The organism is Shimazuella sp. NTD250, assembly GCF_059510375.1.
This window is the reverse complement of record NZ_JCAJZS010000010.1, coordinates 1-57671: the sequence shown is the minus strand read 5'-3', so window position 1 is coordinate 57671 and position 57671 is coordinate 1. Positions and strand designations below refer to the sequence as shown.

Below are 57671 nucleotides of genomic sequence, written 5' to 3'. Positions count from 1 at the left end.
TTATCGTCAAATAATAAATAAAAAACGCTGCAACCATAAAAAAGGCACGGAATGGGACTTTGTTACTCAAAATGATAACGAAGAAACCAATAATAAGCAGTAAAACAAATGCAGCAAACATGCCTAATACTAGTTGATTGGTTTCAATCGACGGTGCCATACCCATATAGAAGATAACCGTTTCCGCACCTTCTCGCAGGACTGATAATGCACTTACTGCAAAAAGAGACCATAGACTGCCAGTAGCCAAGGCAGATCCCATCTTCTGTTCGACATACTTGTTCCAATTTTTTATATTTGCTTGGGAATGAAGCCATACTCCTACCGTAATCATCATGATTACTGCAACGATGCCTGTTATTCCTTCAATCATTTCTCGGGTGCTGCCAGCGGAGAGACTCGTTAAAAATGCATGTAATAAAAATGCTATCCCTATGCTTAAAAGAACCCCTGTTACTGCTCCACTCCATATCCATTTGCGTTTTTCTTCATTATTGGATCGCTTCAAAAAAGCAAGTAGTGCAGCTAGCACACATACAGCTTCTAGTCCTTCTCGAAACAATACAATTCCTGCATCCCAAGCGGTATAGCTCCCGCTATCTGAGACATTCTGAAGTGCTGTCTTCATCTCCTTGATCACATTAGACGCTTTTTGTTCTTGAAGTGGACTAGAAACAAGATAACTCACGGCCTCTGTCATCTGATTCTCTATCTTTGTGTACAATTCAGGAGCCTTTACCTGAACAACACCCTCTACATTTGGCCATTTTTGAATGAATAATTGCATTTGTTCTGCTGCCTTTGCAGGTTGTCCAGCTGTGATATACTCGTCTGCTTTGGTTAAAAGTTGTATCACACTCGGTAAGGAATCTTTCCCGTTCACTGTATTGGATGAAACCGAACCATTCACATAATCTTGTAAAACACGGATTAGTTCCTGCATTGCACTGATCACTTTTGCTTGATTTACAGGCTCTGCTTGTACATAGATTCGAACAAGACTCATTTTCGTTTCAGCCAAACCATAGACAGCAGATGCATCATTTCGGATAAGCAGCTCATTTTTTGACCATTCATTTGTAAATTGCAGATTACAACTTTTTGCTTGCTGCATCTGATTTTTACTCGCGAAATCCAAGCATTTTTGCATACTTGCCAATAATAATTTTGCTTCTTCTTTACCAGATTTTTTGATGGATTGCTGTGTACTCGTTATATACTTATCTGTTACTTTCGCCAAAACAGATATCGACTGAAAAGCTTTTTCAGGGTTTGTATTGGCTGTTTTCACTGTCTGATTTGCCCTTAACAGTGCTTGATCTATTTGACTTCGTATAGATGCATTTGCTGTGTTTTTTTGTGAATTCCACTCTTGCTGATAATTACCAAGATCTTCTTCAACCTTCGGCCAATTTTTAGAACCAGCCTTCGCAAGTGCATCCCCTATTATAATCAATAATTGATCACTGGAAGCAGCATACGTCTGTGTCCAAGGACAAAATAAGAGATAAACACTAAGCGAAAGGATCAGTAATGTCAAACGTTTTCCTATTTGAGTTCTAGCCATTAGAATAAAGTACCTCCTATATACCCGCCTTTGCGGACTCCAGGAAAACAAGCAAATACAGCACTTCCTACATGTGAGATGTATTCGTTTAGACTATCTGCCTGTGCTAGTTTTGTTTGGATCGGAACAAATTGTTTTCTTGGATCTCGCTGAAAGCAAATAAATAGAAGTCCTGCATCTAATTGTCCTGTATCTTTTAAACCATTGGTAAAAGAGTAGGATCGACGTAATATTTCTATTTTCCCGTTACCATGGGCAAGGCGAACATGTGAATTTTCTGGGATTGCATAAGTTCCATCAGGGTTCTTTTTCTCTAAATCAAGTTTGTCGAATTCATTGTTCATTCCAAGTGGAGCACCAGTTTGACGATGACGGCCAAATGTATTCTCTTCTTCCTGTAAAGTGGTTCGATCCCATACTTCAATGTGCATTTGAACCCGGCGGACAACCATATAACTGCCGCCTGTCATCCAAGGTACACGACCAGCTGACCCGGACCACACTACCTGATTCATCTTCTGTTTATCATTTACATCGGGATTACCCGTCCCGTCTTTAAATCCTAATAAATTTCTAGGTGTTCCTTTCTTAGGATCTGCTGCACTTGTCCGCTGAAATCCGGATTGCATCCATCTTACTGTAACATATCCTCTTCCCATCCGAATCAAGTTGCGGATAGCATGAAATGCTACTTGTGGATCATCAGCACAGGCCTGAATACAAAGATCGCCACCACACCACTCTTGTTGTAATTGATCACCAGCGAATGCTGGCAAATCAGCTAACATGGGAGGCAATTTAAACCGGATACCAAACCGATCTGTTCCATCTTTCTGGAAAAAAGTAGAACCTGCACCAAAAGTAATAGTAAGCCTTGAAGCTGTTAATCCTCCTGCTTCTCCTGTATCTGTTGGAGGCAGGAGAGCTTGTCCTGATTCCTTCCCAGCTGTTTGACCTGCACTCATCCTAGCAGCTGCCTCTGTCCATTCCCGGAATAAATCCTTTACTGCTGATAACTTAGAAGCAACGATATCTAAGGACACAAAGCTTACAAAGTCTTGGGCAGGGGTAGTAATCCCTGCCTGATGTTCACCATAAAATGGAATAGTATTTGCCGAACTGGAGGATGGTTTTGCCAATAATGTCTTACTGGCAAGCCAAGTCCCGCCTGACCCAAGCATTAAACCGAGCCCGCCAACACTCGTCAGTTTCAATACATCTCGTCTACTGATAGGTTGAGAAAGAAAGTCACTTTTTTCCGGTTTCATCTCATTTCCCTCCCACTACTGTCCCAATCTGAGATAAGGGTTCAGCAAGGGCATCCAGCAGCTGAGATAAGGTTTTTACCTGATCTTTCGTCAATTGTCCATATAGGACATACCCATCTCCTTGTTTGTATTTTGCTAGTTCCGCTTGCAATGCATTGAATTTGGATTCTATATCACTTGCCAATTTCGCATCTTTCTTTTCCAATAAAGGTTGGATATAGGTGAAAATTTGTTTGGAACCTTCCACATTTGCAACAAAGTCATACAAATCTGTATGAGAATAACGTTCTTCTTCCCCTGTCACCTTACTAGTAGACACTTCATTTAAAAGCTCTACAGCACCTGTAATCAAAAGACTGGGTTCAATTGTCACTGTCTCCACTTTTGCACGCAAAAGTTGAACATCTTGCAGTAATTGATCTGCTGTTTTTTCTTGACCAGATAGCGATTTATCTTGCCATAATGCTTTCTCCAATTTATGAAAACCTGACCAATTCGCTGCCGGTACATCGTTTTCTCTGGCATCAATTTTGGGATCTAAATCACCAAGGGATTCAGCAATAGGCTCAATTCGTTCATAGTACATCCGGGTTGGGGCATACAATTGTTTTGCTTTTTCCATATCTCCTGATTTTACCGCTTGAACAAAAGCTTCTGTTTGTTCTACCAATTTATCTGTTTGTTCTATAACAAATTTTCGGTATTCCTCTACTACTGGTTTCAAAGCTTGATTTTCCCCAGTTTGTTTCACTTGTGTTGTAGGTTTCTTCTCTGTTGTATCTGCTTTAGTGGAACATCCTGCAGCTACTAAAGCACTGATAAGTCCCAAAGCTAAAATCTTTTTGCTGTAAAAAAACATCTATCTATCTCCTCATCCATCACCTTTTTGTGTCCTTTTTATTATTAATGATAGTGATTCTCATTGTCAATATAAAAACATACGAAATATGCCTTATAGTACAACATAAAAAAATCCATCCTGCTTAGGATGGATTTCTTATTGGAGTGCCTTCTCCATTTCTGTTTTTACTCGATTTACCAAATGTTGTTTTCCTTGATGAATATCATTTAACAAAATAATAAACCTTCCTAATCTCTCATCGAGTTTAAGCGCTTCCTCCATCGAGCTGAAAATATCATCACCTTTTTTATCTAAGTGCATGATTACTTCTACTTCATTCTGATGAGCAAAAAAGACAAAAGAGGCGCTGTCCAAATCAAATTCCACGCCTGAAATAGGCTCACAACAGTACATTTGTACAAAGGGGTGTCGAGAAAAATGATGTTCAAAATCAAAAGTTACTTTGGATAGACGAAAATTATTAGCTTCAACTGCTTCTAAAATCATATCAATATAAGGATGAGGAAGAACTTCGATCCCATCTACATCTTGCGGGTCGCGAGCTAACTTGATATCGAGTCCCGTACGCAGAAATATAGGTGCTCCAGAAATAGAGACAGGACAGTCATACGGTAATTGAAACTCAAACTCAAACTGTCTATCTTCTTTTGGGCCAATCGTAAATGGTTCCGTAATTAAGATTTTTTCCACCATATACTCAGATAGACTTCCATCGAGTTCATATTGGATATTTAAAAATAAATAAATTTCATCTACAAATTGTTCTGCTTGTCCGCCTAAAACATATACTTTACCCTTAACGATTTCACCTTGCATGTACGTAGATTTCTCTAGTCTTGTATCTACTTTTGCAGAGCCAACTCCAAATGTAGTCAGCGATTTTCGAAATAAATTCATACAGTACCCTACTTTCTTCTTAAAAGTGATCGAAGTTTTTCAAACGGATTTCCTTCTGCTGCTTCACCATTTATGCGAAAAGTACCTTCAGGATCACGGTGATTCCATTCAAATGTACTTTGTAGAGCTTGCTGAGCTCTTAGGATTTCCATCTCCATTTTAAAGGAGGTGGTAGAATGTGAGAATACTACAGAAAACTCATCAATCACCCCATGATTAGAACCAGTAGGACGGAAAATAAAAATTTGCATAAAGGGACATCCACTCTTTGGCTTTTCTATCAGCTCCAGATTATCTATTTGATATAGGATAAAGCCTGCATCTTCTATTACTTTTAATATATGTTGTACCAGTTTTGCTGGTAGTATCGTAATTCTATCTTCATCTTTCGGATCAATGGCAAACTTAACATCCAAATAGGTTCGAAGATACGTAGGAAAATGGCCAGTAGACATCGGTATCGTGTCAGGTAATGTTAGTTGAAAAGGGATTCTCCTGACTTCATGTTCGGCAATCTCAATGGGGCCTGATAATTGAAAAACGTCTGCTATGTAGGTTTTCTTTTTTTTGCTTCCTTCTTCGCGATACTCGAAAATGAGATGAAGTTCTACTTGATCAATTGATTGAGTACCAATGCCTCCTTTGATCACTACCTCCCCATTTGCAATATCTCCAGGAGAATATTGATGTCGTTCCAGTTGTGTATCAACTTTAGCTGCGCCTATACCAACGCTGGATATCCAATTAAACAATAAAAAATACTCCTTTCAAAAAGCCCGATTTACTGGACCTTCAACATGATTGCATAAAAAATGCTTAAATATTTCGTCAGCAAGGAAAATAGGAGGACGAGCGCCTCCTATTTCTTCTTTTTAAACAGTTTTAAATACTGTTCAAACTGTTTGGCAAGTGTTGCATGCTCTGTAGTATCTTTCACCACTGGAACTTCTGGTTTTTTTGCAACTGCAGGAGCTTGTGTAGTTTCCTTTTTCTCCTCTTTCTTTGGAGTAATTTCTTCTACCTTATTTACTTTTGCTGGTTCTTGTTTTTGAACTTTTGGTCTGTTCTGTTTCTCTTGTTTTTCCATCTCCAATAGTTCACGTTCCATTTGCTGTAACTCTAGCTCACGTCTGCGTCTCTCTGCTTCCAGCGGATCGACTTCATTTGTGTTGTTTTTCGCTTCACTTGTGCTGCTTTTCACTTCTTTAGTGGTGTTTTGCACTTCAACAGCAGTGTCCGAAGTTGCTGTAGCGGCCACTTCTTCTGTTGATGTTCCTTCTCCATCTGTAGATTTCTTTTTTCTTCTCCGTCTTCTGCGTCGGCGTTTTTTCTTCGGTCCTTCTTCATCAGAGGCTTCTTGTAAATCTTCTGTTTCATCTGTAGTCTCTTCTACTTTACCTTCTGTTTCTTCAGTTTGAACGGAATTTGGTACATTTTGTTTTGAATCTACTTTTTTTGGTTTTCCAAATACTGCTTCCGTTTTTATCTCATCTTTCACTGCTGTTTCCTGTTTATTGTCTACTTGCTCCACTTTTGGTTCTATTTCTTTTGTTTGTTCTTTAGATACTTTCACTTGTTTTTTGGTTTCTTTGATAGGCTCTGGTTCTTTCGTGGGTATAACTTCAGCAAATACATTTTCGATTTCTTCGTTCTCTTCCTGAGATATTGGTTCTACCTCTGTAACTACAGGCTTCGTTTCTATTTCAGGAGAGTCAGTATCAGAAGATTTGACTTCATCCACTGGAATTGTCGTTGTGGTTAAATTTTCCAAAGAAATTAGAGGTATATCTTCCTTTTCTGATTCTTCTGTTACTTGGCTGGTTATTGGCTCAAACTTAAATTCGTTCGTTATTTCACCATCGGTAGATGCCTCTACTTGTTCCCACTCTGCCGTCAATTCAGCCAATTTAGCTTTTGTTCGTGCTTGATACTCTTCTTCTTGCTTCTGAAGTAAGGTTATTTTCTGCTGTTCATACTCAGCTTGAAGTTGGGCCAGTAACTCCTCTTGGCGCTTTTGAAAGGCTTGTTCTTCCTGTTCCAATACCATTTTTTGCTTTTCTTCAAACTGTTTTCGTGCTACTGCCAGTTTTGCTTTACGACGTTTTTCTTTTTCTTTTCTTTCTTTTGCAAGTCGAGCCTCTTTTTCCATTCTAGAGAGTTCTTCTCGTTTTAGTTTGAGAAGTTCTTCTTGCTGCTGTTCTAATTTTTTGCGTTGTTCTTCCAACAAACGCCTTTGCTCTTCCTCTAATTTCTTCCGATGCTGCTCAATGAGTTCCCTTTCCCGACGCTCATATTCTTCCCGCATCTTCCGTAAACTTTCTTCTTGTTCTTTTTCCAACTCTTCTTGTTGCTTATTTAATTTCAGCACAAAAGATTGAGACAGGTCTTGTCCTTCTAATTGAGCTAACGCTGGTGAAACTGTCACTGTTGTGTGATTGGCATCAGGATGTGTTCCCACTGATTCTTCTTTAGCTAATTTCTCATTTGCTTCTTCTGCTTCTACATTTTCATCTGATTTTCGTTCTTTATCAGATTTTTCCTGTGCCGCTTCTTCCAATTTTGGTTCAATGTTTTGTTGTGATTCCTCTGAAAATACAGCTTCTTGTACAGGAGAATTCAAGTCTGCATTTTCTGTATGAGAAGGCTCAGATACTTTTGGCTGAACTACAACTTTACTGTTTTCATTTTCATCATAAGCTTGATCTTTCGCTCCAACGAGTGGTTCTTCTTCTAATAACCAATCTGTATGAGAAGTCGCCTCAAAACTTGCATCGTTTAGTTCTAATTCACTGTTTTCATTTGCATCTTCTTTAAACACAGTAGTTATAGAAGACTCTTGTTGTTCTTGCTGTTTGCTACTTGTTTTATTTAAGTTTTTTGTCTCGTCTTCCTTCACCACGCTACCCCTTTCTTGGACAACTATATCGTGTTGTTCTGTGTCCTCTTCATTTTGATTATCCGTAAATACAGTAGTTGTTGATCCATTTCCTTGATGAATTAATGTCCCGGAATTTTGTTCCGCACGATAGGTAGGTCTATTACTCACCGAAATTATGGGTTCTTGTTTTGCATTCGGATTGCCAAGCCCATTGTTTTCTTCTTTTCTTTCACCCCAAAATTTACTCAAGATGCTCCCGCTCGTATTTTTGTTTTCAAAAATCTCTACTTGCTCCAATACTGGCGGAACTGTATATTCTTTAAAAGATTTTTGAATGAGTCTAGCCATGGGTCTTGAAACTTTAAAATTCCGCGGTAATTTCAAAATAGGACCATCTAGAAATTGACCAGATAACATACTGTAAATAAACGTTCCCCAGTCCAACTTGGATTCATAAACCATAATTTGTTCCAAACCACAGAAAAAGACTTGCAATTCATTTTGGCTATTTACTCCAATATTTCTTAAATCGAGTAAGAGATACATGGACATCGGTTTGGATCGAAGTACAGCATCAACATGAAGGAGTCCCCTCACCCATTTGACTACTTGCTCTTCAGACAATTCTTGTGTGGTGATGATTTCACGTAATGGTCGTATTTCTACATATGGTCGAATAAATACTAACATATCCGGTTCGTCAAAAACGTCTAAATAAGGGATCACTTGTGGCAATTTCAGATTACGATACTGGGATATTGCTCGCAGTGGAGCTTGTCTATTTAAACTTGCTGATTGTAAGTAATATCTTTTGCCTTCGTATACTGCAATTGCCAGTTCGCCTTGAAAGAAGGGAACAACGCTCTCGATTAGATATTTTTGCCGATATACATCGCCAACTTTAAAGAAAGCCATGCTACAACCTCCTCCTTAACCAGCATAATTTGTAAAATAATAAGAGAAATTGATGAATAGGTTTAGAATATCATAAGAACGCTTGCTTTCACAATACACAGAAAGAACTACATAGTCTCTAAATTCGCTAGAAATCAGTACTTTTCCAGCTTTGAAAATGTATCCATTATTTGTTACTTTGATTTTTCCTCATCTCACGTATACAAAAGAAAAACTGCTGTAAATCAGCAGTTTTGGTGTGGACTTCCTCTATATACCATCTTCTCAAATTCAAATGTAATCGTTCACATGAATAGATAAAATATTCATGTTTTATTTTCAAAATCACCGTATAGAAGTTGACTACCAATACTGTGAAATCTATTTAACCCTCCTTGAAATATTCGGCAACGAATTCATTTTACCATAAAAACAAATATTTTAACAGGTTTTATGGGAATATTCTATCATTTCTTCATATAATCTAAACATTCTACTTTGAGCTGCTAAATGCTGCGGCGGTATCCATTTTCATGAATACCGCCGCTTCCCTCTTCCATTGATATTATATCAACCTTTTATTTGGGGAGGGAAAATGATCCGCACAGAGGAAACCCAGGTTGGATTGGTCTTTCCAGAAAGGCGAATCTATTCGTGAAACGACGAAACTTCCTCTGCAACAATCGATTGAAACCGGAATGGCTCTATGGGAACATCGCACTCCAAAAGGAGAAACGTAAGAACATTGATACAGCTTCTCCTCCAACCTTCTATAGAGAGAAGAGCTTACATCTACAATCTCCCATGTTTGGTTTCTAAGTCCATGTTCGTTTGATGAACTTTTCAGATAGTTCTTGACCGACTCAAAGGTCACATCTACTTTCTCATGTACTCGGAGCCACACATCGTAGCTCACTTTCCTCTCTCTTGTCTCATTTCTAGCAAGTGCCTCCAATGGGGGGCAATCCGCGAGTACATAGTGGACATTTCTCACAATATAAGAACTATGAATGGCAACCAAAATAGCTTCACGTGCAGCCTGGTTGTCACCAGCATCTGGAATGACAATGATTCCTTTTTCCCTCTTGAGGAGATTGTCAATCTTTTTCAGCGTTTCCCGCCATGCCGGTTCAACCTTTTCTGTCGGAACTACCCCAACCCATCTTCCTTCAGTGAGAAAATCATCCGGATCTGCAACCGAAATCTCAGTTAAGGGATGAGAGACGATGTTAAACTTCTCATCTCTATCCAAGTAGGTCTGTGTAGCTATCTTCTCTTGTAGTGCTCTTACCAATGTGCTCTTACCTGCACCGCATCGACCTGTCAGAAAGATAACCGTATTTCTCCCAAAAGCGTAAATATACTCTTGAGGAGAACGAAACAGTTCGATTTCCCCTTCATTTTGATCTGTTTCTGTTTCTGTCTTTATTGCAGATCGATGTCTATCCTCTGAGAGCTGAAAAGCTTCCTCTGCAATTTCTAGTTGTTCTTCTACTGGTGGAACGTAATTCCAAACACCTAGCTGTCCGAATTGAGCCGTATAGCTGGAACTGATCCTCCAAAGCATCGTTTTATCCTCTTTCCAGCTAATAAATCGGTGCTCTTTTGATTTTGCCCAGTAAACAAAATCTTTGGTTTGCCTGCTACTCTCTAGCCCATGAGCATCCGCAATATACTGAACTATAGTTCGCCGGATTTGTTCCATCTCTTCTGGAGTTGCGCATCTGGTCATTTCGACGCCTTTCTCCTATGAATCAGAATTACTACTAATTATACAAAAGATACATCATGAAAACTATAAAACCCTCAACGGATAGGGATTAAATAAAAAACTTCTCCTCAAACAAACCTCCCTTCCAAACTACGATATAATATCTGATGTAGAAAGGAGACTTAACATGAAAACAACAACATCACAAACACTATACCAAGAAGCGTTAGACGTTATCGTAGGAGGAGTAAACAGTCCATCTCGATCCTTTCGAGCGGTTGGCGGCGAGTATCCGATTTTCATGAAAAAAGCCCAAGGAGCTTATTTTTGGGATGAAGACGATAACCAATATATCGATTACTTAGCAGCATTTGGCCCGATTATACTTGGACATGCACATCCTGCTGTTACTCGTGCCATCCAAGAGGTAGCGGAGCAGGGAATTTTATATGGTACACCTACAGAAAAAGAAGTACGGTTCGCCCAAATGATCCGTGATGCGATCCCTTCGATGGAACAAATTCGCTTTGTAAACAGCGGAACAGAGGCCGTCATGACGACGATTCGTCTTGCTCGTGCTTACACAGGACGGGATAAAATTATCAAATTCGCCGGCTGCTATCATGGGCATTCCGATCTCGTTCTCGTTGCAGCAGGATCTGGTCCATCCACTCTCGGTATACCGGATAGTGCGGGTATTCCAGCTAGTATCGCTGGAGAAGTAATCACGGTGCCATTCAATGATCCTAGGGCATTAGAAGCTGCACTAGACCATTGGGGAGACCAAGTGGCTGGTATATTAGTCGAACCACTGGTAGGTAACTTTGGCATTGTGCCTCCTCAGCCATCCTTTTTAGAGCAAGTCAACAAACTGGCACATCAAGCTGGTGCCCTCGTTATTTATGATGAAGTGATCACTGCTTTTCGTTTTCATTTTGGCGGGGTACAAACGCTTTATCAAGTAGAACCTGATCTTACTGCCTTAGGAAAAATCATCGGTGGAGGCCTGCCGATTGGTGCATATGGCGGAAGCAAAGAAATCATGGAAAAAGTCGCACCAATGGGCCCGATGTACCAAGCAGGGACAATGGCTGGAAATCCTCTTTCTATCTCTGCGGGAATGGCTTGTCTAACAGAGCTCTCCAAAGAAGGTACATATGAGCGTTTAAATGAAATGGGCAAACAATTAGAAGAAGGAATATGGGAAGCAGCAAACAAATATAATCGAACGATCCAATTAAACCGGCAAAATGGAGCACTGACCGTTTATTTTAGTGATCAGGCTGTTACCGATTACGATGGTGCACAAAAATCCGATAGTGAGCAGTTTGGACGTTTCTTTCGACTTATGCTGGAAGAAGGAATCTACTTAGCTCCTTCCAAATACGAAGCTTGGTTCCTCACCACCGCTCACTCTGATCATGATATAAATAAAACAATTTCAGCGATAAATAAATCATTTAAAAATCTAATCTATTAATAATAAATAAAAAATGCTAGAGATGTTCACTCTAGCATTTTCCTAAGCATATTTCTTTCACTCTTCCTTTTTTATTTGCTGGAGGAGAGATTTTTTTAATGTTTCCTGAAATTCTTCCTGTTGTTGATGCAGAAAAAAGTGATTCCCTTGAAATATCCGCAATGTAAAAGCTGCTGAACTTACTTCTTTCCACCCAGCTAAATCTTTTAAGGATGGAATATCTTTGTCACCAGCATATACAGTCACAGGGCAGAGCAGCTCTACTTTTTTATCATATAACTCTGTCAAACGAAAATCGCTGCGCAAAATAGGGAGAAGAAACTTCTTTAAGTCTGGATCTTGAAAAAATCCTTCTGGCATCCCCCCTAATTGATACACATCTTCCCAAAATGATTCATCTGATTTATGGGTGATTGGTTCTTTTTTAACGTATGGCGGGTATGCACCAATCACATACAAATGATTTGGTGTTATATCTAAGGAAATTAATTGGCTGACTGTTTCCAAAGCTAGAATAGCTCCCATGCTATGTCCTAAGAAGAAGATAGGTTCATCAAAAAAGGATAAGAGATGTGGGATGACTTGTGCAGCAATTTCTTCTGCGGTTGGAATTAGCTCTTCTCTATAGCGCGTTCCATGACCAGGGAGTTCAATCGAAACAATCTCCAGCGAAGAACCCAGCCAATTGGACCAAGCTTGAAACACATGTGGATTTCCCCCTGCATGATGAAAGCAAATAAGTCTCCCCTCCCGCTTTTTTGTGGCGGGAAATCGGTGATACCACAAAAATCTCACCCCTTATTTAGGGAGTATTTTTATAAAGTCTTTGACGGAACAACCTTGTAAAATAGGAACAATGGAAATTTGAGCATCTACATCTTTTTCTATTTTTCTTTTTAAACGCATTGCCATGATTGAATCAAACCCCATGTGAATGATAGGCTTATTTATCGGGATGTCTGCAATGGGGATTTTCAACATTTCGCTGATTAAACCCAACACATATTCCTCTATATTCATCATTATCTTTTTTTCTTCTATCGTCGTTTTTTCTTTGTGTGCCTTTTCTAATTTCGAGTCCACCCAATACCGTTCCTGATTCCAAGGATACTTCGGTAATGGTATTCTACTAGTTGCTTCCGGCATAACTTTTGTCCCGTCGAAGTTCAATCCATTGCAATATAAAACAGCTAATGAAGCGAGCAGACTCTCCTCGTTTGGCCGGTCTCTTTCCAAAGACGAAACGATATTCACTTCTGTATGAAATGGGGCTGCACAGTCGTATATGGGTACTTCAAGTACAGGATGTGGGGATATCTCCAAGAATAATTTTTTTTGATCTTGGATTAAAAGGGATACCGCATCCTGAAAACGTACAGCTTGGCAAATATTATCACACCAGTATTCAGCGTTGAGGCTACTGCCATCCATTTCTTTTCCTGTTACGGCAGAGATAAAAGGTATGGATGTCTCTCTTGGTTGAATCCAACTTAAACGTTTACCTAATTGTTCCCGTATTTCATTCATATAAAAACTATGAGAAGGATATGGAGATGTAGCTACAAACTTTGAAAATACTCCTTTCTTCCCTAACTCTATCTGTATATTTTCTAAAGCAGAACTTTTCCCCGATAAAACATGATTATTTGGACTATTATAAACTGCTATCGCAACTCGTTTATCTGACTGTTCGCATATATGTCTGGCTGTTTTCCGATCAATTTGTGCAACTAATAAATTTCCTTTATTCACCATATTCTGAGCTGAACGACTGCGCTCTATTACTATTCCAATCGCTTCTGATAGTGTTAAAGCTCCTGCAATATGTGCTGCTGCAACTTCCCCTAAACTATGACCTACAACTGCTGCTGGTACAATCCCCCAAGACAGCCACAATCTCGCTAGTGCTACTTGAATAGAAAAATAAAGTAATTGTGTTTCTACCATAGTCAATTGGACGCCTTGCTCTAATTGAGTGATTTTCTCTAATAAGGACCAAGAGACTTTAATGGTGATTTCTTTTTCCATTTTCAACAAAGTATTGCGAAATTCCGTTTCTTTTTCAAGTAGATCTCGACTAATAGACCATTTTGGTCCTTGTCCCGAAAATACGAAAACTACTTGATCTGTTCTTAAATTTTTCGAGTAAAAAATCTGGTCGCATTGCTCGCCTTTTTCCACAGAAGTCAATAGTTTCACTGCTTCTTTTCTCTCTTTCACTAAAAGCATGATACGTTCTTCATGTTGATCTCTAGTCTTCCAAACATTTGCAGCAATATCAGAAAGAGATATAGATGACTTATGTTGGATATAGTCTTTGTACTGTGTAACTTGTTTTTGCAGAGATTCTTTGCTCCTTGCTGATATTGCTAATAAAGTAAATCCGCCATCAGATGCATGCTTGTTGGTTTTCGGCGGTTTGGAAGGAGCTTCTCCTAATATCACATGAGAATTGGTTCCTCCAAATCCAAAGGAACTCACACCCACATATACTTGATTGGGGATATTTATCGGTTTCGTTACTACCTCTAGCTCATATTGGTCAACTGGTATCTGTGGATTCCAATGTTGAAAGTGAAGGTGAGGTGGAATACATTTGTGATGCAGGGCAAGAGCAGACTTGATCAAACCAGCAATACCAGCTGCTGCTTCAAGGTGTCCTATATTTGTTTTTACGGAACCAAGATACAATGGATTCTCCCTCTTCTGCGCATAAACCTCAGCCAATGCCTTCGCTTCTATAGGGTCCCCTAAAGGTGTACCTGTTCCATGCGCTTCTACATAAAAAATATCTTTCGGTTGTACTCCTGCTGATCTGGCCGCACTTTTCAGTAATGCTTTTTGAGCGTGTACATTTGGTGCTGTAAGACCGTTACTTTTCCCATCTTGATTGACAGATGAACCATGAATAACTGCATAAATCGCATCTCCATCTGCCTGTGCTTGAGATAATGATTTTAAAACAACTACTCCTGCTCCTTCTCCTCGAACATAGCCATCTGCTTTTGCATCAAATGTCTTGCATCTTCCATCGAGAGCCAAAACATCTCCAGCAGCAAATCGGATGGAATTACTTGGTGTTAAAAGTAAATGAACCCCACCTACAAATGCCAGCGAAGATTGTCCACTACGAATGCTTTGACAAGCTAAATCAACAGCGACAAGGGAAGAAGAGCAAGCGGTATCAATTGCCATACTTGGCCCATACCAATCCATAAAATAAGAAATACGGTTTGCTAAAATACTTGAAGAATTTCCAGTCAGATGATAAAAATCTGTTTCCTTTTCCACTAGACTCATATAATCATTGCCTGATACACCCACAAATACGGCAGTATCTGATCCTTTTAGCTGATCCATCCTAAGTCCCGCGTCCTCTAATGCTTCCCATGTCACCTCTAATAGCAGCCGTTGCTGTGGATCCATCATCTCAGCTTCTCTAGGAGAGATACCAAAAAAAGCTGGATCAAATTGATCGATATGTGACAGAAAAGCCCCATAGGAAACAGGTGATTTTCCTATCAAATCTAAAGATAAATTGGACCATCTACCCTCAGGAACAGTAGTGATATGATCTTCTGCCTTCATCATCATTTCCCAAAACTGTTCAGCTGATGATGCCCCTGGAAAACGGCATCCCATACCGATCACAGCAACAGGCTCATTTACACTACTTCTGTTTATTTCAATTCGTTCTTGTGTCATTTCTCCAACGAGATAGGAGGATAATGACTCAATAGTTGGATAATCCCATAAAATCGTATGGGCTAATTCTCGATCCAATAGCTCTTCTAAATCGCCCGATATCATCAAACTCTCTTTCGAACCAAGTCCGTACTGTTCCAATGGTTCATCTATTTTAATTTCCTCAGAAGAAAGATAAAGGCATTCAGCAACATGGTTACGTAACCAAGCAATTAATTTATCTTTTGTCATATTTTTTAGCCTCTAATCTTACTAACTGATTTGCAAGATAAGCTTTTCTTATAGCTTGTCTTTGAATTTTTCCACTTGAAGTCTTTAAGATGGTCCCTCTCTTAATAAAAACAATGTCATAAACTGGTATTTCATAAGATTGTGAGACTACTTTCCGAATGATATTACTCAGCAGTTGAATAGGATTATCGACGTTTTTTAGTATTCTGTTCTCCACTTCTGTAACAATTATTAACCGCTCTCTCCCCAAATGATCAATAGAAAATGCAGCATTGGCATTTTTACGAATCCCATTATGAGCTCTTTCTATCTCCCACTCAATATCAGATGGTGCATAATTGCGGCCATTGATAATAATCAAATCTTTGAGCCGTGCATTGATGTAAAGCTCTTGATCCCAATAAAAACCTTGATCGCCAGATCGTAAAAACGGGCCTTTTCCATCCTGTGTAAAAGCATGAAAGGCATATTCCGTAGCTTCTTCATTTTTCCAGTAACCAAGGGAAACACACGGGCCTCTCATCCAAATCTCCCCAACACAGCCGTCAGCTAACTCCATCCGTGTATCAGGATCTACAATGATCACCTCATGACCATAGACACTTTGACCATTTCCCACTAATTCTCTTGCATTTTCCGCATGAGGTTCGACTACTTCTGCAATTCCCTCTTCTAACAAATTTGCATCAAAATGCTTGAAAACAGGCTTTTCTCTCCAGTCTCCTCCAGAAACCATCAATGTTGTTTCAGCAGTTCCATACCCAGGGTATAAAGCTTCTGGTTTGAATCCAACTGGTGCAAAATACGCTGCAAATTTCCTCAACGTATCAGGTCTAACTGGTTCAGATCCATTAACAGCTACCCTCCAATGTGAGAGATCCAACTCATCACGTTTTTCCGAACTAATTTTATCCACACAAAGATCAAAGCCAAAATTCGGGGAAATAGAAATCTCTGCTTTATTGTCAGACAATGCCTGCAACCAACGGATGGGACGCTGTACAAAATGGTAAGGGGTCATCAGAACAGCTTTTGTACCTGCTAAAATAGGAGTGAGAATTGTTCCAATCAAACCCATATCATGATAAGGCGGTAACCAACTGACTATTTTGGCATCTTGATGAATATCCCAACGCTCCATCATGCGGTATCCATTTTCAATGAGATGAGTGTGATTTAAAATAACGCCTTTTGGATTACCAGTAGAACCAGAGGTGTACTGGAGAAAAGCAATATCATTTGCTTCCCAGTGCAGTGTTTGAGTGGTAGAAAGATTTTGAGGAAGTTCTTCTACTAAAAGCCAATTAAAAAAAGGAAGTTCTTCATTTGTCCAGTCTCTCAATTTATCGTAGATTACTCTACTCGTTATAGCATACTTAGCTTTTGAATCTTGTATAACATTGAATAACCTTCCAAATTGCTTCTTCATGTTAGGGGGATAAGCAGGAACGGCAATAGCTTTTGCATACAAACAACCCAAAAAGGCCAGGATATAGTTCATACTAGGTTCTAAGAGGATGAGCACCCTCTGTCCTGTTGCACCAACCTGTGCCAAATGAGTCCCCATAGAACTCGTTCTCTGCTCTAATTCTTGAAAGGTAAGCCGTGAATCATTCCCACCGATATCCCTTAAAAAAGTAAAGACTTCTTTTTCAGGCCGAATCGCTGACTGCTCCTGTATGACTTCTATCCACGTTTTCAACTTACCCATGAATACGGAAAATACCTCCTCAAAAATTAGGATTAAATTATGTTTACTAGTATGGATATTGTTACTGGTGTCAAAAAAATTAGAAAAATTGGTAGGTCAAAGAGAGGGGGATCAAAAAAACAGCAAATTAAAAGTGTATTAATATATTTTTACGAATAATTATTATGTTATTTCTATTATAAATTATTGATATAAAGCATTCAACTCATCACTAAAATAAAGACGATCCTTTAAAATGTTTTTCTAAATTATATACACAATACTTATGCTATTATGTATAAGTTGAACCTTTGAAACTGGATATTACAAATATACGAGGAGGAATCTGTGTGAAAATTTTTGTAGGGATGGGGATTATCATTGCGCTCTTATTCCTAATACTATGGTATTTTATTCACAAATCAAAAAGTACTGGCAACAGAGAAACATTCGATACCCCATCATTTTCCAGCTGTCTGGCTGAGGTAAGTTGGGATGAAGTAGAAGAGGAACTGATTCGCTTATATTTAGATAAACTGCGTAACCTGTCTCAATTGAAACAAACGTATGAAGAATTACTCCATCTACAGCCTAATGATTCACTTGAGAAGCCGTTTGTACTTTATCTCCATCTTAATGAAGAACGCAAATTTATCGATGTTTATGCCAAAGAAAAAGGTGATTTTTATACCGAATATATGATAGATGAGGATGAGTGGAAAAATGTATTAGCTTATGAGGTTTCAAAGGAAATCCTAGATAAGTATTCGAAACCAACTCTCGTCTGTGCTACACTTTTTACTATAACAACAGTTGGCTATTCCTCAAAAGAAATCTCACAAAGGAAACAAGCCCCTACAGCATAACTACCTGTTGGAGGAAAAAAATGAATTTTCTGCGCCATTTATTCTTTATTTTAGCTACCTTCTTCCTTTACAAATGCATAGATAAATTTGTGATGGAATCGTTGTGGGAAGTTGTCCAGAATCATTTTATGATTCAGTCTGGTTTTGTCTATACCATCGATTCTTATGTACCAAATATTATTTCTGGGATTTTAGCATTCAGCTTAAGTGGCTGGGTTTTCTCTTTTTTCAAATGGGAATTATCTTTTTTGGATCGTATGAAATCCAAAGAGACTTCTAAAACACAAGAGATTAGCTATGTCTCCTTGGAACAGAGCGAGTTACATGTGGAAAACCCTACAATGGGAAGACAATATATTGTACAACTAACGGAAGAGGAACTGATTAGCTTTTGGAGTTCCCTAGAGGAATTGAACAAGAATCTGGAGGAAACGATCACGTTTGATTTTCCCTCCTCTCCTTATAACCGCTTAACTATTCATCTTATCGGAGGTAAAGTCAAGAAGTTCAAAAAATGGGGACAAAACCTCATGTTTTTGTTATTTATAATTGGCACACTAATGGGGATTTACCTTGTAATTAAGGAGATATGGTATCTTATCACTTTAAGCTAAAGAGGACAAAATATGGAAAAATCTATCATTACTGAATCTGATAACCACATCACATTACAGATTAGCAAAGACGATTTGATATATACGATACAAGAATTAGAAAAATTGCATGAAGAAGGCGGACAATTTAGCCTTCGCTTGCAAAAAGAACAAGATGCTTTCATTCTCTTTCAGAAAGTAAAAATAGATCAGGACAATCATACAGAAATTATTTATAGAGGAACAGAAGATAGTATTTGGTCTCCCATCATTTTCTTTGCATTATGCCTATTCTGCTTTATCGCTGTGTTGTATGTTATTTTGCATATTTTAATGTAGCGTAGTTAGCATAAGACAAACATTCTTCTTCCATTCATCGGATGTTTGCCTTATGCTAATCAAACACTTTTTTGTTTTGGATTTCTTCTAAATAAAAACGCTTCAACAATAAACCCCTTCCTAACAATACAGTAAGAAGAGGTTTATTTATTATTTAATAATAGGGGGAGATCATGATATAAACTAAAACACCTGTTAAGCTTACATATAACCAAATTGGCATCGTCCATCTGGCTATTTTCCGGTGCCTGGCTAATTTTCCTTGCAATCCAGCCACTGCGGTAAATAATGCGATCAAAACAGTAGGAACAGCTAAGACAATGTGCGAAATAAGGATGAAGAAGTAAATATACTTCAAAGGTCCTGAACCACCATAATGGGTATCAGGTGCATTTATATGGTAAAACACATAAGTGAGCAAAAAAAGCATAGTGGAAGTAAAAGCAGCATATATAAAACGTCGATGTAATACAATATTTCGCTGTTTAATAAAGTAGAGTGCCACAAGTAGGAAAATAAAAGTAAAGCTATTAAAAATCGCATTCATCATCGGTAAAAAAGTAAGATCCAAATGACTTAAACCTTGATACTTCGGCAAAAAGAAAATCAGAACAATCGCAAGGTTTAAAACAATCGTAATAGTAATGATCCAAGGAGTAAAGTTTTTATCCTTTGATATTAGAGCTTGTTTATCTTCTTCTGTATTCACATCTAATCACTCCATAAAAAACTTTTTATGTATGAAAATAAAGCAAATAGGAACAGCCCTCCACTATGATATAGAGAGCTGTTCTTTTTTACATTAAGAGAATTCCAAGTGCTGAGATTACAGCAACAAATAACCCGAAAATGATAAATGTTGTATAGAATGCGGAGCCTTTTTGGTCTAAATGCATAAATGTAAAGAGCTGTAAGATGACTTGAATAACGGCAAATATCAAAAGCAATGGAACTACCCATCCGCTTGGAACTTTATCTGATACAACCACAAAGAAGGCAGCAGCTGTAAAGGCAATCATAAATACAAAAGACAGTATATGTTTCATTGCACCAGCAGGTTTCTGACTAATAGCTTGGTTACTTTCTTTCGCCACTACTTAGCCCACCTTTCCTAGCAGATAGACGAGGGTGAAAATGAATACCCACACTACGTCGATAAAGTGCCAATATAAACTACTAACAAATAGTTTTGGAGCAGTATCTGTATTGATTCCACGTCTAATTGCTTGAGACATAATCGTTGTGATCCAGATAATCCCGAATGTAACGTGAGCTCCGTGAGTACCGACTAATGCATAGAAGGAAGATCCAAAAGCACTACTCATAAAAGTATGCCCTTCATGCACATAGTTTTGAAACTCGTAAATTTCCAATATAAGAAATCCTAAACCGAGCAGCAAGGTGATTACTAGCCAAGTAACCATTCCCTTTAGGTTACGTTCATTCATTTTGATCATCGCAAGTACACTTGTCAGACTGCTAGTCAATAGTAGGGCTGTTGCAAGTGCTACTAACTTAAGATCGAACAATTCATGTGTTGTAGGACCACCTAGGGATTGATTACGAAGCGCGAGATACGTACCGAATAAACACGCAAATAGTACTGTTTCAGCACCTAAAAACAACCAAAAACCTAATACTTTGTTCTTCCCTTCAAATGTAGCTGTCTCTAGGTGATTTGGCATTTCTGTACTTGACTCTACTTTATTTGCCATGTTATTCTTTCCCTCCCTTTTCAGGGTCTTCAGGCTCTACATGATACCCTTTATCATAATCGAAAGATCGAAGGAAAAGCGAAGTGACAACAATAACTAAACCAATAACTGCAGCAGGAATACCTCTCACAATAAATCCAAATCCAGCGACAAAGAACCCAAAAGACATCAATATCGGGATATAGGAAGGAGATGGCATATGAATCGATCCAAGTGGTTCTGCAGGAGTCATCGATTTATTTCCAGCTTCTTTTTCCACCCATAGTGCATCAAATCCTCGAACAAGAGGAGTCTGTGCAAAGTTGTACTCAGGTGGCGGTGAAGGAATGGACCATTCCAAAGTGCGACCAAGTTCCCAAGCATCTGCTTTTGCTTTTTTCCCTTTTCTAAACGTATAGATGATGTTAATGAGGAAAAGGATCGTCCCGATGGCCATACCTGCTACTCCAATGGTACTTAATTCATTTAATTTTTCTAAACCCACATTCGTTTGATATGTAAATACCCGACGCGGCATTCCGAATAATCCTAAGAAGTGTTGTGGGAAGAATGTCAAATGAAATCCGATCAAGAAAGTCCAAAAATGCCACTTCCCAAGAGTTTCGTTCAACAACTTACCGAACATTTTTGGCCACCAGTAATATATACCTGCAAATAAGCCAAATATGGTACCACCAACAAGTACATAGTGGAAGTGTGCTACAACAAAGTAACTATCCTGGTATTGGTAGTCAGCAGGAGGTAATGCCAACATAATTCCCGTCATACCACCCATTACAAAAGTAGGGATGAATCCAACTGCCCAAAGCATTGGGGTTTTAAATTGAATTTCTCCACCCCACATAGTAAATAACCAGTTAAATATTTTAATCCCTGTCGGTACAGCAATCGCCATCGTTGCTACAGCAAAAACGGAGTTAGATATTGGTCCCAATCCTACTGTAAACATGTGGTGAACCCAAACCATAAATCCGAGGAACCCAATTAGTACTGTCGCAAATACCATGGAATTGTAACCAAATAAACGTTTTTTCGAGAATGTACTGATAACATCTGACATAACCCCAAAAGCAGGAAGGATAACAATATATACTTCAGGGTGTCCAAAAATCCAGAATAAGTGCTCCCAAATAACCGTGCTTCCGCCCATCGCATAATCGAAGAAGTTAGCGCCAAATATTCGGTCAAACATAAGCATAAGAAGGGCGACGGTCAATGCTGGGAAAGCAAAGAGAATCAACCCAGATGTTACAAAAGCAGTCCAAGTAAACAGAGGAAGACGTAAAAACGTCATTCCTGGTGCTCGCATATTGATGATGGTAACTAAGAAGTTCAGACCACCGATCAGTGTTCCGATACCGGCTATCTGCAACCCAAGTACGTAAAAATCAACACCAGGCCCTGGACTGTATTGGTTTAGAGCAAGTCCTGTATAAGAAGTCCAACCTGCATCAGGCGCTCCACCAAAAATCCAACTTAAATTCAGGAGTAACCCTCCAGAGAAAAACAACCAAAAACCGAGCGCGTTTACAAAAGGAAATGCAACATCACGAGCACCAATTTGCAGAGGTACAACCGCATTCATCAATGCAAAAATCATTGGCATTGCTGCTAAGAAAATCATGGTTGTACCATGCATGGTCAGTAGTTCGTTAAAGGTACGTCCCACGAAAAGATCATTTCCTGGTGCGAACAATTGTAAGCGCATAAATGTGGCTTCAATACCACCGACGATAAAAAAGACCAAACCTGCCATCAAATAAAGAATACCGATCTTCTTATGGTCAACAGTAGTAAGCCAATCCCATGTACGACTTTTGCGTACACGCTCTTGAAACTGTTTGTTGTAACCACCTGTAAATATTGCGGCTAAAAACAGGACAAGAACGAGAATAACAATCAGCGTTCCCAAGTAAAGTCCCTCCTTTTTGGATAAAGAATATTTGCCACCGGCAAATCGTTAGAAGCAGACAGAGGATTAGTAGTACTTTTGTAGATAAATTTTACTTATCTCCAAGCGAGAGATCCTATTTTCTACTATCGAGATACTTGATAAGATCATTTAAATCATTTTTGTCTAAGTAATCGATTTTAGGCATCAATGTACCCGGTTTCACAGCTTGAGGATTGCGTAGCCAAATTTTAAGGTTTTCATCGTTATGTGGCAAAATTCCTGCGATTGTGGTACGAGTAGCAAATTTGTTCAAGTTTGGTCCTTGAATATTTGGGTTTACCCCAGCATGACAACCCATGCAGTTTTGTTTAAAGATTTTCTCTCCATTTGCTTCAGAAGATGAAGTAGAAACGGAGGCAACAGGTTGTTTCATACCAGTAAGCCACTTATCAAAATCTGCTTGTTTCTGTGCAAATACTTTAAAGTCCATCAAGGCATGTCCGCCACCACATAGTTCTGCACATTTCCCTTGATATACGTTAGCCTCTTGAGCATCAAGTGTTAACGTATTTACACGTCCAGGTACTACGTCGACTTTTCCACCAAGGGATGGAATCCAGAATGCATGCAATACATCTTTTCCGTGAATACGGAAGAGAACTTTTTTACCAACTGGTATATGTACTTCTTGTGCAGTAGTAATTCCATACTGAGGATACTTAAATTCCCACCAATATTGATGACCTGTTACGTCAATGATAACGGTATCTTTTGATGGTGGTGTTTTCGCCAAGTCAAATGTGTACTGGACAGTTGGGATAGCTAATGCTATCAATGCTGCAATAGGAATTACAGTCCAGATAATTTCCAGCTTTGTGCTGCCATGCACTTGTTCAGGCATTCTGTTTTGACCTTTGCGTTTTCGATAGCGAACCAAGACATAGACATAGATGGTAATAACGATTACAAAAACGACGGTCATTAACCCGAGACTCCAGTAAATCAGGTTCAGCTGAATCTTAGCTGCTGAACCTTTTGGATCGAGAACGCTTAGCGATGGATCACCGCTACAACCAGCCAACAGTAGCATTACTAGAGATATGAGAAGTCCAATACGCCATGCTCGAAGTCTTTCCACAGCCAAACCTCGCTTTCTACCCACATACTAAAATATCTGTCTTACCAATACATCTACCATCATCATAAATAGAATGAAGGTAAGATAAAACAAAGAATACAAAAACATTTGTTTTGCCCATGCATCTTCATCTTGCATTGAAAAACCTTTTATAGCTAAAAACCCATAGATAATATCAAGGATAATAGCTGTTATCAGAAAAGTCCATCCCACAGCATTCGTTGCAAAGAGAAGTATGGTAGCAGGTATCAACAAAATCGTGAAAATCAGTATTTGTTTCTTGGTTTCAGCACTACCTTTTACTACAGGTAACATCGGAATACCTGCGGCCCTGTACTCCTCCGTTTTACGCATTGCAAGAGCAAAGAAGTGTGGAGGTTGCCATAGGAATAAGATGAAAAAGAGCGCCCAAGCGGCTATGTCCAAACTTCCCGTTACTGCAACCCAACCTATCATAGGAGGTACTGCACCAGAAACCCCACCTATAACTGTATTCCATGTGCTTGTTCGTTTTAACCACATGGTGTAAATAAATACATATACTGCAAAGCCTATAAAACCAAGAACTGCTGCTAAAATATTCACGCCAAATGCTAAAATAAGATGCCCTAAAACAGTGAGTATTATCCCGTAAATAAGTGCTGTACGTGGTTTCATTCTTCCACTTGCTACGGCACGTATACGTGTTCTTTCCATATGGGGATCAATATCCCTATCATAGAAATTATTTAAAGTACATCCTCCTGCAATAACCAAAGCTGTACCGACCATTGTATAGATAAATACCATCCATCCAAAAGAATGGGTATACCCTGCCGCCAGTAAATATCCTGTAAATGTGGCTAGTAAGTTAGAAGCATTTATTCCAGGTTTGGTTATATCTATAAAATCTTTCCAAATATCAGCTAGTGTATGCGGGGTTATATAACGTTCAGCGGATCTTTCCATCGTTCTTACCTCCTTCCCAAGAAACACAGGCAAATAAATTGGTTAATTAGGTTATAACATACAAAAAATGTAATATCACAGACGAATCGTCCATGACTTACATTCCCTTAAGGAGAATATGGGACAAAACAAAATACACGCCTAATATCATCATCATTTTAGATGATTCATATCATAATCGCAAGAGAGGAATGAAACTTGGCAGACCACAGAACGGGAATTTACTCTAGGATTCCATCATCAGGAAATGCAGTTGTCGTAAATTAGACACATATCAGCTATTTATTTGTCAAATTATTAGAAATCAAATAACACCTTTATAGGAATCAATCAAAAATCCCCGTTAACTTCTGTCAACAGGGATTTTTATGATATTGCTAGAAAAATACTAGTGACGTGCTTTCTCCAAAGCAGGCAGCAATCTAGGATTTAAAATCTTGATATACGTACCTTTCATCCCTAGAGAACGAGATTCTACGACACCAGCACTTTCTAGTTTTCGAAGTGCATTGACGATCACAGAACGTGTAATGCCTACACGGTCAGCGATTTTACTAGCAACTAGTAAACCTTCCAAACCATCCAACTCATTGAAAATGTGTTCAGCGGCTTCTAATTCACTAAAAGATAGCGAATTAATTGCCAATTGTACAACTGCCCGACTACGAGCTTCTTCTTCCACTTGACCAGCACGTTCACGTAAAATTTCCATTCCTACTACATTTGCACCATACTCAGCAAGGATAAGATCATCATCCACAAACTCTTCTTCCACACGAGATAGAAGCAATGTGCCCAGATGGTCTCCTCCACTGATAATTGGTACAACGGTTGTAAAAGCTTTTGAAAATTGACCTTTGAGCTCTGTTGGATATGCAGTGTATGGACTATCGATACCAAGATTAGGCATCGTTTTGCCCACTTCCATCAGCAGCCCAGCAAATTCATTTGGGAATGCTCGATTTTCTATATATTCATTCATTCGCTCGTTGTCAAACTCATGATTAATGGCTAACCCTAACATCTGACCTTCTGGATTAACCACATAAATGTTTGCACCGATAACATCACAAAGAGCTTGAGCCACCTCATCAAAATCCACAAGATTGTGACCTGCATTTTTTTGAAGTATCTTTGAAATTCTACGTGTTTTACTTAGTAAATTCATGTGTTTTCCTCCTTATTAACCATTACCCTTACTATTTATTTTGTCATAAAATATATCGTTATCCGAAATACTTTATGGAAAAATTTTGTTGCGGTAATTGAATTATTGAGTTTTTTCATCCACTGCACCTACACCATTATCCGTTATTTGGTGGAACAGGCAAATTGGTTTTTGTGAACATTTTTTGAATTTCACTTGATTTTCTTATTTTTTAACCATTTTTTTTAAAGGAAAGTTGAAAGAGATGGTCTCCATAAGATTATTTCCACTTTTCCACTAATTAAACCATAAGGCACCAAACCAACACTTTGATAACGGCTATCACGACTCGCATAGCGGTGACGATTATCGCCCATCACAAACACGGTCCCGACGAGAACTTTAACTGGAGCAAAATCACCATCTTCAATAGATACATCGATATAAGGCTCATTTGCTAACTTCCCATTACGATAAAGTTGTCCTTTTTTTACTTCAATTGTGTCTCCTGGAACACCAACTACACGCTTTACTAGATATCTTCCTTTTTCTTCAGGATCTTCAAATGTAATCACATCCCCCCTGTGTGGTTTTCCAAAAAGCAGATCCCACTTGTTAACCAGCAGACTGTCGCCGTTTTGTAAAGTAGGTCGCATGGACGTACCACTCACAACTGATAATGAAATAACAAACTGATTAACCAAAATTACAACTACTAGTCCAAAGAGGAAAACAGATCCCCAAAAAATGGAACGCTTAGCAACTACATATTGCATCTTCCATTCACCCCTGATAATTCAAGGGAAAGATACTGATGATACCAGTGTGATGCAAATTCTTTGGTAAACGGGATTTTTCCTTTTTTTACCCATGCTGTCAACTGCTTCACTGCTAATTCCACTCTTTTCAAAATGGTGTTAGGATAGTAATATTTCTGGCTATTTTCCACAAATTCATGCTCATCTACCACTTTAAAACTTTGGTTTGGCCTAACAATCAAATCGATATCATAATCGATGTAACTGATACATCCTTTTTCTCGATCCATACGGAACGGAGATGCTATGTTGCAATAATAAGAAACCAAACGTTTGTTATATCGATAAATCATGACTATATTCCACCACTCTTTTGGAAAAAACAGAGCAATAGAAAGACCTGGATAAGTATGAATTCTACCATCAGACTCAGTTACCTTCGGATGATAGTTGGAAACAATTAGAATTTCATCGGATGACAAGACTTTTGAACCTTTCCACTGCCGATGGAATTCACCGCCATGTTTATAGCTGTTTATGTCAATTACCTCACCCACTTGAAATGGAATCATCTTTTTGTCTCTCCCTAGTCATGTCTTTAGTCTCTTTATTTCCAATAACACAAGTTTCTAAAACCTAAAAATCAGAATTATTTTTTTCAAAAAAAAAACCCTAACTACTCTTTTTATAGTTAAGGTTCAAAAAATAACGATAAGTATTATATTTCTATTTCACACACACGGCTTCTCCCATTTCCTTAGAACGCTTCGTAGCTGCTTCTATCGTCTTTTCCAGTCCTTCGATAAATTTATATTCTTTCATCACTTGTAAACCAGCAGCTGTTGTCCCACCTTCTGATGTTATCTCTTGTCGAAGCACTTCAGGTTTTTTTTCTGTTTCCATCAACATATGGGATGCACCTATTAAGGTTTGAAGGATTAATTGTCTAGAAACGTTACGTGGCAAACCAACTTTCTGTGCTGCCAATTCTAAACCTTCCACCATCAAATAAAAATAAGCAGGTCCACTACCTGATAGACCCGTGACAGCATCCATCAGATGTTCTTCTAATGCTACTACTGTCCCTACACCTTGAAAAATCTTTTCTGCTCGCTTCATATCATCGTTTGAAGCATATTTTCCTGCGGTAATAGCAGTAGCAGACATTCCGATCGTACTAGAAGTATTGGGCATAGAGCGAATCACGGAAATTTCTTCGTTTAAAAAAGATTCAATATGACTAGTAGGAATACCCGCAATCACAGAAATAATTTGCTGACCTCGGCTGAACTTAGGTCCCCATTCTGCCAGCATCTCATTTGCGATTTGTGGTTTTACAGCTAAAATAATCACATCTGCAGATAGTAACATGGCTTTTTGTTCAGAAATAGTCGGCAGTTGGTATTGATCGGTTAAATACTGTAAACGATGCTGGTTACTCTTATTGATAAAGGCAATATCTTTTGACTTTACATTTTCATGCGCTAACAATCCAACTAATAATGCTTCGGCAATAGCCCCTGCTCCAATAAAACTGATTTTCATCGGAACTCTCCTTTCTATAATAAAAAAACTCTCTCATCCTAAGGACGAAAGAGTTACTCACGTGGTACCACCTTAATTTATGCCGTGTAAACGACATCTCACAGCCAGATATCGGCAGACTAAGCCGCAGACTTTCATCTGATACTCCAAAGGTGGGTTCTGATTCATACCTTGGCAAACCTTTCAGCCTAGGGCCTGCTCTCTGCACAAAAGGCGAAAATCATACTAGCCTTTATCGTTGCATTCGGGAAACTATTAATTTAACTACTATTATGGCCATGCTTCCCTTTATACGTCAAGATTTTTTCAATACAGTGCCTACTTTCCATATCCAAGGAACATACAAAAGAATCATAACCGAAAGTAACAAAAAGACAAAAACACCTAAATGGGTAGCAAACAAACTACCGATAAGGACCATACTCCAAATAAAAAATGACCAATAGCTAAATACGAGCGGGATCTCCTTCGTTTGAAACATCACAATTGTGTATATGAGACCACCTATAGACATACTAGTAGGAATAAAAATTCCACTTAGATGGGATAGAGATTCATCCCATACTGTTAAGGTTTGATGAGCAGATTCAGCGGGAATAGTCATTAACCACTCCATTAAAGTTGGCATGAGTAAAATTTCGATTAAAAGATATAAGGTACTAGCGCAAAGCGCTACTACATTAATAAACCATGCCATTTGTAAAATAGGCCGATAAGTACGATTTAAATGGAAAAAGAGCATTGTAAACACAAAACAAATAGCGACGAGAGCTGCAAAAGTTAAACTCCAAGCAATTTGAACCATCACATAATTATGTGAAATATAATGAAAACGTTCTGATAACGAACCACTGCAAACATCCACTAAAACAAACAAAATCGGAAAAACAGATAAAAATACAAAGCCAGCAGAGGTACGAAAACTCCACAAAAAGAACGTTTTATTCTCTACTATTGCTTCCACCTTTCTTCTCATTGAATCCTCTCCTTTCTCTTGTATTACCATTTTTTCGCTTTTTCTGATAATTAAACCTAGAACTTGAAAAATTTTCTGTATGGAGTACCCCTATTATCTCACATACTGATAGATGAGGTGATGAAAAAATGTATTTTGGAAGAGATTTGGAAGAATTGAGTGCGATTCCCATTGAAAACTGGGAAATTGATGAGTTATCTTATCACCATTATATGCTCTCGCAGATGTCTCCATTAATGAATGAACAAGGAGTAAGTCTCCATCATCAGGTTGTAGATGAAATCATGAAAAGAGACAATAAAGCCCACCCTTAAACCCATAAAAAAGAGCCGCCATTAAACTTAACCTAAATGGTTATACCCTAACGATTGTAGGTAGTTGATGGAAGCTCTTTTTTAATCTTTCCGTGATGAATTTTAGCTCTTTCCATGTAGATCGTTTGTCGATCTATTTCCCTTAACGATCATCTGTAAAACTTTAATAGGAGCATCTTTTACCTTTTTGGGACTCACCTTAACATTCGGCACAGAATAAGTAGTAATGGTTACTTTACCATCTTTCACCTGAGATCGAATTAAGATAGGCTTGTCCAGATTATTTTTAAAACGAAAATCAGGTTCTCCCCATGAAACAGTAGCATCTCTTCCACTCGGTACATATGTCGCTAAAGAGTTAAAAGAAAATCTTTTTACAATGTATAAACCAGCCTCATCTACACTGTTGAATAAAGTAGAGGAAATTTGACAAATACCTCCGCCAATTCCTTCACTATATTCTCCTTTTACAATCTTACGAGCGACACGATAGCCCTTTTGATATGTTCTTTTCCCAACAATTTTATTAAATGAGAAAATTTCTCCTGGAAGCAAAATGATGTTATTGATAGATTTAGAAGCTATACGCATGTTGTTCGTACGAATTGCATTTCTCCGATCGAAATAGGTGGTATAATTACCAATCACTTTCTTGTCGACTTGTTTGAGCATGGCGATCGTTACACTTGGGCGCTTGGTCACCATCTTTATTTGCTGGGGCTTATTAATAATTTTTTCGGGATGGTTTTTCCAAAATGACAGCTGCTTTTCATCTATAACTGAACCAACTTTTTCTGGTTTGATTTTACTGCCAAATCGATCTTGATCTGCATTTTTCGGAAGAGTATTTAATTGCTTCTTTAGCTGATCAAACCATGTTAGAAGTTCCCATTTATCAATCGATGAGAAGTCCTTTCCATCATATCCGATTTTGTTCAAATCTAACGAAAACGTTTTCTCATGTAATTTCAATATGATGTGAGCAGTCCATCTGTTTTTCGTTTGTTTCACAGGCTCTTTATCTGCCAAACCAGTAATGATCCATTTGTAGGAAAATACCACAAAAATACTTCCCACTACTAAGAACAAACTAATGAGTGCAGTTAATAAAACTTTTTTATGGCCAAGCCACAGTAAAAAACGATTATGATTCTCTTCCTCTAACTCCACTATTTGTGGTTGGAAAAGAACTAATTGATGTTCCTGGTTGTCGTTTGCTTTTCGATTTGTAACTCCTTCTTCATTTGAATTATTTTTATCCACGATTCTCTCTCCCTTAATTTCTATATCCTAACTGCTCTAATGCTTTTAGATATACCTTAGGAAAGGCGAAATCGGAAATAGCATGCTGGTCTACCCAGATGGAACGTTTTGGAAGCAATTCAGGGTTTTGATCAAGCTCTATCGGTATCAGCATAATTTTCCAATGACGATGACTAAAGATGTGATCAAAATAGTATATATCTTTAGAGATTTTAGCAGAATATCCATTTACCTCACAATATTCTTCCACTTGTTGAAGATGGGGCATCTCTTCCATACGATCTTCTGTTGGAAGTGACCACATGTTGGCTAATAAACCTGAAGCTGGTCTTCTCACCACTAAAAGTTTACGATTGTAAGTAATTGCATACATCATGATGGAAGTTTTCTCTGGTGCTTTTGCTTTCTTTTTTACAGGTAATACTTTTTCTAAACCTTTCTCATAAGCTAAACAGGAATCGTTTACCGGACAAAATAAACACTGCGGTGATTTTGGTGTGCAGACTGTAGCACCTAACTCCATCAATGCTTGATTAAAATCACCAGGAGAATGATCTGGGATCACTAGTTCCGCGATATCCTCCATTTTCTTTCGTGTAGATGGCTTTGCAATATCATCTTCTAATGCAAAGATACGAGAAAAAACACGCATCACATTTCCATCTACAGCTGGCACTTTCTGGTTATATGCAATACTTAAAACGGCACCAGTTGTGTATGGTCCTATACCTTTTAGTTTGGAAATTTCTGTCTTCCCATCTGGGATTTGACCACCGTATACAGTTACTACTTCCTTCACTGCGGCATGTAGATTTCGTGCTCTTGAATAATATCCAAGACCTTCCCATAATTTCACGACTTCATCATCATTTGCAGCTGCTAAATCATATACAGTAGGAAAACGAGAAATAAATCGTTCAAAATAAGGGATAACGGTTGCCACTTTGGTTTGCTGTAACATGATTTCTGAAACCAGAGTATAATAAGCATTTGAATGCCTTCTCCAAGGTAAATCCCGCTTATTTGCGTTATACCACCCTAGTAACGAATTTTGTATGTGAGGAACATCTTGTATGATTTCCATAATTTGTACATCCTTTTCTATGTAACTCTCCTTTTATTATATATGGAAAGTAAGAATAAAATGGAAAAATCTTATGGAGAGGGAAATCTTCTTTTTATACAAATATAAATTGTACAATTACTTTTTAATATTTTATATACAAAGAACAACAAATTCAGGAATTTCATGCTAAAACATCTAAATAATAATCAAATAAAACGTTAAAATGTAACTGCTTTCATCATTTTTCTCAAACAAAAAACCTTGCACAAAAAAAATGCATAAGCTAATGATAAGAATTAGAAGATATAATAATAAGCATAGTTGTCTAAAAAATAACATTTCTATGAGAAATACACCAATATGTACTGTCTTTAAATTCGAATGGTGACAAAATTATATTACAATACTATACCATTGGAGTACCTTCTTTTTAAAGGTGATGAGTAAAGAACATTACTATAGCATGGAAACAACAAAAACGGATTTGATAAAAAAAGGAGACCTCTCGATAAACCCACAAGACTTCCACCATAAATACGTATTTGCGAAAAATTGATTTCAAAATACGAATAAAAAAAGCGAGGTGAAATAAGCTGCTACAAAAGGTGGAAGCAACATATACAAAATGTCCTTTACAACTTGATCAAACGAGAAAAGAAAAAATAAGAGACAAAGTTGGAAACGCACATACACAAGTAAGGATATTTTTCTATGTTTGTAGTAGCAGGAAAAATGGATACTGGTACTCACTTCGTAATGGGCATTGGTTTATACGGGCTAACACATCTGGATCCAAGCATAGCTCACAATCCAGATATGCTCTATGCTGCCTTGCTTGGAACCGTAATCGGATCTCAAGCACCTGATCTCGACACACTTTATCGACTAAAAGGAAATGCTATCTATGTTCGGAATCATCGAGGATGGACTCATTCTTCTCCTATGATTTTTATATGGCCGACTATTATTTCCTTCATTATTTCCTTATTCCTGCCAGTACCCTCCTTTCTCACCCTTTGGCTATGGACTTGTCTTGCTGTCTTCATCCATATTTTCATTGATTGCTTTAATACTTATGGGACACAAGCTTTACGACCCTTTAAACGGGATTGGATTTCCCTTAATATCATCAATATTTTCGATCCTGTTATTTTCGGATTACATCTAATTGGCTTTGTATGTTGGTATTTCTTTCGAACAAGCGAAGGAATCATTTTTGCCATTATTTACCTCCTTCTCATTTTATATGTGGCTTGGAGAACAATTGTCCACCATCAAATAACCAGGTGGGTCGAACAGGAAGCAGGACTTATAGGAAAATATACAGTTATCCCTACTTATCGTTTGAGAAATTGGAACGTGATCGTGGAGATGGACGATAGAGTTCAAATGGGAGAAATTCGAAGCGGTCAATTAGTGTGGACAGGTACAATCACGACGGAAGATAAAAACCATCTAGCAACGCTTAAATCAAAGGAATGTAATGCTGTTTCTTCTTTCCTATCATTTACTTCTTATGGTTATCCCCAAGTTTTAACAAGGGAAAATGGATATGTTGTCAAATGGTTAGATGTAAGATACTACCACAAAAAACAGTTCCCTTTTGTCGCTGTGGCGCACCTCGATCAAAATTATGATATCATATTCTCTTTTGTCGGCTGGTTAAGTGACAAACAGGCTGAAAAAAGAGCTGAAAATGTAGCAAAATAAGCTATACTGTTTACCGAGGTGATACAAAATGTCCATATTTTTAACAACTACCAACATGATGGATTTGGTAATTCAACATACGAAAAATTTATTTACCTCTATTGTGAAAGATCCAGTTTCCAATCTGATAGCCCCTCTACTGGAAATTGTATTTGTGATTATCCTCACCTATGTTGCTGTAAAGTTACTAGATCGAGTGGTAGATCATACTTTCAAGTGGAGTAAAGTAGAGACAAACAAGGCACATACTTTACGAAAACTGATTAAATCAGTAGTCCACTATACACTGTATTTTATCGCCTTACTGACGGTACTATCGAAATTTGGGATTAACCTCGGTCCCGTACTCGCAGGGGCAGGAATTTTAGGTTTAGCTATCGGTTTTGGAGCTCAAAGTTTGGTGAAAGACGTAATAACAGGATTTTTCTTGATCTTTGAACGACAATTAGAGGTAGGAGATGTTGTGGAAATCAACGGTCTTATCCGAGGTACAGTAGAAGAGGTGGGCCTGAGAATCACAAAAATTCGCGAATACAACCAACGTCTACACTATCTTGCAAATGGTACCATCACGCAAGTGACCAACTATAACCGGGAAAAAATGCGCTCGATTGTCCCGATTACTGTTCCTTATGAATCCAATCTCGATATAGTGTCAAAAGCATTGGAAGAAGTAGTGGAAAGCATTGGCGTTAAATTTAAAGATCACCTTGTTGAAAAGCCAGAAGTAGTAGGAGTCACCAATATCGATCAAAATGGGGTGCAATTTACCATCACTGCCCTCAGTGACCCTGATGAATATTGGAATCTAGAAAGAGAAATGAGAAAAGAGAGTGTCTTAGTTTTACGCCAGCATAACATCCATATCGCCTATCCAAGAAGTGTCTTATACAGTCCAGAGCAAATAAATGAGATGCAGTCTTCACAAAAAATGACAGCTGGAAAATAATCCTGCTGTCATTTTTTGTATTTCGAGTTTTTTTCTACAGAAGGATTCTATTCCTTTGCATACAATTTATTTTAAATCTCTGGGTACACTGAGAAAAAAGAAAGGATGATCACATGGCTACTGAAGATAGAAATCAACAAATCCTTCTTGTCAACAGACCGAAAGGATTGCCTACAGAAGAGAATTTTAAATGGGTAGAACAGTCTATCCCACAGACATCTGAAGGACAAGCACTCATTCGTACTCTGTACATATCCGTTGATCCTTATATGCGAGGTCGAATGAATGATCAAAAATCTTATGCTCCTCCCTATAAACTAAATGAAGTTATTACAGGTGGGGTAGTGGGAGAAGTCATTGAATCACAAGCACCCACTTTATCAAAAGGGGATATTGTCTTAGGAAATCTCGGTTGGCAGACGTATTCAGTTATAGAACCGAAACAAGTCAAAAAAGTAAATCCAACAATCGCTCCGATCTCAACTGCTCTCGGAATATTAGGAATGCCTAGTCTAACTGCTTACTTTGGTTTGTTAGAAATCGGACAACCAAAAGAAGGAGAAACAGTTGTCGTATCAGGAGCAGCGGGAGCAGTAGGGACGGTCGTTGGACAAATAGCAAAAATAAAAGGTTGCCGCGTCGTAGGGATTGCAGGATCTGATGAAAAAAATAAATATTTAGAGGAAGAATTAGGCTTTGATGCAACGATCAACTATAAGACTACATCTGACTTAAAAACAGCCATAGTAGAGGCATGCCCAGATGGAGTAGACATTTATTTCGAAAATGTAGGTGGTTCCATTTCAGATGCAGTTTTATCGCATCTCAACTTCAAAGCTCGCATTCCTCTATGTGGATTGATCTCGATGTATAACAAAGAACAACCAGATATTGGCCCTCGTATTCAATCCCAACTGCTTATCAATAGTGCAATGATACGAGGCTTTATCGTCGGAGAGTTCGCAGAAAGATTTGATGAAGGCATCGCACAGCTTGCCGAGTGGCTTCGAGAGGGAAAATTAAAATATCAAGAAAATATCATCGAAGGATTCGAAAACACGATCAATGCATTTTTAGGATTATTCGCTGGAGAAAATATAGGCAAACAGCTTGTCCATGTCGCTGATCCTTCTTAAAATTTGCGTAATAAAAAATGAAGAACCATGTAGAATATCGATCCCAATCTTTATTGTAATGTTTATAACAAATGCTTAAAATAAAAGAAACCGCAAACACTTCTCACAGAATGGACATCTTCATGACGATGCCCTTGTTTATGGGAGTTGACTACTTCACCCCGGATGCGAAGACCATCGAAGTGACCCTGAGTTCAGGCATTCGCCTGCAGCTGGAGTTCACCCATGTCGACAAACATGGATGCCGGGTGTACTGGTATGAAGACCGCCTCAGTGCGTCCTACCATGCCTTGCTGCGGGATCAGCCGGAGGAAGCTCCGGTCCTGATGCTGGGAACAGAGAACACCCCAGTCGAGCATCAGGAGAACGGCAGCTACACCTACCACACCTGCCTCCAGCTCCGGCCTGTGCTCACATACAGTGCCATGGAATGGTCCCCGAAGCATGGCAGGGTGATCCCTTTCGTGAAGTGAATGCGCTTCCCAAAGGATGATGGTGACTGGTACGTAAATCTTGTTTAGCAAGTAGTATCAGTCGCCACAACATATTATTTGTAATCCATAAAAAAATAAAGTATTACCTCCAAAAAAACAAAAACTCCCATCCGGGAGTTCTTTCTTATGTATGTGAGTCTATACCAAAAAATTTTCCACACCTACCGCGACCACAGCAGCAACAGCTACAGAAACAACAATCCAAAACACCATTCTGCCTATATCTCGCTTCAATACTCCCATTTCATCCACTGCTGCAACTCTTGGCTCTCTTGCTTTATTCTTTTTTGCCACTATTTTTTCTCCTCACTTCCTTCTAGTAGTATTAGCTTACCATCTCTATCCCATAAAAAAAACCACTTAAAAGTGGTTGATTTTAGTCGATCAGCTCTACTCTTTTCCCATATTGAACACCAAATGACTTTGCCATTTGAAGATCCGAAATATAGACATCGATATGATTGCCTTTGATCGCACTTCCTACATCTTGTGCGATTCGGTAACCAATACCTTCGATATAGACTCGCGAACCGATAGGGATCACTTTTGGATCTACAGCAACAGTAACTCCATCTTGAACATGTGCTCCACTGGAAGTGATACCATAATAAGGATCGTTTGGCTTTTTATTTGTTGATTCATATCCAGATGTATAAGCTGTAAGCTTAAATGCCCCTAGTAATTTCCCTCTTGAAAAAGCCGTTTTGGTTACTGCTTTCTTTTCATTGGTAACATATACTCGGCTCTGCGACATCTGACTTGGGATACGAATTTTTTGACCAATATGAATCAAAGATGGATTGGTAATATGATTCACTTTCGCAATTTGATCGACACTTGTGCGATACTTTTTGGCTAAAGCATATAAGGTATCTCCTTGTTGAATACGCACGGTTTTAATAGTTTCTGCTGAACTTTGACTGTCAAAAAGAACCATTGCCACAAGTACAATGACAGGTACTATAAATATCAATTTGTTTTTACACATAAAAATCCCCTCCCTAGAAAAGCTGTTACCAGCTTTCTCCAGTGGAAGAGGATTTATACCTGACAATTTATTTGGTAACCACAACTAACTTTTCTTCTTTGTCTTCGATTTCTGATTCGACTTTTGGTTCACTCCACTCCGGCCGCTTCAAACAACGACGTTCATACTGGGTATGTATAATGATCATACTGAGAAAAAATAACACACCAATTTGAGGAGAAAGTATGGGGTAATCATACATCCCATGCCCTATTAAGGCAACAGTTTGGGAAAGCAGCATACCTGCCAATCTTTTTTCCTCTTTTAAATTTGCGGTCTTTCTCCATCTTCTCGCCCTCTGTATAGTGACAAATAATAAAACAAGAAAAGCTAGTAAACCAAAAATCCCAAACTCAGCAGCAATACCCAAAAAGATATTATGAGCATGTATGACACTGAAATGAGCCTTCTGTTCAAATAGTTGACTAAAATGAAGCGGCAAGACTCCAAGCAACCAATGTTCTTTAAAGATTTCAAATGCTGTCGACCAAACCTCGAGTCTAACACGAATCGTACTAATAATAGTCTCTTGTCTTGGAATCAAATCAGGGAAAAAGGTGATTAGACCGACTAACCCTAAGAAAATACCTACTGTCCATCTCCTCGCTCCTGTCATCCAAACTTGGACGACAAGCCCAACTACTAAACCAGCCCAAGCGCCGCGTGAACCTGTAAGCCAAATAGCGTAGCAAAACAAAAAGAACATGACGTATCCTGCTATCTTTTGCCCTTTTAATTTCAGAACGGAAGCAGCATAGATGCTGATGAGTGCCAAACAAATTAATAAAGCTGCCGTCAAATTAGAATTGCCAGTTGTTCCAAAACTTCGCACAGATTCTGTCTGAAATCGGTATTCTTTATAAAACTGCATGAGTGCCCCGATCGGTGAATTGATTAACCACGGCCAATCTACCTGCTGTATAAGACAAATAAATACTAAATAAAGTCCACCTACCCAAAATGATAAATAAAGGTGCTGAATGTCCTTCCAGTGGAAATCAAGGGCATTACGGAACCAGACGGTGAGCAAGTAATACAATCCAAAACATAATCCTACGATGACCACAATCGGTATACCATTGTACCATGAAGGATCAACTAACCAACTTATACATGAGATGACAGTAAGCAAAAGAAAAAAACTTTCTGGCCATGCTTTTAGTTTCCAATGCGTTCGGTAGAAAGTAATCGTTACAATTGCAATTACCAATAAAACGACTGGTGGAAAAAATGGAGATAACAGTATAGATAAATATAGCAATTCAATAAGTCGTCTATGTAAATGTTTCAAGGGGAACTCTCCCAGTGCATAGTTTCTAATTTTACGCTCGATTATTTTATCAAAGATATGACATTTTGTCGAAGATTTCTGTCCGCCAGCAGGAAAAGAAAAAACCCTTTACTATCCAAGATATTAATCCATTACCAAGAGTTGTCTTACATATACTACTGTACTTTATGCTCAAACTAAGGAAGCAATCCCATATGAAAGGAAGTAAAATCGTGAAGAAAAACTTAAATAACCTGGAAGCTATTATGCGCATTACCTGTGGGTTAACAGGATTAGCTTGGAGTACTGCAAGACTTAGCAGGAGGTGCTGGTCTCCTTTTTCCATCTTGATCGCAATGATGTCTGCAATGAAAGTTGCAGAAGGCATAACAAAATTTTGTCCTTTAAAAGCATTGTATAACGATACAAAATAGGCTAACATAAATACATCTTTTTTTATCTCCTGATAAAGAAATCATTTTTCGGCCTGTTTACTTTTCTGATAAACACCTAACTTTTCAAGCAAATCAACTATTTATGTAAGCGCATGCAAATAAAAATCCATTCTAAATTATATAGTTTTTTGTTTTCTCTTTTTACAAAAGTCGAAACGAAAAATGATATCCATAAATATTTAATATTATTTTATGCTTGCCAAATTTTTTTGGTTGTGCTATAAACTATATAAGAACAAGCATTCCCCGATTGTCCAATTTCAATAAAAACTATTCAAATTCAAAACTTTATCTATTGCCTGTTTTCTGAGTTTTTTGTATAATAGTTTTCAAGATAGTAGGAGATCTGTCTAATTACCAGTGATTATCTAACGTTCGGTTAAATCAAAAATTTTCGATTTTGACGATATGTTTCAAAACTGGCGGATCTTCTTAGCAAATAAATTCTTTGAAAATTTTCTCGCGAAAAGGACAATTTTTTTTCAAAAAAAAGAAGGCATTATGTCATATTTCGTCGAAAAATACAGATAAGAATTTGTTAGTTCTGAAGGTGGCAATTTGGAGTCTATGGGCTTATCAGGTGAATGTAAAAAAACAAGAACATACGATCAGTAAGATCGGATGGAGGAGTGAAGAAAATGTCACTAAGCGAGCAAGAAAAAGAAACTGTAATCCAGTTTGATGAATCCACAAACCTTGCCACCGTTTATACGGCCAGTTGGACTGTTGCTCGAACCCTGAAAAAAGCTGGTTTTCAACCTATCCGTAGAAAAGATGGCGCATGGTGGTTTCAAATTCCTGTTCATGCAATGAGTATTGCTGGAGAAAAGCAAACGACTACGATTTGTTAAATGAAAACGTTCTTTTCTTCTATAGGAGGTTACATTTAAGCAGGTATACCCTTCTTATCGACTTTTTAACCTCCTGTCCCGCTTTGGTTTTTCTATGTAATAAACCCATTATGAAGGAGGTTATGCTGTGCTTAACCACCTTTTTTTCGTTTTTGATTTTCCCCTCAAATACTCCTTCTCAAAATCCCGTTCTAGTTATCTGAATATCAAGAGTTGATTTGCTGCATTTCTCTCCTATCAAGATATTTGATCAAGTAGTTGTAATCGAATTAAAGCTGCGTTTTTCTATCCTATTCTTTCTATTTCAAGAAACCAAATACATTCAGTGTCCTGTTGTATGAAAAAGACCTAGACGCATGCGCATCGACATTAGCGCTATTTCTCTGGCTGAGTAAACCATATCAGTCGCAAATCAGTGTTGAAGAAGACCTAAATTAACAGAGACTATATAACTAATAAAAAAATCTTCAGGAATTGGCAGCTGAGCTCTATTGATTTTAGACAGTGCAAAGTTTTTTTGAAACAACTCTCTCATGATTTCTTTTATTTCCACCAAAAAAGAAGGATCTCCATTTGAACCTAATATCGTTCTGAAAAACGCAGCATGTTCTGCATAATATTCATACATTTGAAGTGCTTGGGGAGGCCATTTCACACGTCGGAAGCAGCATCTTCTATTTTGGAGATGGCTAAAAAACATATCAAACGAATCGTTTTTCTGTCATCTGGAGCTGTACGTGACAATATTCCTCCAGATCAATACACAGAGCCAAAGTTAAATTCTTTCCATCATGTGGCATGTATGATATATTTTAATTCAATAAATGTCATAATATTATGTATATTGTTATCATTGTTAATGATAGGTATTATTGCTAAAATAATATCAAATCCACTCTGACATATCACTACACAAGGTAAGGATTTGATCTAGAGTGGTAGAGAGATAAACATGTCAACACCACCATATCCCTTCCAACAGTTCATCCTAAAGGTGCATAGTCGATGCAATTTGGCTTGCACTTACTGCTACGTATATGAGAAAGCCGACCAAAGTTGGCAACGTAGGCCGAAGGTTGTATCACTAGAAGTAATGAACGCTACAGCCAATCGTATTGCGGCTCATGTAAAGAAATACGGACTGACAAATATCGTATTGACTATGCATGGTGGCGAACCGTTGCTGGCTGGATCTACGCTGCTCATCACCTACATCAGACTAGTACGTCAAAAAGTACATCAGGCAGTTGGTGACCAGTGCACGGTTCAAGCAAGCATCCAAACAAACGGCACACTTCTCACAAAGAAGATCGTAGATTTGTTTGTGAAGGAACAAATTGGTGTCGGAGTGAGTTTGGATGGCGGAACGGCTGATCTGAATCGTTATCGCATAGACCATGCGGGACGAGAAACACTGAACAAAACAATCAACGGTGTAGAGTTGCTACTCTCCTCTAAAAACCCAGAAATTTACAGAGGGATCCTTTGTACCATCGATCTAGCAAACTCACCGGTGGAAGTCTATGAATCGCTGCTCAAGCTCAAACCACCAGCGTTGGACTTCCTCTTCCCGCTTGGGAATCACACAAACCCGCCCCCAGGTTTGCCTTCAGAATCAACACCATATGGTGATTGGATGATAGAACTATTCGATCACTGGTTTGACGGATCTAAAAAAGCAAAACAAACACCACTAATTCGCTTTTTCATCGAAATCATTAGACTACTCAATGATCTTCCCAGCAGGACAGAGGCAGTGGGACTCTCTCCTTACCTTGGAGTAGTGGTAGAAACGGATGGAGCGATCGAACAAGTGGATTCGCTCAAGTCCACCTATCCTGGTGCTCCAGAAACGGGGCTGAATGTTCTAGAGAACGATTTTAACGAGGCTCTAAAACATCCAGGAGTGATTGCCCGTCAAATTGGCTTGAAAGCACTGGCTGCTGAGTGTAAAGTATGCTATTTGAAATCAGTGTGTGGCGGAGGTAACTACGCTCACCGTTACCGTGAACCTAATGACTTCTGCAATCCGTCTGTGTACTGTCATGATCTAGAAAAGATCATTGTGCATATCTCGCAGCGAGGTCGAGCTCTCGCACACAAAATGTAAAATAGAAAAGGTGTGTGTAGTAGACACAGAACCCCTGTAAAATAACGAGGCTCTAAAATATAGGAGTGATTGCCTGTCAAATTGGCTTGAAAGCACTGGCTGCTGATTTTGAAAGAACCATTTTGCATATCTCACAATGAGATCAAGCTCTGCACACAAAAGTAAAATAGAAAAAGTGTGTGCAGCAGCCACAGAACCCCCTTGAAAAATTTTTCAAGGGGGTTCCCAATTATCATATATTTAGTTTGTCGTATCCCCTCCTCCAACACTTCGTTTGTTGGAGGAGGGGCTGCGCATTACATGCGGCTGTCGAAGCCGTAGAAGGCTCCTACATCCGCACCATCATCACCAAGTGTCTGAACCACGATGTCCAGAACAGGATGACGCTGCGCAGTGAGTCTCTCCCTGATTTCTTCGAGACTCTCTTCATTTACCATCTTAACCTCCCTTCTTTTTCGAAGGACAAGGTTATCTCCCCTCTACCAGACTTCTCCCTTTCTTCAACTGGTTAGGGGGGTTAGAGGTTTCTTCCTCATTATACATTGATAATTAGGTGAGAACCAATAAATATTTTAAATATTGTATCGACTATTTACTTATGAGTTCTTTCTGTTTTCCTATTCAAACAAAGTTTCATTATTCATAGATCAGAGGCACCTTGATGATAACTATTTCTTTCCTTGAGCAATAAACAATGCTCGCTTTTGTGTTATTCTAAAATTAATAATTCCATTTCACTAAAGAGGAGAAATCCACTTGGGCTATACACCGCTATTATTTATTCTTATTCTTACTATTTTTCTCATTTGGAAACGTGTAAAGAATAAATCCAAAGCATCCACGATTCTTGCCCTCCTCTCATTTGTTCTTACCTCCATTTATGTAGGTTTTTCCATTTACATTTTTTCTGTTTTAGAACCAAAATACTATGGCTATGTGTCATTATTCACGATTCCTTGTGGTCCTATATTGATCATTGTCGGTTTATTAGCCTTCCTAAGAGATAGGAAAAACACTTGGGGACAAATTAGTTTTATGGTCAGTATATGTATTCCAGTACTTCTGTTCTTGATCGGTTTTGCCTATGATTCCTATAATTGATAAAAGAAGAGGTTACCAATACGGCAACCTCTAAAATATCTATAAAATTGCTTTTGCTGCAATATCCGAGCGATAATGTGCACCTTCGAAATGAATTTTTTCTGCTGTTTCATAAGCTCGCTTTTGACTCTCTTGAATGGTATCTCCTAATGCTGTAATCCCGAGCACTCTTCCACCAGCAGTAACTACTTTTCCATCTAGTTCTTTCGTACCTGCATGAATAACAATTGTATGATCATCTATTTGGTCTGGAAATGTGATTTCCAGACCATTTGGGTAACTGCCTGGATAACCTGGAGATGTCATCACCACACAGACTGATGCTTGATCACTCCACTCTATTTTTAGTTCACCCAAACGCCCTTCGATAACAGCTAGGAAAACATCCACTAAATCTGTCTTTAATCTTGGCAGCACTACTTGTGTTTCTGGATCACCAAACCTAGCGTTAAATTCGATAACTTTTGGTCCTTCATCTGTAATCATCAGTCCGGCATACAGTACACCTTTATAGACAATTCCTTCTTGATGAAATGCATTTACCATGGGATGTATGATTGTATCAATGGCTTGCTGAACGATCTCATCTGTTATTTGAGGGACAGGGGAATAAGTTCCCATACCACCTGTATTTGGACCTTTGTCTCCATCAAAAACAGGCTTATGATCTTGAGAAATAACCATTGGTATGAAAGTAGTTCCATCGACAAAAGCCATCAAGGAAACTTCTTGACCTGTCATATACTCTTCAATTACGACTTGATCCCCAGCATCTCCAAATACTTTTTCATCCATTGCTTCTACAATGGCTTGTTCAGCTTCTGCTAAGGTTTGTGCTACAACAACCCCTTTACCAGCAGCTAAACCATCTGCTTTGATAACGATAGGAGCTCCCTCTTGTCGAACGTATGCCAATGCTTCATTGCTATTTTTAAAAACTTGATACTTCGCTGTGGGGATGGCATATTTTTGCATCATTTCTTTAGCAAATGTTTTGCTTCCTTCAATAATTGCAGCTGCTTTTCTCGGTCCAAAAACAGGAAGGTTAAGCAATTCAAATTGATCTACGATCCCTTCTATCAGTGGGACTTCCGGCCCTACTACCGTTAGATCAATCGCGTTTGCAATGGCAAACTCAGCTAATCTTTCTTGTTCTGACACCCCGATAGCCACATTTTCTGCAAGTATTGCAGTACCTGCGTTTCCGGGTGCACAGTATATTTGTGAAACACGCTTACTTTGGGCTAGTTTAGCAACAATCGCATGTTCACGTCCACCATTGCCTATTACCAATACACGCATGCCTCTTCCTCCCCTAGTGTTTAAAATGACGCACTGCCGTAAATACCATCGTAATTCCATATTTGTTGGCTGCTTCAATCGACTCTGAATCCCGAATAGAACCACCTGGTTGAATAATGGCTCGAATTCCTGCTTCAGCCGCTTTTTCGAGCGTATCCGACATAGGAAAGAAAGCGTCGGAGGCTAATACTGCACCTTTCGCGGTTTCACCTGCTTGACGAATGGCAATCTCAGCTGCTCCTACGCGATTCATTTGTCCAGCACCAACACCGATAGTGCGATTATCTTTCGTAAGTACAATGGCATTGGATTTTACATGTTTGACTACTTTCCATGCAAATAAAAGTTCATTCCATTCAGCATCAGTTGGTTTTCGATCCGTCGCAACGGTACACATTTCTTGGGAGATCTGTTTGCTATCCTGTTCTTGTATGAGAATACCACCATCAATGGAAGTCGTTTTCCACACCGCTTCTTCTCCACCGGTTGAAAACGGAAGTTCCAATAGGCGTAAATTTTTCTTTTCACTAAGGATTTGTTGTGCTTCCTCACTAAAGCTTGGAGCAATAATGATCTCTAAAAATATTTCTTTCATCTTAGAAGCTGTATCAGCATCAATGGGACGATTTGCAGCGATAATGCCTCCATAAATGGATACTGGATCAGCTGCGTAAGTACGTTCATATGCTTCAAAGATCGTTTTCCCAATAGCAACACCACAAGGATTCATATGTTTTACTGCTACCACTGCTGGTTCGGTAAATTCTTTGACGATTTCTAAAGCTGCATTCGCATCTTGAATGTTATTGTAAGAGAGTTCTTTTCCTTGCAATTGTTTCGCAGAAACCAACTGGTCAGATGTTGCAAGAGCATCTTTATAATAAGCAGCTTTTTGATGTGGATTTTCCCCATATCGCAGAGTGCTCACTTTCTCATAAGAAAGAGTTAATTGATCTGGGAGTGTTTCGTTCCCTTCTCCTGTCAAATAACTTGCGATAAGAGAGTCATATGCTGCTGTGTGACGGAACGTTTTTGCAGCTAGACGTTTTCTAGTAGCAAGGGTGGTGTTACCTTTTGTGGCGAGTTCTTCTAACACAACAGCATAATCAGCAGGATCAACTAAAACCGTAACATCACGATGGTTTTTAGCAGCCGAACGCAACATCGAAGGTCCACCTATATCGATGTTTTCAATCGCCTCTTCATAGGTAAAACCTTCTTTGCTAATGGTTGCTTTAAAGGGATATAGGTTGACAACTACGAGGTCGATAAACTCAATTCCGTTATCTCTGCATGCTTGTTGATGAGATTGCTTATCACGAACAGCAAGTAATCCACCATGTACTTTTGGGTGGAGTGTTTTTACTCTGCCATCTAAAATCTCTGGAAATCCTGTGACTTCGGAAATCTGTGTTACTGGTAATCCTTCCTGCTTAAGAAGTTGAAAAGTACCACCAGTGGAAATAATTTGAACATCATGTTCTACGAGTTTTTTGGATAATTCCACAATCCCTGTTTTATCTGAAACGCTAATAAGCGCACGACGCACTTTAGACATTTTTAATCCTCCCTGTAACAAGCTGTTTGACTACTTCTGGATACAACTCATGTTCTACAGCTTGAATTTTTTGTGTATATGTCGCGAGTGTATCATTTTCTTCTATTGCAACGGCTACCTGAGCGATGATGGGACCAGTATCCATTCCTTCATCTACAAAATGAACCGTAACCCCTGAAACTTTAACAGGATATTCAAAAGCTTGTTCGATCGCATTTTTCCCTACAAATGCAGGCAATAGAGATGGATGTATATTTACAATCCGACCTTTGAATTTTCCTAATAACGTAGGGCCAATCAATCTCATGTAACCAGCGAGAATAATCCAATCAATCTTTTGCTCCTCTAATACTTCCAATAACGCAGATTCATACGCTTCTTTATTTGCAAATGACTTTGGTGAAACCAAATAATGGGGTACCTCTAATTGTTCTGCTCGATCCAATACTTTTGCGCCTTCGCGATCGCTAATCAGCAAGGATACTGACACTGCCCAGTTATCCTTGCGAGATTGATTCACAATACTTTCAAAGTTAGTTCCGCTACCTGAGGCGAAAACAGCAATACTCATTTTGCTTTTTCACCCTTCCATCGAAACTTCTCGTATCCTGAAACAATTTCACCAATTCGATTTACTGTTTCTCCTAGTTCCGAAGCTCGTACCATTACCCCTGCTGCTTGTTCTTTTGGAACACAAATAACCATCCCAATACCCATGTTAAAAGTACGGAACATGTCTTCATCAGAGACATTACCGGAATGTTGTATACGATCAAAAATTTCAGGGACATCCCATGTGTCAGAGTTTATTTCTGCTGTCAGGCCTTCTGCTAACATGCGTGGAACATTTTCGACAAGTCCTCCACCTGTAATATGAGCAGCACCTTTTATCGTAAATTCTCTCATTAATGTTAACAATGTTTTTACATAAATTCTCGTAGGGGTTAACAGTTCTTTGGCGAGCTCGAGATTCATTCCATCCGCAAATAAAACATGTCTTGCCAAAGAAAAGCCATTGCTGTGTAATCCATTGGAAGCAAGTCCAATGAGCACATCACCAGGATTAATAGCAGACCCATCGATTAATTGATCTCGCTCAACAACACCAACACAAAATCCAGCGATATCATACTCTCCTTTGGCATACATACCCGGCATTTCCGCTGTCTCTCCACCTATTAACGAACAGCCCGCATCCACACAACCATCCGCTATTCCTTTAACAACTGCTTCTGCTTGAGCAGGCTGCAATTTACCTGTTGCCAAATAATCTAAAAAGAAGAGAGGTTCTGCTCCTTGAACTACGAGGTCATTGACACACATCGCCACACAATCAATCCCGATTGAGTCATGCAAGTCTGTGGCAAAAGCTAATTTTAATTTTGTTCCTACTCCATCTGTGGCCGATACTAGAACAGGATTCTCATACTTGCCAAGTGCAAAAGCACCACCAAACCCTCCAATATCGCCCAATACCTCTGGGCGATAGGTGCGTTTTACATGAGCTCGAATACGTTCCACTGTTTCATTTCCTGCATCGATATCTACACCAGCTTGTTTGTATGCTTCACTCATACCGTTTCCTCCACCTCAAGCGCATCATATAGCTTCGTTGGGTATTCTCCAGTAAAACAAGCTAGGCAATGTCCCCGATTTTTTTCCTTTGATGGTCGGCCAATCGCCTCTATCATACCTTCCGCACTGAGGAAAGCTAGAGAATCTGCATTGATCAGTTCACATATCTCATCGACAGTGTGATTGGAAGCGACGAGTTGATCTCGATTTGCAGTATCAATCCCATAGAAGCAAGGATTTTTGACCGGTGGGGAACTGATGCGTACATGAACTTCAACCGCCCCAGCCTCACGTAACAAGTTTACAATTCTGCGGCTTGTAGTCCCACGGACAATCGAGTCATCTATCATAACCACACGTTTGCCTTCTACTACTTTACGAACTGCACTGAGCTTCATCTTTACTCCTTGTTCCCGTAATTCTTGGCTCGGTTGAATAAAAGTACGACCGACATATCGGTTTTTGATTAACCCCAGTTCATAAGGAATCCCAGTTGCCTCAGCAAATCCAATAGCAGCGGACGTACTAGAATCAGGAACACCTGTGATCACATCAGCTTCGACAAATGCTTCTTTTGCTAACTGCCGTCCTAATCTTTTGCGGGCAGTATGCACATTGATGCCGCTTATATCGCTATCTGGACGTGCAAAATAAATGTATTCAAAGGAACAGATGGATGTCTCTTTTGGCTCAGAAAAACGAGTAACTCGCATTTCGTTATCTTGAGTGATCACAAGTAATTCACCTGGTTCAATTTCTCGGATAAAAGTCGCACCAACTGTATCAAAAGCACAAGTTTCGGATGCAAAGACATAGGATTCGCCTATTTTCCCAATTGCTAAGGGACGCAAGGCATGCGGATCTTGCGCCACAAACAATTGATCGTTGGTTAAAATCAGCAATGCATAAGCACCAACTAATTCATTTAATGTTTCTTTTACTGCCTCTTCCAGAGTATCTGCGTTTGATCGGGCAATTAAATGAGCAATAGCTTCTGTATCTGTTGTAGTTTGAAAGATAGAGCCATTTGCCTCTAATTCTTTTCGAAGTTTATCTCCATTTACTAAATTCCCATTTGTTGCAATCGCTATTTCCCCTTTGGCATAGTTAAACACCAAAGGCTGAACATTCGCCAACACACTCGATCCAGTAGTCGAATACCGGACATGTCCAATAGCAGTAGAACCTATTAACTGGGAAACACGCTCTGAACTAAAGACTTCATTTACTAAACCCATGTCGCGATGCACATGAAATTTTTCTCCATCCGACGTTACAATACCAGCACTCTCTTGCCCGCGGTGTTGCAATGCGTGGAGTCCATAATAAGTAAGTCTCGCTGCATCTGGATGACCAACTATCCCAAACACGCCACATTCTTCGTTTAGTTCGTCGAAGTCGAAGATGCTGTCATCTTGCATGGTATCGCCTCTTCCCAAAGGTTGGTTAGTTCTGATATGGAGCGATTGACTACGATCTGATCATTCACATGAACTTCCAAAGTATCTCCAGTCACTTCTCCAATAACTTGAGCTGGAATTTGGAATTGATTCATCATTTCAATCACTGCTTCTACTTTTTCTCGTGGTACAGACAATAAAACTCTCGATTGTGTTTCACTAAAGAGATATGGAGTAGCATCATATTCTGTTTCCAGTCTTACCTTAGCACCAAGGTTTCCACTGATACATGATTCAGCGATAGCAAGTGCGATACCGCCTTCGGACACATCATGTGCTGACTGAACAAATCCTTGACGAATAGCAGAAAGCACAGCTTGTTGCAATACTTTTTCTTTTCCACTATCCAATACTGGAGCTCGACCTGAGATATTACCTGTATAAGCTTGTTGCAGCTCACTGCCACCGAGTTCAATCGCAGTATCACCTAATAACACCAAAACATCATTGGCGTTTTTAAACGCTTGAGTGGTAATATGTTCGCGCTTTTCAACCAAACCAACCATGCCTACAACAGGAGTTGGATAGATCGGTTGGCCTTTGGTTTCGTTATATAGACTGACATTACCACCGACAACAGGAGTTTGGAGAACTTCACACATTTCACTCATACCATCGATGGATTTCGATAGTTGCCAGTATACTTCAGGTTTCTCAGGGCTGCCAAAGTTGAGGCAGTCCGTCATACCCAGCGGCTGGGCCCCAGAACATACAATGTTACGCGCTGATTCCGCAACAGCGATACGTCCTCCATTTACTGGATCGAGATAAACATAGCGGCCGTTACCATCTGTACTCATGGCTAATGCTTTGTCTGTACCGCGAACGACAACAACTGCTGCATCAGAACCTGGACGAACCGCAGTGCTGGTGCGTACCATGAAATCGTATTGTTGATATACATACTTTTTGCTCGCCATATTTGGAGATTGTAAGATTTTCACTAATGCTTCATTTGCATCAATACCCACAAGAACTTCTGCTGGATTTACTGATTCATTTTCTACATAATAAGCTGGAACTTTTTCTTCCCGAATGTAAACAGGTGCATCATCTACTAAAGTATTAACCGGAATATCGGCTACTAACTTACCATGTTGGAACAGTCGATATTGATTACCATCTGTTACTTCCCCAATCACCGCAGATTGTAAGCCCCATTTGTTACAAATCGCAATTACTTCTTCTTCGCGACCTTTCTCCACAACCAAAAGCATCCGTTCTTGGGATTCCGATAACATGATTTCATAGGAAGTCATTCCTGTTTCCCGTTGTGGAACAAGATCCAGATTCAAGTCTAATCCTTGTCCCCCTTTTGCTGCCATTTCAGCACTGGAACAAGTAAGGCCAGCCGCACCCATATCTTGAATACCTAAAAGCATCTTCTTTTCTACCATTTCCAAACAAGCTTCCAAAAGTAGTTTTTCCATAAATGGATCGCCTACTTGAACAGCGGATCGTTTTTCTTCTGATTCTTCGTTTAGTTCTTCCGAAGCAAAGGTTGCTCCATGAATTCCATCACGACCAGTACTGGCACCAACATAAATTACCGGATTACCGCTGCCTACTGCAACGCCTTTTTGAAGATCTTCGTGATTGATGATCCCTACACACATTGCATTGACAAGTGGATTTCCATCATAAGCATTATCAAAAACGACTTCGCCACCAACTGTTGGTATTCCAATACAATTTCCATAGTGAGCAATACCGGCTACTACATTGTCAAATAGGTATCGTACTTGAGAAGAATCCAAGTCTCCAAAACGAAGGGAATTGAGAAGTGCAACTGGGCGAGCTCCCATTGAAAAAACATCACGAATTATTCCACCTACACCTGTTGCAGCTCCTTGGAATGGTTCTACCGCGGATGGGTGGTTATGACTCTCAATTTTAAATACAACTGCTTGGTCATCCCCAATATCAATAACTCCTGCACCTTCACCTGGTCCGAGCAAAATACGCGGACCTGTTGTAGGAAACTTTTTTAAGAGAGGTTTAGAGTTTTTATAACTACAGTGTTCCGACCACATTACGCTATAAATACCAATCTCAGTCCAATTGGGAAGACGGCCTAAGTGGCCTTTTACCTGTTCATATTCCTCTGAAGTTAAACCCATCTCTGTATACAACTGTTGATCTCTAATTTGTTCAGCTGTTGGTTCGATCATGCTTGATTCTCCTTCCAGTAAGCTAGCATTGAAGTAAACAGACGTGCTCCATCTGGAGAACCCATCCAATCTACGATCGCTCTCTCTGGATGTGGCATCATTCCAAGAACATTTCCTCTTTCATTTGTAATCCCAGCGATGTTTGCCAAAGAACCATTTGGATTACTTGCATAGCGAAATAAAACTTGACCACCAGCTTCTAATTGCTTTAATGTCTCTTCATCGCAAAAATAATTTCCTTCCGCATGTGCTATTGGAATTTGTACGGTTTCTCCTTGCTCATAATGTCTAGTAAAAGCCGAATCTACACGCTCAACTGTAATCGGTTCAAGCTCACAGCGGAATTGCAAATGATCATTTCGCATCAATGCACCAGGAAGTAAACCCGCTTCCGTTAATATTTGAAATCCATTACAGATTCCCACTACAAGCTTCCCTGTTTCAGCCTCTTTTCTTACTGCTTCCATTACAGGAGAGAAAGTAGCTAAAGATCCACAGCGTAAATAATCTCCATACGAAAAACCACCAGGCAAAAATATCGCATCATAGGACGATAAATCTGATTCTTGGTGCCAAACAGGATCAACGTCTCCTAATACATCTTCGATAGCATGTACTAAATCCATATCACAGTTAGAACCTGGGAATACCACCACAGCAGAACGCATTCTTACACCTCCTCAAGTTCAAAACGGAAGTTTTCAATAACAGGATTAGAGAACAATTTTTGACACATAGCTCTCACAGCAATTTCTGCTGCTGCTTTGTTTTCAGCATCAAGAGATACTTCAAGGCGTTTTCCGATACGCACATCAGATACTTGGTTATAGCCCATCGTGTGAAGTGACCCTTTTACAGCTACACCTTGTGGATCGAGGACACTTTCTTTTAACGTAACAAATATCGTTGCTTTATACATTTTATTGGCCTCCCAATCGTTTATCTATCTCTTGATATGCTTCTAAAACATTACCGAGGTTGCGACGAAAGCGATCTTTATCCAACTTGTCTCCAGATTCTAAATCCCAGAATCGGCAAGTGTCAGGAGAAATTTCGTCTGCAAGCAGTACTTGTCCATCCTTATCAAGCCCGAACTCCAATTTAAAATCAACTAACCGAATGCCTCGCTGCTCCATGTGGGTGGATAAGATTTTATTAATTTGGAGAGCCTGTTCTTTCATTTGAGCAAGAATCTCTTTGTTTGTAATCTCTAAAGCGTAAATATGATCTTCTAAGATCAGCGGGTCACCTAAACTATCATCTTTATAATAAAATTCAACAATTGGGAAAGGCAGGGGTTTTCCTTCCTCTAAACCCAATCGTTTGGCGAAGCTGCCGGCAGTGACATTACGAACTACTACTTCTAACGGAATAATGGTCACTCTTTTTACCAATTGCTCCAATGTAGATAATCTTTCGAGAAAGTGGCTCTGTACTTGATTTTCTGCTAGCAATTCGAAAAAATAACTCGTAATTTTATTGTTTAAAGCACCTTTTCCCTCTATAATTTCTTTCTTTTCCCCATTAAAAGCAGTTGCTGCATCTTTATACTGGACCAACAAAACATTTGGATCTTTGGTGGTGAAAAGTTTTTTTGCTTTTCCTTCGTAAACAAGCTCTCCCATCCTGTACTCCTCCTATAGTCCAAGCCGGTCAAAGATAAAGTCAACTTGAGCTAAATGATGTCGGTAATCAAAGCAATCTGCGATCTCTTCTAGATTAAGGTGCCTGCTTACAAATTCATCTTGTTCCACTAATCCACGGAAAGAAGTTTGTTCCTCCCAAGCTTGCATCGCTAAAGCTTGAACACGATCATATGCTTTTTCACGTGTTAAGCCTTTATTGATCAGGGCAAGCAATACCCGTTGTGAATAAATAAGACCAAAAGTACGATCCATGTTCCGCTTCATATTTTCTGGGAAAACACGTATCCCACTAATAATATTCGTAAAACGGTTTAACATATAGTTCAACAGAATGGTTGCATCAGGAAGGATCACTCGTTCAACAGATGAATGAGAAATATCTCTCTCATGCCAAAGCGGGACATTTTCATAGCTTGATACCATGTGACCACGCACGACACGAGCAAGACCAGAGATATTTTCACAACCAATCGGATTGCGTTTATGAGGCATAGCTGAAGATCCTTTTTGACCTTTTCCAAATGGCTCTTCTACTTCACGGGTTTCGCTTTTTTGCAGGGCACGAATTTCCGTTGAGAATTTATCCAGCGATGTTGCAATCAAAGCGAGAGTCGCCATATAGTTTGCATGACGATCCCGTTGCAAAGTTTGGGTTGAGATTGGAGCAGCTTCTAATCCAAGTTTCTCACAAACAAATTCTTCCACAAATGGATCGATATTTGCATATGTTCCAACAGCACCAGACATCTTTCCTACACGGACAGTTTCAATAGCTTGTACAAAACGCTCACGATTTCGCTTCATTTCTTCATACCAAAGAGCCATTTTAAGACCGAATGTGGTAGGTTCAGCATGTACACCATGAGTACGTCCCATCATCACGGTATATTTGTATTGCTTTGCTTGCTCCCCTAATACTTCGATCAAACGATCCACATCTTTTAACAATATTTCATTTGCTTGTCGCAAAAGATAGGAGAGAGCTGTATCTACTACATCCGTAGATGTCAAGCCATAGTGCACCCATTTGGACTCTTGTCCTAACGTTTCAGAAACTGCACGAGTAAAGGCAACTACATCATGACGTGTTTCTTGCTCAATTTCTAAAATACGATTCACATCAAAACCAGCTTTTTTGCGGATAAGTTCTACATCTTCTTTTGGAATAACACCGAGTTCAGCCCATGCTTCACACGCTAGTATCTCTACTTCTAACCATGCCTGAAAACGATTTTGATCTGTCCAGATGGAGGACATTTCCTCACGAGCATAACGATTAATCAAGTGAATACCCCTTTTCTACTGAGTCCATATAGCTTTTTCTTCTGTTTCGGTAAGGGCTGGACATATCTTTAATTGATCCAACTGATCCAAACCTTGTTTTATATCGTCCGTCAACACGGTCACATGTCCCATTTTTCGACCAGTCTTTGCTTCTAGTTTTCCATACCAGTGTGCTTTTATATTGCTAGGTAATTTATCATAGGAGTGGAGAAATGCTTCTTTATGTTCCCCTAATACATTCATCATAATCGCAGAACGATATTGTGCAGGTTCAACTAGTGGTAAGCCTATAACAGCGCGTAACATTTGTTCAAACTGTGAGGGATTGCAAGCGTCATACGTATAATGACCAGAATTATGAGGACGTGGTGCCAATTCATTTATATAGAGATGTCCATCAGCATGTAAAAACATCTCTACAGCAAGTAATCCTACTACTTGTAGATGTTTCGCAACTTTTTTTGCTAGCTCTACAGCCAACTTACTTGTTTCTTCTGCTATTGTAGCAGGAGCGATGGAAAGATGGAGAATATGATTTCGATGTAGATTAACAGCAGGGGCAAATGCCTTCACTTCCCCTGTCACACTTCTAGCGACAACAACGGAAATTTCTTTTAAAAATGGAATAAATTTTTCTAGAATAAATGTCTGAGTCCATACATCCTTTTCAGCAAGCCATTCGGTTACATCTTGTTTGGTGTGGAACGTCCACTGCCCTTTTCCGTCGTATCCACCTGTTACTGTTTTTAATACAGCAGGTAATCCTATTTTATCAATTGCAGACAGTAGTTCGTCAGCCGAGGAGACTTTTGCATACGGCGCAACAGGTACTCCTGCTTCTTCCATTGCTGCTTTCTCCATTAATCGATGACGCGTGACTTCTAATAGTCTACTTCCTTGCGGTACTGATGTTTGTTGTTCCAAACGCTGAACTAGTGTCGGATCAATATTTTCAAATTCATAAATGATAAGATCAGATAATGATGCCAATTTATCGACTGAATCCAAATCATCAAAGCCAGCTTTCACATGATAATCCGAAACTTGGACTCCTGGAGCATCCTCTGATGGGTCTAACGTCGCAAAACGATATCCCATCTTTCTACCTTCGAGGATAATCATTCGGCCAAGTTGTCCGCCACCCAGTACCCCAATGGTTTGATCAGGTAACAAGATACTCATGAAAGTTCCCCCTCTTGAAGTACCTTTTGTCTTATAGCTTGACGTCTTTCTTCTAATCTTTGCTGAAGTTTCTCTTCTGAGGCTCCTAATATTTGAGCAGCCAATAAACCTGCATTCGTTGCTCCAGCATTGCCAATGGCTACAGTTGCAACAGGCACTCCTCCCGGCATTTGCACAATAGATAATAAAGAATCGAGTCCACTCAGACTAGAGGATTTCACAGGTACTCCAATCACAGGTAAGACTGTTTTAGCAGCTACCATACCAGGAAGATGAGCTGCTCCTCCAGCACCTGCAATAATTACCTTAATCCCACGCTCTATTGCTGTTTCTGCATAGGAAAACATTTCATCTGGGGTGCGATGAGCAGAAACTACTTTCTTTTCATAAATAATCCCTAATTCATCTAATACATCACATGCTAATTTCATTGTTGGCCAATCAGAAGTACTGCCCATTATCACTCCAACACGTACCATCGTCCGCCTCCATAAAAAAACCCAAACAGTGTATTCCAGAAGCTATCAGGCAGCTTCGCGAAATCCTATACTATTTAGGTAGTGTTAGCTTTATTAATAACATGTTTAGTGTACCAACCTTTGTAAAGCAAGTCAAACAAAAAAACGAACATCACATGGTATCAAAACCTGTAATGTTCGTAAATATCATATTAGCTACTAAAAAAGATAGAATATTAACCTGTACCTTTTTATTTCGTTCACTCATTATTACTATCGTTCTTTTTATTCAAATTGTCTATGTGATAAACCCAATTTCCTATAGTTTTATAAAACTCTTCTGGATTATCTAACATCATAAGATGTCCACTTTTTGGTATCACATATGTTTTGATCTTTTTAAGATGGGGATCAAGAAAACTTTGTTTATTATTTTCACCATGTATATAGGTTTTATGAAAGACGGACTGAAATAGTTGTAGTAATTTGCCGCTCTCAGACCATTTTAATAACGAGCAGGCACTTCTGTAAAAAGCCAGAGAACTGCCTTGTTGGCACCACTTTGCCCATATTTTCTCACTGACTTCATCCGATTGCTCAAGAGAATTCATTAACTCAGCAAAACCATTTTGAATAAATTCAATCTCTTGTTGTTTTGCCACGTTTCTACTTACAATACCACAATCTTCTGCTACTAGATTTCCCTCTACATTGATAAATGAACGTAAATTTGAAATTTTATCTATAGCTAGTAAGCCAATAACTCCACCCATACTATGAGCCACAATATGAACATTATCCATAGAAAGAGTATGAATAAGAGAAACAATTATTTCCGTCTGTGTTTCAAGATCATAAGAAAAGTCCATAGGATGGTCTGATTCACCAAAACCTAAAAAATCAAATGAACACAAAGAGTAATCTTGCAAATATTCCATATTATAAGCGTTGTGGAATGCATCTTTCGTACAACCGATACCATGAAGAAATACAATCCACTTTTTTGAAGCTTTTCTAATATTCGTTGCAATCTTCATATGTTGATATTTAAAATTCACATCCATATATGTCACCACTTTCATTCCCTAGAAATATTTATAGATTCCCCCCAAGTTTATTATATTCTGATAATTAAGACTATATTTTTTTATTTCTATATCTCTTCAGCTTTAGTCGTTCAGAGTACATCAAAAACCTAAATCTATATTCCCAAAATAACATATAGTATCTATTTTATTAATAAAATAATTACAAATAGCAAATTATATATTGATTACTGGTTATATTTATTAAATAATAGAAGAAATTAGAGAAAATTTAAAAAGGGGTTTTGTGATTTGATTAAACAAGTTGTACATATTGCTGGCAATGAACTTGAAGTGGATTTAATCGAATACATGGATTTTCTCGTGGAAGAAGTCATTCCTAAAATCCTCCAGCTGCCAGGCGTTATAAAGGCAGATGTAACAAAACTAACGCAAATGACCATTACCCCTGATGCAAAACAAACCGAAAGCCAGAATGTATCTCTACAAGCTCAAGTCTATTATGAAGACGAAGAAGCATATCAGTATGTAATCTCTAATGTGATTGATGAAGACTTAATGCAAATCTTATTAGATGGCACTAATTTTATTTCTTTGTATAGTGGATACCAGTACTCCTTTCTAAAATATTAGGTATGAGTTAGGGGAGCTAGCAAGAAAGCCTCCTCTCCTTCTCCTTGCTTGTATCTCAATATTTCCTTCTCCTTGCTTGTATCTCAATATTGCCTCCAATCAGATAAAATACCTAATGTTTCGACTATCCAGTGTAGGAAATAGACCTGCGAGCCACTTTGGATGCGGGCTTTGTGCCAGTTGGAACCGTCTTTTTTTCTATCGTTTGCTGTGCTTTTGCCAGCTTTTGTTCATACTGGCGAAAAACTCGGTTCGCATTTATTTTCGTTCCATCATCAAAAATAGCAAAGTCTTTCAGCCCCAAATCGATGCCAATGGCTTCTTTTCTCGCGGGAACGGATCGCAAGTAGCATCCCTCGCAAAGGATGGATATGTTATATTTTCCTGTTGGTGCTCGACGGATCGTGGCGGACAAAATACGACCACTTATTTCTCGGGAGGGTACAAACCATCCCACGATTTGTTTACCAGAACAGGGCAACTGGCCACATAAGAAAAAAACCCACCG

Annotated in this window: 55 protein-coding genes and 1 pseudogene (1 of these 56 running past the window's edge); 14 read left to right on the top strand and 42 right to left on the bottom strand. The window is 38.9% G+C overall.

Translation table 11 applies throughout. The features are described 5' to 3' along the window. The 7 genes from AC5WOF_RS18725 to AC5WOF_RS18695 all read right to left on the bottom strand — a co-directional run. Positions 1 to 1567: the 5' portion of an FTR1 family iron permease gene (locus AC5WOF_RS18725; RefSeq protein ID WP_496051466.1), read on the bottom strand. It extends 227 nt beyond the left edge of the window; the window shows 1567 of its 1794 coding nt (coding positions 1-1567); its start codon is at positions 1565 to 1567; the stop codon falls past the left edge of the window. Continuing rightward, positions 1567 to 2835 carry an iron uptake transporter deferrochelatase/peroxidase subunit gene (gene efeB, locus AC5WOF_RS18720; RefSeq protein WP_496051465.1) on the bottom strand — a complete coding sequence of 423 codons (1269 nt, stop codon included), beginning with the start codon at positions 2833 to 2835 and terminating at the stop codon, positions 1567 to 1569. The genes AC5WOF_RS18725 and efeB overlap by 1 nt, the downstream gene beginning before the upstream one ends. Position 2836: 1 nt before the next feature. After that, a complete protein-coding gene (gene efeO, locus AC5WOF_RS18715) occupies positions 2837 to 3694 on the bottom strand; it encodes an iron uptake system protein EfeO (protein ID WP_496051464.1) in 858 nt (285 codons plus the stop codon). Positions 3695 to 3832: 138 nt separating this feature from the next. After that, positions 3833 to 4594, bottom strand: coding sequence for a sporulation protein (locus AC5WOF_RS18710; RefSeq protein WP_496051463.1), 762 nt, complete (start codon positions 4592 to 4594; stop codon positions 3833 to 3835). Positions 4595 to 4602: 8 nt separating this feature from the next. Continuing rightward, entirely contained in the window at positions 4603 to 5346 is a 744-nt protein-coding gene (locus tag AC5WOF_RS18705; protein WP_496051462.1) for a sporulation protein, read from the bottom strand. A 107-nt stretch (positions 5347 to 5453) separates the two neighbouring features. Further along, on the bottom strand, positions 5454 to 8387 hold the full coding sequence (locus tag AC5WOF_RS18700) for a hypothetical protein (protein ID WP_496051461.1): 2934 nt from the start codon (positions 8385 to 8387) through the stop codon (positions 5454 to 5456). Between the two features lie 544 nt (positions 8388 to 8931). Then, positions 8932 to 10098 carry an ATP-binding protein gene (locus tag AC5WOF_RS18695; protein WP_496051460.1) on the bottom strand — a complete coding sequence of 389 codons (1167 nt, stop codon included), beginning with the start codon at positions 10096 to 10098 and terminating at the stop codon, positions 8932 to 8934. A 166-nt stretch (positions 10099 to 10264) separates the two neighbouring features. Between AC5WOF_RS18695 and AC5WOF_RS18690 the strand changes: the two genes are divergently transcribed. Then, positions 10265 to 11557 carry a glutamate-1-semialdehyde 2,1-aminomutase gene (locus AC5WOF_RS18690; RefSeq protein ID WP_496051459.1) on the top strand — a complete coding sequence of 431 codons (1293 nt, stop codon included), beginning with the start codon at positions 10265 to 10267 and terminating at the stop codon, positions 11555 to 11557. 57 nt (positions 11558 to 11614) lie between these two features. Here the strand turns inward: AC5WOF_RS18690 and AC5WOF_RS18685 are convergent, their stop codons facing one another. Genes AC5WOF_RS18685 through AC5WOF_RS18675 form a run of 3 tightly spaced genes read right to left on the bottom strand, consistent with a single transcriptional unit; the run spans position 11615 to position 17204 of the window. After that, positions 11615 to 12352, bottom strand: coding sequence for a thioesterase II family protein (locus AC5WOF_RS18685; protein WP_496051458.1), 738 nt, complete (start codon positions 12350 to 12352; stop codon positions 11615 to 11617). A gap of 3 nt (positions 12353 to 12355) precedes the next feature. Then, positions 12356 to 15493, bottom strand: coding sequence for a beta-ketoacyl synthase N-terminal-like domain-containing protein (locus tag AC5WOF_RS18680; protein ID WP_496051457.1), 3138 nt, complete (start codon positions 15491 to 15493; stop codon positions 12356 to 12358). Next, positions 15480 to 17204 (bottom strand): fatty acyl-AMP ligase, encoded by a 1725-nt coding sequence (locus tag AC5WOF_RS18675; RefSeq protein WP_496051456.1) that lies wholly within the window; start codon positions 17202 to 17204, stop codon positions 15480 to 15482. Before AC5WOF_RS18675 ends, AC5WOF_RS18680 begins: the two co-directional genes overlap by 14 nt. Before the next feature lie 329 nt (positions 17205 to 17533). On the opposite strand from AC5WOF_RS18675, the gene AC5WOF_RS18670 reads away from it, so the two are divergent. Genes AC5WOF_RS18670 through AC5WOF_RS18660 form a run of 3 tightly spaced genes read left to right on the top strand, consistent with a single transcriptional unit; the run spans position 17534 to position 18981 of the window. Then, complete coding sequence (locus AC5WOF_RS18670) at positions 17534 to 18049, top strand: DUF6557 family protein (protein ID WP_496051455.1); 516 nt, start codon at positions 17534 to 17536, stop codon at positions 18047 to 18049. Between the two features lie 20 nt (positions 18050 to 18069). Next, positions 18070 to 18663 (top strand): hypothetical protein, encoded by a 594-nt coding sequence (locus AC5WOF_RS18665; protein ID WP_496051454.1) that lies wholly within the window; start codon positions 18070 to 18072, stop codon positions 18661 to 18663. Positions 18664 to 18675: 12 nt separating this feature from the next. Then, entirely contained in the window at positions 18676 to 18981 is a 306-nt protein-coding gene (locus tag AC5WOF_RS18660) for a hypothetical protein (protein WP_496051453.1), read from the top strand. A 154-nt stretch (positions 18982 to 19135) separates the two neighbouring features. Here AC5WOF_RS18660 and AC5WOF_RS18655 read toward each other — a convergent pair whose 3' ends face one another. The 11 genes from AC5WOF_RS18655 to AC5WOF_RS18605 form a co-directional block, all read right to left on the bottom strand. Beyond that, complete coding sequence (locus AC5WOF_RS18655) at positions 19136 to 19690, bottom strand: DUF420 domain-containing protein (RefSeq protein ID WP_496051452.1); 555 nt, start codon at positions 19688 to 19690, stop codon at positions 19136 to 19138. Between the two features lie 88 nt (positions 19691 to 19778). Next, positions 19779 to 20075, bottom strand: coding sequence for a cytochrome C oxidase subunit IV family protein (locus tag AC5WOF_RS18650; RefSeq protein WP_496051451.1), 297 nt, complete (start codon positions 20073 to 20075; stop codon positions 19779 to 19781). A 3-nt stretch (positions 20076 to 20078) separates the two neighbouring features. Next, entirely contained in the window at positions 20079 to 20696 is a 618-nt protein-coding gene (locus AC5WOF_RS18645) for a cytochrome c oxidase subunit 3 (RefSeq protein ID WP_496051450.1), read from the bottom strand. A gap of 1 nt (position 20697) precedes the next feature. Beyond that, on the bottom strand, positions 20698 to 22560 hold the full coding sequence (ctaD, locus tag AC5WOF_RS18640) for a cytochrome c oxidase subunit I (RefSeq protein WP_496051491.1): 1863 nt from the start codon (positions 22558 to 22560) through the stop codon (positions 20698 to 20700). Positions 22561 to 22723: 163 nt separating this feature from the next. After that, positions 22724 to 23728, bottom strand: a complete 1005-nt coding sequence (gene coxB, locus AC5WOF_RS18635) for a cytochrome c oxidase subunit II (RefSeq protein ID WP_496051449.1) — start codon at positions 23726 to 23728, stop codon at positions 22724 to 22726. 27 nt (positions 23729 to 23755) lie between these two features. After that, a complete protein-coding gene (gene cyoE / locus AC5WOF_RS18630) occupies positions 23756 to 24676 on the bottom strand; it encodes a heme o synthase (RefSeq protein WP_496051448.1) in 921 nt (306 codons plus the stop codon). 388 nt (positions 24677 to 25064) lie between these two features. Continuing rightward, positions 25065 to 25844, bottom strand: a complete 780-nt coding sequence (codY, locus tag AC5WOF_RS18625) for a GTP-sensing pleiotropic transcriptional regulator CodY (protein ID WP_496051447.1) — start codon at positions 25842 to 25844, stop codon at positions 25065 to 25067. 224 nt (positions 25845 to 26068) lie between these two features. Then, the gene (lepB, locus tag AC5WOF_RS18620) at positions 26069 to 26599 is read right to left on the bottom strand and encodes a signal peptidase I (RefSeq protein WP_496051446.1); all 531 of its coding nucleotides are present in this window, start codon (positions 26597 to 26599) and stop codon (positions 26069 to 26071) included. Continuing rightward, on the bottom strand, positions 26587 to 27153 hold the full coding sequence (locus AC5WOF_RS18615) for a DUF402 domain-containing protein (RefSeq protein WP_496051445.1): 567 nt from the start codon (positions 27151 to 27153) through the stop codon (positions 26587 to 26589). The genes lepB and AC5WOF_RS18615 overlap by 13 nt, the downstream gene beginning before the upstream one ends. A gap of 154 nt (positions 27154 to 27307) precedes the next feature. Beyond that, the gene (gene proC, locus AC5WOF_RS18610) at positions 27308 to 28126 is read right to left on the bottom strand and encodes a pyrroline-5-carboxylate reductase (protein WP_496051444.1); all 819 of its coding nucleotides are present in this window, start codon (positions 28124 to 28126) and stop codon (positions 27308 to 27310) included. 295 nt (positions 28127 to 28421) lie between these two features. Further along, complete coding sequence (locus tag AC5WOF_RS18605) at positions 28422 to 29102, bottom strand: hypothetical protein (protein WP_496051443.1); 681 nt, start codon at positions 29100 to 29102, stop codon at positions 28422 to 28424. Between the two features lie 128 nt (positions 29103 to 29230). Here AC5WOF_RS18605 and yfhS point away from each other — a divergent pair, with 128 nt between their 5' ends. Next, positions 29231 to 29416: a mother cell protein YfhS gene (gene yfhS, locus AC5WOF_RS18600; protein WP_496051442.1), complete on the top strand. Its 186-nt coding sequence runs from the start codon at positions 29231 to 29233 to the stop codon at positions 29414 to 29416. Between the two features lie 102 nt (positions 29417 to 29518). On the opposite strand, the gene AC5WOF_RS18595 is transcribed toward yfhS, so the two are convergent. After that, positions 29519 to 30679: a VanW family protein gene (locus AC5WOF_RS18595; RefSeq protein WP_496051441.1), complete on the bottom strand. Its 1161-nt coding sequence runs from the start codon at positions 30677 to 30679 to the stop codon at positions 29519 to 29521. Positions 30680 to 30692: 13 nt separating this feature from the next. After that, positions 30693 to 31763, bottom strand: a complete 1071-nt coding sequence (mutY, locus tag AC5WOF_RS18590) for an A/G-specific adenine glycosylase (RefSeq protein ID WP_496051440.1) — start codon at positions 31761 to 31763, stop codon at positions 30693 to 30695. A gap of 693 nt (positions 31764 to 32456) precedes the next feature. Between mutY and AC5WOF_RS18585 the strand changes: the two genes are divergently transcribed. From AC5WOF_RS18585 to AC5WOF_RS18570, 4 genes are all read left to right on the top strand, one after another. Then, a complete protein-coding gene (locus tag AC5WOF_RS18585) occupies positions 32457 to 33455 on the top strand; it encodes a metal-dependent hydrolase (protein ID WP_496051439.1) in 999 nt (332 codons plus the stop codon). Between the two features lie 28 nt (positions 33456 to 33483). Beyond that, complete coding sequence (locus AC5WOF_RS18580) at positions 33484 to 34404, top strand: mechanosensitive ion channel family protein (RefSeq protein WP_496051438.1); 921 nt, start codon at positions 33484 to 33486, stop codon at positions 34402 to 34404. 113 nt (positions 34405 to 34517) lie between these two features. Then, the gene (gene curA / locus AC5WOF_RS18575) at positions 34518 to 35540 is read left to right on the top strand and encodes an NADPH-dependent curcumin/dihydrocurcumin reductase (protein WP_496051437.1); all 1023 of its coding nucleotides are present in this window, start codon (positions 34518 to 34520) and stop codon (positions 35538 to 35540) included. Positions 35541 to 35611: 71 nt separating this feature from the next. Beyond that, positions 35612 to 36013, top strand: coding sequence for a hypothetical protein (locus tag AC5WOF_RS18570; protein WP_496051436.1), 402 nt, complete (start codon positions 35612 to 35614; stop codon positions 36011 to 36013). Positions 36014 to 36172: 159 nt separating this feature from the next. On the opposite strand, the gene AC5WOF_RS18565 is transcribed toward AC5WOF_RS18570, so the two are convergent. From AC5WOF_RS18565 to AC5WOF_RS18555, 3 genes are all read right to left on the bottom strand, one after another. Beyond that, positions 36173 to 36328 carry a hypothetical protein gene (locus AC5WOF_RS18565; protein WP_496051435.1) on the bottom strand — a complete coding sequence of 52 codons (156 nt, stop codon included), beginning with the start codon at positions 36326 to 36328 and terminating at the stop codon, positions 36173 to 36175. A gap of 82 nt (positions 36329 to 36410) precedes the next feature. Beyond that, complete coding sequence (locus AC5WOF_RS18560; RefSeq protein WP_496051434.1) at positions 36411 to 37022, bottom strand: 3D domain-containing protein; 612 nt, start codon at positions 37020 to 37022, stop codon at positions 36411 to 36413. 67 nt (positions 37023 to 37089) lie between these two features. Next, entirely contained in the window at positions 37090 to 38352 is a 1263-nt protein-coding gene (locus tag AC5WOF_RS18555) for an O-antigen ligase family protein (protein ID WP_496051433.1), read from the bottom strand. 212 nt (positions 38353 to 38564) lie between these two features. Here AC5WOF_RS18555 and AC5WOF_RS18550 point away from each other — a divergent pair, with 212 nt between their 5' ends. Both AC5WOF_RS18550 and AC5WOF_RS18545 read left to right on the top strand, forming a co-directional pair. Continuing rightward, positions 38565 to 38765 (top strand): YgaP family membrane protein, encoded by a 201-nt coding sequence (locus tag AC5WOF_RS18550; RefSeq protein WP_496051432.1) that lies wholly within the window; start codon positions 38565 to 38567, stop codon positions 38763 to 38765. Positions 38766 to 39424: 659 nt separating this feature from the next. After that, a complete protein-coding gene (locus tag AC5WOF_RS18545; protein WP_028778373.1) occupies positions 39425 to 39637 on the top strand; it encodes a hypothetical protein in 213 nt (70 codons plus the stop codon). 412 nt (positions 39638 to 40049) lie between these two features. On the opposite strand, the gene AC5WOF_RS18540 is transcribed toward AC5WOF_RS18545, so the two are convergent. After that, a complete protein-coding gene (locus AC5WOF_RS18540) occupies positions 40050 to 40292 on the bottom strand; it encodes a TetR-like C-terminal domain-containing protein (RefSeq protein ID WP_496051431.1) in 243 nt (80 codons plus the stop codon). Positions 40293 to 40589: 297 nt separating this feature from the next. Here AC5WOF_RS18540 and AC5WOF_RS18535 point away from each other — a divergent pair, with 297 nt between their 5' ends. Continuing rightward, on the top strand, positions 40590 to 41747 hold the full coding sequence (locus AC5WOF_RS18535; protein ID WP_496051430.1) for an FxsB family cyclophane-forming radical SAM/SPASM peptide maturase: 1158 nt from the start codon (positions 40590 to 40592) through the stop codon (positions 41745 to 41747). A gap of 296 nt (positions 41748 to 42043) precedes the next feature. On the opposite strand, the gene AC5WOF_RS18530 is transcribed toward AC5WOF_RS18535, so the two are convergent. After that, a complete protein-coding gene (locus AC5WOF_RS18530) occupies positions 42044 to 42184 on the bottom strand; it encodes a hypothetical protein (RefSeq protein ID WP_496051429.1) in 141 nt (46 codons plus the stop codon). Positions 42185 to 42503: 319 nt separating this feature from the next. Between AC5WOF_RS18530 and AC5WOF_RS18525 the strand changes: the two genes are divergently transcribed. Further along, positions 42504 to 42848 carry a hypothetical protein gene (locus AC5WOF_RS18525; protein ID WP_496051428.1) on the top strand — a complete coding sequence of 115 codons (345 nt, stop codon included), beginning with the start codon at positions 42504 to 42506 and terminating at the stop codon, positions 42846 to 42848. A gap of 39 nt (positions 42849 to 42887) precedes the next feature. Here the strand turns inward: AC5WOF_RS18525 and purD are convergent, their stop codons facing one another. The 13 genes from purD to AC5WOF_RS18460 all read right to left on the bottom strand — a co-directional run bounded on the left by purD (position 42888) and on the right by AC5WOF_RS18460 (position 56548). Next, the gene (purD, locus tag AC5WOF_RS18520; RefSeq protein WP_496051427.1) at positions 42888 to 44150 is read right to left on the bottom strand and encodes a phosphoribosylamine--glycine ligase; all 1263 of its coding nucleotides are present in this window, start codon (positions 44148 to 44150) and stop codon (positions 42888 to 42890) included. Between the two features lie 13 nt (positions 44151 to 44163). Beyond that, positions 44164 to 45708, bottom strand: coding sequence for a bifunctional phosphoribosylaminoimidazolecarboxamide formyltransferase/IMP cyclohydrolase (gene purH / locus AC5WOF_RS18515; protein ID WP_496051426.1), 1545 nt, complete (start codon positions 45706 to 45708; stop codon positions 44164 to 44166). Beyond that, positions 45701 to 46279: a phosphoribosylglycinamide formyltransferase gene (purN, locus tag AC5WOF_RS18510; RefSeq protein ID WP_496051425.1), complete on the bottom strand. Its 579-nt coding sequence runs from the start codon at positions 46277 to 46279 to the stop codon at positions 45701 to 45703. The genes purH and purN overlap by 8 nt, the downstream gene beginning before the upstream one ends. After that, positions 46276 to 47283, bottom strand: a complete 1008-nt coding sequence (gene purM, locus AC5WOF_RS18505; protein WP_496051424.1) for a phosphoribosylformylglycinamidine cyclo-ligase — start codon at positions 47281 to 47283, stop codon at positions 46276 to 46278. Before purM ends, purN begins: the two co-directional genes overlap by 4 nt. Then, positions 47280 to 48704 (bottom strand): amidophosphoribosyltransferase, encoded by a 1425-nt coding sequence (gene purF / locus AC5WOF_RS18500; RefSeq protein ID WP_496051423.1) that lies wholly within the window; start codon positions 48702 to 48704, stop codon positions 47280 to 47282. The genes purM and purF overlap by 4 nt, the downstream gene beginning before the upstream one ends. Continuing rightward, positions 48668 to 50914 carry a phosphoribosylformylglycinamidine synthase subunit PurL gene (gene purL / locus AC5WOF_RS18495; RefSeq protein WP_496051422.1) on the bottom strand — a complete coding sequence of 749 codons (2247 nt, stop codon included), beginning with the start codon at positions 50912 to 50914 and terminating at the stop codon, positions 48668 to 48670. Before purL ends, purF begins: the two co-directional genes overlap by 37 nt. After that, on the bottom strand, positions 50911 to 51582 hold the full coding sequence (gene purQ / locus AC5WOF_RS18490; protein ID WP_496051421.1) for a phosphoribosylformylglycinamidine synthase subunit PurQ: 672 nt from the start codon (positions 51580 to 51582) through the stop codon (positions 50911 to 50913). The genes purL and purQ overlap by 4 nt, the downstream gene beginning before the upstream one ends. A 2-nt stretch (positions 51583 to 51584) precedes the next feature. After that, positions 51585 to 51833: a phosphoribosylformylglycinamidine synthase subunit PurS gene (gene purS / locus AC5WOF_RS18485; protein WP_496051420.1), complete on the bottom strand. Its 249-nt coding sequence runs from the start codon at positions 51831 to 51833 to the stop codon at positions 51585 to 51587. 1 nt (position 51834) lies between these two features. Further along, positions 51835 to 52539 carry a phosphoribosylaminoimidazolesuccinocarboxamide synthase gene (gene purC / locus AC5WOF_RS18480; RefSeq protein ID WP_496051419.1) on the bottom strand — a complete coding sequence of 235 codons (705 nt, stop codon included), beginning with the start codon at positions 52537 to 52539 and terminating at the stop codon, positions 51835 to 51837. A gap of 12 nt (positions 52540 to 52551) precedes the next feature. Then, a complete protein-coding gene (purB, locus tag AC5WOF_RS18475) occupies positions 52552 to 53844 on the bottom strand; it encodes an adenylosuccinate lyase (RefSeq protein WP_496051418.1) in 1293 nt (430 codons plus the stop codon). A gap of 15 nt (positions 53845 to 53859) precedes the next feature. Beyond that, a complete protein-coding gene (gene purK, locus AC5WOF_RS18470; RefSeq protein ID WP_496051417.1) occupies positions 53860 to 55026 on the bottom strand; it encodes a 5-(carboxyamino)imidazole ribonucleotide synthase in 1167 nt (388 codons plus the stop codon). Beyond that, a complete protein-coding gene (purE, locus tag AC5WOF_RS18465; RefSeq protein WP_496051416.1) occupies positions 55023 to 55505 on the bottom strand; it encodes a 5-(carboxyamino)imidazole ribonucleotide mutase in 483 nt (160 codons plus the stop codon). Before purE ends, purK begins: the two co-directional genes overlap by 4 nt. 239 nt (positions 55506 to 55744) lie before the next feature. Then, complete coding sequence (locus AC5WOF_RS18460; protein ID WP_496051415.1) at positions 55745 to 56548, bottom strand: alpha/beta fold hydrolase; 804 nt, start codon at positions 56546 to 56548, stop codon at positions 55745 to 55747. A gap of 273 nt (positions 56549 to 56821) precedes the next feature. On the opposite strand from AC5WOF_RS18460, the gene AC5WOF_RS18455 reads away from it, so the two are divergent. Continuing rightward, the gene (locus AC5WOF_RS18455; RefSeq protein WP_496051414.1) at positions 56822 to 57163 is read left to right on the top strand and encodes a hypothetical protein; all 342 of its coding nucleotides are present in this window, start codon (positions 56822 to 56824) and stop codon (positions 57161 to 57163) included. Between the two features lie 124 nt (positions 57164 to 57287). Here the strand turns inward: AC5WOF_RS18455 and AC5WOF_RS18450 are convergent. Beyond that, positions 57288 to 57671 (bottom strand): annotated as a pseudogene (locus tag AC5WOF_RS18450) (hypothetical protein); the annotation flags it as partial.

Coding starts and splice junctions, on each gene's coding strand:
- purD (WP_496051427.1), bottom strand. CDS start 44,150: ATGCGTGTATTGGTAATAGGCAATGGTGGACGTGAACATGCGATTGTT.
- purH (WP_496051426.1), bottom strand. CDS start 45,708: ATGTCTAAAGTGCGTCGTGCGCTTATTAGCGTTTCAGATAAAACAGGG.
- AC5WOF_RS18605 (WP_496051443.1), bottom strand. CDS start 29,102: ATGAGAAGAAAGGTGGAAGCAATAGTAGAGAATAAAACGTTCTTTTTG.
- AC5WOF_RS18695 (WP_496051460.1), bottom strand. CDS start 10,098: ATGACCAGATGCGCAACTCCAGAAGAGATGGAACAAATCCGGCGAACT.
- proC (WP_496051444.1), bottom strand. CDS start 28,126: ATGAAAATCAGTTTTATTGGAGCAGGGGCTATTGCCGAAGCATTATTA.
- codY (WP_496051447.1), bottom strand. CDS start 25,844: ATGAATTTACTAAGTAAAACACGTAGAATTTCAAAGATACTTCAAAAA.
- AC5WOF_RS18460 (WP_496051415.1), bottom strand. CDS start 56,548: ATGGATGTGAATTTTAAATATCAACATATGAAGATTGCAACGAATATT.
- AC5WOF_RS18615 (WP_496051445.1), bottom strand. CDS start 27,153: ATGATTCCATTTCAAGTGGGTGAGGTAATTGACATAAACAGCTATAAA.
- AC5WOF_RS18645 (WP_496051450.1), bottom strand. CDS start 20,696: ATGGCAAATAAAGTAGAGTCAAGTACAGAAATGCCAAATCACCTAGAG.
- AC5WOF_RS18545 (WP_028778373.1), top strand. CDS start 39,425: ATGTCACTAAGCGAGCAAGAAAAAGAAACTGTAATCCAGTTTGATGAA.
- AC5WOF_RS18535 (WP_496051430.1), top strand. CDS start 40,590: ATGTCAACACCACCATATCCCTTCCAACAGTTCATCCTAAAGGTGCAT.
- mutY (WP_496051440.1), bottom strand. CDS start 31,763: ATGGAAATCATACAAGATGTTCCTCACATACAAAATTCGTTACTAGGG.
- AC5WOF_RS18570 (WP_496051436.1), top strand. CDS start 35,612: ATGCTTAAAATAAAAGAAACCGCAAACACTTCTCACAGAATGGACATC.
- purQ (WP_496051421.1), bottom strand. CDS start 51,582: ATGCGTTCTGCTGTGGTGGTATTCCCAGGTTCTAACTGTGATATGGAT.
- AC5WOF_RS18580 (WP_496051438.1), top strand. CDS start 33,484: ATGTCCATATTTTTAACAACTACCAACATGATGGATTTGGTAATTCAA.
- efeB (WP_496051465.1), bottom strand. CDS start 2,835: ATGAAACCGGAAAAAAGTGACTTTCTTTCTCAACCTATCAGTAGACGA.
- purS (WP_496051420.1), bottom strand. CDS start 51,833: ATGTATAAAGCAACGATATTTGTTACGTTAAAAGAAAGTGTCCTCGAT.
- yfhS (WP_496051442.1), top strand. CDS start 29,231: ATGTATTTTGGAAGAGATTTGGAAGAATTGAGTGCGATTCCCATTGAA.
- AC5WOF_RS18675 (WP_496051456.1), bottom strand. CDS start 17,204: ATGGGTAAGTTGAAAACGTGGATAGAAGTCATACAGGAGCAGTCAGCG.
- AC5WOF_RS18665 (WP_496051454.1), top strand. CDS start 18,070: ATGAATTTTCTGCGCCATTTATTCTTTATTTTAGCTACCTTCTTCCTT.
- purF (WP_496051423.1), bottom strand. CDS start 48,704: ATGCAAGATGACAGCATCTTCGACTTCGACGAACTAAACGAAGAATGT.
- AC5WOF_RS18560 (WP_496051434.1), bottom strand. CDS start 37,022: ATGTGTAAAAACAAATTGATATTTATAGTACCTGTCATTGTACTTGTG.
- purM (WP_496051424.1), bottom strand. CDS start 47,283: ATGAGTGAAGCATACAAACAAGCTGGTGTAGATATCGATGCAGGAAAT.
- purC (WP_496051419.1), bottom strand. CDS start 52,539: ATGGGAGAGCTTGTTTACGAAGGAAAAGCAAAAAAACTTTTCACCACC.
- AC5WOF_RS18700 (WP_496051461.1), bottom strand. CDS start 8,387: ATGGCTTTCTTTAAAGTTGGCGATGTATATCGGCAAAAATATCTAATC.
- purN (WP_496051425.1), bottom strand. CDS start 46,279: ATGAGTATTGCTGTTTTCGCCTCAGGTAGCGGAACTAACTTTGAAAGT.
- cyoE (WP_496051448.1), bottom strand. CDS start 24,676: ATGGAAAGATCCGCTGAACGTTATATAACCCCGCATACACTAGCTGAT.
- curA (WP_496051437.1), top strand. CDS start 34,518: ATGGCTACTGAAGATAGAAATCAACAAATCCTTCTTGTCAACAGACCG.
- AC5WOF_RS18680 (WP_496051457.1), bottom strand. CDS start 15,493: ATGACAAAAGATAAATTAATTGCTTGGTTACGTAACCATGTTGCTGAA.
- lepB (WP_496051446.1), bottom strand. CDS start 26,599: ATGCAATATGTAGTTGCTAAGCGTTCCATTTTTTGGGGATCTGTTTTC.
- AC5WOF_RS18690 (WP_496051459.1), top strand. CDS start 10,265: ATGAAAACAACAACATCACAAACACTATACCAAGAAGCGTTAGACGTT.
- purE (WP_496051416.1), bottom strand. CDS start 55,505: ATGGTACGTGTTGGAGTGATAATGGGCAGTACTTCTGATTGGCCAACA.
- efeO (WP_496051464.1), bottom strand. CDS start 3,694: ATGTTTTTTTACAGCAAAAAGATTTTAGCTTTGGGACTTATCAGTGCT.
- purK (WP_496051417.1), bottom strand. CDS start 55,026: ATGAGTATCTTGTTACCTGATCAAACCATTGGGGTACTGGGTGGCGGA.
- AC5WOF_RS18530 (WP_496051429.1), bottom strand. CDS start 42,184: ATGGTAAATGAAGAGAGTCTCGAAGAAATCAGGGAGAGACTCACTGCG.
- AC5WOF_RS18585 (WP_496051439.1), top strand. CDS start 32,457: ATGTTTGTAGTAGCAGGAAAAATGGATACTGGTACTCACTTCGTAATG.
- purL (WP_496051422.1), bottom strand. CDS start 50,914: ATGATCGAACCAACAGCTGAACAAATTAGAGATCAACAGTTGTATACA.
- AC5WOF_RS18660 (WP_496051453.1), top strand. CDS start 18,676: ATGGAAAAATCTATCATTACTGAATCTGATAACCACATCACATTACAG.
- AC5WOF_RS18710 (WP_496051463.1), bottom strand. CDS start 4,594: ATGAATTTATTTCGAAAATCGCTGACTACATTTGGAGTTGGCTCTGCA.